Genomic DNA, 57,671 nt, shown 5'->3' with positions numbered 1-57,671 from the left:
TATCCGCGCGCCGGGGATTTCGCCCATACGATGTGGCGGGGGCTTCGGTATGCCGCGAGTAGTGCGGTGTGCCGAAGATGTAGCACTGCAAGACGACAACATCGACCAGAGGACTGACGAGACCCGTGCCTGCGCTGACACTGACGAGGTTGCTACGTTTTGGTGAGGGTCGCACCGTCAAGCGGCTCGCGCATCTGGCCGACGAAGTTCTCAGTCTGGAAGACGAGTACGCCGATCTCACCGACGCGGAACTGCGGGCCAAGACCGACGAATTCAAACAGCGCTACATCGACGGCGAATCCCTGGACGAGTTGCTGCTCGAGGCTTTCGCCACCGCGCGCGAGGCCTCCTGGCGCGTGCTGAATCAGAAGCATTACAAGGTGCAGGTGATGGGTGGCGCGGCCCTGCACATCGGCAATGTCGCCGAGATGAAAACCGGTGAAGGTAAGACACTCACCTCGGTGCTGCCCGCCTATCTCAACGCGATCAGCGGCGACGGCGTCCACATCGTCACCACCAACGACTACCTGGCCCGTCGTGACTCCGAGTGGATGGGGCGCGTGCACCGTTTCCTCGGCCTGCAGGTCGGCGCGATCCTGTCCGGGATGAGCCCCGCCGAGCGGCGTGCGGCCTACGGCGCCGATATCACCTACGGCACGAACAACGAATTCGGCTTCGATTATCTGCGCGACAACATGACCCATTCGCTGGACGATCTGGTCCAGCGTGGGCACAACTTCGCCGTGGTCGACGAGGTCGACTCGATTCTGATCGACGAGGCCCGGACGCCGCTGATCATTTCCGGCCCGGCCGACGCGTCGAGTAAGTGGTATGCCGAATTCGCCCGTATTGCACCGCTTTTGAAGAAGGATGTGCACTACGAGGTCGACATCAAGAAGCGCACCATCGGCGTGCACGAGGCCGGTGTCGAATTCGTCGAGGATCAGCTCGGTATCGACAATCTGTACGAGGCCGCCAACTCGCCGCTGGTCAGCTATCTGAACAACGCGATCAAGGCGAAGGAACTCTACGTTCGCGACAAGGATTACATCGTTCGCAACGGCGAGGTCATCATCGTCGACGAATTCACCGGCCGCATTCTGGTCGGCCGTCGCTACAACGAGGGCATGCACCAGGCCATCGAGGCCAAAGAGGGCGTGGAGATCCAGCCGGAAAATCAGACGCTGGCCACCATCACGCTGCAGAACTATTTCCGCCTCTACGACAAATTGTCCGGTATGACCGGTACCGCCGAAACCGAGGCGGCCGAGCTCCACCAGACCTACGGCCTCGGTGTCGTGCCGATCCCCACCAACAAGCCCATGATCCGCATGGATCAGGCGGACCTGATCTACAAGACCGAGGAATCGAAATTCGCCGCGGTCGCCGACGACATCGCCGAGCGGCACGAGCAGAACCAGCCGGTGCTGATCGGTACCACCTCGGTGGAGCGGTCGGAGTACCTGTCGAAGCTGCTCACCAAGCGCGGCATCCCGCACAACGTGCTGAACGCGAAGTTCCACGAACAGGAAGCGCAGATCATCGCCGAGGCCGGCCGCCCGGGCGCGGTCACCGTGGCGACGAATATGGCCGGCCGTGGTACCGACATCGTGCTCGGCGGTAACCCCGACATCATCACCGATACGCTGCTGCGCCGGCAGGGCCTGGATCCGGTCGAGACGCCGGACGACTACGAGGCCAACTGGCTGCCCGCGCTGGAGCAGGTCAAGCGGCAGGTCGAAGACGACGCCGATCTGGTGCGCGACGCCGGCGGCCTCTACGTGCTGGGCACCGAGCGGCACGAGTCGCGACGTATCGACAACCAGCTGCGCGGTCGTGCCGGCCGCCAGGGCGACCCGGGCGAGTCGCGCTTCTACCTCTCGCTCGGCGACGAGCTGATGCGGCGCTTCAATGGTGCGGCCCTGGAGTCGATCATGACCCGGCTCAACCTGCCCGACGACGTGCCGATCGAAGCCAAGATGGTCTCGCGGGCGATCAAGAGCGCCCAGACCCAGGTCGAACAGCAGAACTTCGAAATCCGCAAGAACGTTCTGAAGTACGACGAGGTGATGAACCAGCAGCGCACCGTCATCTACGCCGAGCGCCAGCGCATCCTGGCCGGCGAGGATATGGAGGGCCAGGTTCAGTCGATGATCACCGACGTGATCACCGCCTACGTCAACGGCGCCACCGCCGAGGGCTACGTCGAGGACTGGGATCTGGCCAAGCTGTGGACTGCCCTCAAGACGCTGTACCCGGTGGGCATCGAATACCAGGATCTGACCGGTGAGACCGAAGACGGTGAGATCGGCGAACTGAGCCGCGAGGAACTGCTCGACGCCATTCTCGACGACGCGCACGACGCCTACGCGCGGCGTGAGAAGGAAATCGACGATCTGGCCGGCGCGGGCAGTATGCGCAACCTGGAGCGTCAGGTGCTGCTGTCGGTCCTGGACCGCAAGTGGCGTGAACACCTCTACGAGATGGACTACCTCAAGGAGGGCATCGGCCTGCGCGCGATGGCGCAGCGCGATCCGCTCGTCGAATACCAGCGCGAGGGTTTCGACATGTTCGCCGCCATGCTCGAGGGCCTGAAGGAGGAGTCGGTCGGCTTCCTGTTCAACCTCCAGGTGGAGGTTCAGCAGGCTCCCGAACCGCAGCCCGCGGTCGGTGCCGGCCTGCGTTCCCCGGTGGGCGCCACCCATCCCGCCCCGGCAGTACCCCAGGGCAACGGCGCCGCCGAGAACGCCCCGGCGGCTCTGCGCGCCAAGGGAATCGACGAATCCGGCCCGCGCGGCCTCAGCTTCTCCGGTCCGGACGAGGGCGGCCACGCCGAAGTCCGCAGTGCCGCTCAGGAATACGGCGACACCCCCTCGACCGGCATGACCCGCCGCGAGCGTCGCGAAGCGGAACGTGACCGGTCCAAGCAGTCCAAGCCCCCGAAGTCCAAGCGCCGCCGGTAATTTCGGCGAACGATACCCGGCGAGAAGCCGCTACGCGGTTTCGGTCTGCTGGTCGTAGTGTTCGCGGGCGGCGTGGACGTGGTCCATGTTCTCCTCGGCCCAGTCTTTGACCGCGCGCATCACCGGTAGCAGTGAGCGGCCGAGTGGGGTGAGTTCGTAGTCGACGCGAACCGGGACCGCGGGAGTGACGGTGCGGCAGACCAGGCCGTCGCGTTCGAGGTTGCGCAGGGTTTGGGTGAGCATCTTCTGGCTGATGCTGGCGAGGCGGCGTTGCAGGTCGCTGTAGCGCTGGGGGCCGTCGGCGAGGGCATTGACAGCCAGGCTCACCCATTTGTCGGCGATGCGGTCGAGTAGTTGGCGTGCGGGACATTGCGCCAGGTACGCGTCGTATTCGACGCCGGCCTGGGCGCGGCGTTGGGCGGCGGTTCGGGTGGCCACGGCTCTCCTCGGAGTGGGATACGCACCTTCGAGTGCGTACTTCCTTATGGAGAGTAGCTCTCCATAAGTTGAGCAGCATGACTTCTGGAAACAGCATGCGGGCAGTGGTCGTTCGCCGCGTGGGCGGCCCGGAGGCACTCGAGGTGGTGCGGGTGGCGATTCCCGAACCCGGGCCGCGCCAGGTGCGGATCCGGGTGGAGGCGGCGGCGGTCAATCCGGTGGATATCGCGACCCGCAGCGGCGCCCTGATCGAGGCGGGACTGATGGCGCCGCGCGAAATCATCGGAATCGGCTGGGACGCCGCGGGAATCGTCGACCGCGTCGGGCCGGAGGTGACGACATTCGCGGCGGGACAACGCGTTGTCGGATTACGTGATCTGCTCGACCGGTCGCTGGGTGCGTATGCCGAGTATCTGGTGCTCGATACCGATGCGGTCGCACCGGCACCGCCGGGTGTGGATGCGACGGAAGCGGCCACCCTGCCGCTGAATGCGCTGACCGCACACCAGGCGCTCGCGCTGCTCGACCTTCGCGCCGGTGACACCCTGCTGGTGACGGGCGCGGCCGGAGCGGTGGGCGGCTTCGCGGTCGAACTGGGCGTTCGTGCCGGACTGCGGGTGGTCGCGCAGGTCGCCGATGAGGATGCGGCGTTCGTTCGCGGACTCGGCGCCGAATGGACCGTGTCTCGCGCGAGCGCCGACCTCGCCGGGGAGATACGGGCGCTGGTTCCGGGCGGTGTCGACGGCGCACTGGACGGCGCGGGTCTGGGGGTTCGCGCGACGGCCGCCGTCCGCAACGGTGGCGCCTACGCCGGGGTGGCCGGCGGACAGCCCCCTCTTCCCTTGCGCGGCATGAGAATTCACCAGGAGTGGATCCGGGCGGACGGAACCGCGCTCGGCGAACTCGCGGCGCTCGGCCTGGGCTTGCGGGTCGCCGATGTCCTTCCGCTCGAACGCGCGGCCGAAGCGCATGAGCGGTTGTCCGCCGGTGGACTGCGCGGGCGGCTGGTGCTGACGCCGTAGTCAACCACTGGTTATGTGCTCCGTCAGCACGCCGCGGCGATCAGGGCTGTGACTTCTCAACAGCGGGAACGAGCAGGGGGGCGAACGGCTAATCCGGGGCATACGGTCGGCTTCGTCGAGGGCCGACACGACCGACCAGGAGCTGCCGATGTGCTCGAAGTCGCAATTCTCGCCGCACCGCGTCACCGAGACGGCCGCGATGGCTGCCTCCGGTGCGGTATCCCCCTCCGAGCGCGGGGGCGGTGCTCGCGATGACCGGTGAGGTTCCGGGGCCCGAGGGCACCCGGGTGGCGACGGTGTCGCCGTTGCTGGTGCTCGAGCGCGGCGGCGCCGACGTTGTCGGGGATCTTCCCACCGCCGAGATGCTGCTGCGAACGGTGCGTGATTCGCGGCCCGCCGCACATCACCTGGACCCGCTCGCGCGGCACCTCGCGGAACTGCACACCGGTGCCGCCCAATCGCACGATGCCGACTATCGCCGCGCGGCCGAGGCGTCGCGCCGCGAGACCGTGCGCGCGATCGATCGATGGATCCAAGCCCACGTCCCGCAGCATCGGCACGGCACCGCGATCCATACCGAAACCGTCGGTTCGGTGATCGATCGGCTCATGGCGGCGTACGCCCGTGCCGCGCACCTGCTGGAGACCACCACCGACGATCTGGCCGTGCACGCTGCGTGGTTCCGGGTGGCCGAACTGGTCAACGGCTACGACGATCTGATCGCGGCGATCACGCACGGCGAGCGCCGGCTGCCGACGTCGGCGTAGACGCCGGCCGGATCGCACACAACCGGGCGGCTTCGTCGAATATCCGGCCGCGCGGCGACACGGACCGGTGATCACGCCCGCCGGCCGGTGACCAGGAGGTACTCCCAGCGCATCCGCCCGCCGCCGAGATCGTGGCGAGCGGCCAGGTCGGCGAGGGCGCGGTCCAGCTCGGCGATGCGGTCGAGGTCGCCCGCCAGGGACCGGTAGACAGCGACCGTGGGACCGTAGTTGGCCTTGAAGAAGTCGCGGAACCGGTCACCGTCGGCGAAACACTCCACCGTCGCGAATTCGCGCTGTATCCGCAGATCGGTGACGTGGTCGCCGAACAGGTCCCGGAGATGGTCGGCGGTGCCCCAGAGCAGCGGCGATTGCGCTCCGGGCGGCGGTGGCGGTGCGAACTGCTTGGCGATGGAGAACATTTCGCCGATGAATCCTTCCGGCGTCCAGTTGATCAGCCCGATCGTCGCATTCGGCGCGGTCACTCGGAGCAGTTCGCCGGCGGCCGCCCGATGCGACGGGGCGAACATGATGCCCACACAGGACATGGCGACATCGAATCGGCCGTCGGCGTACGGCAGCGCCTGGGCGTCGGCGGCCTCCCAGGTGAGATGGACACCGCGAGCGGCCGCCGCGGCCCTGCCCGCCTCGAACATTTCCGGCGTCAGGTCACTGGCGACGACGTCCGCGCCGGCTTCGGCCGCCGGAATGGCCGCATTTCCCGCTCCGGCGGCGATGTCGAGCACGCGCAGGCCGGGACGAATATCGCAGGCTCGGACCAGGCGCCGGCCCAGGCCGGGTATCACGGTGTCCGCGACGCGAGGGTAGTCGCCGAGAGCCCAGAGGGCGTGGGTGCGTTCGGTGATGTCGGGGGATGGTTGCTGGGTGTGAGGGATAGCTGTCATACCGCAAGCATCCGGCGGCCGGGGCGGCCCCGGCCAGTTCAACATCTGTACCCGGCGCGCGCCGAGTGGTCTACTGGTTGTGTGTCCGGCTATGGGGAGTTCTGCCCGATCGCCAAGGCAATGGATGTCCTCGACGAACGATGGACATTGCTGGTCGTCCGCGAATTACTGTTGGGTAGTACGCATTTCAACGAGTTGCGGCGGGGCAACCCGAAAATGTCGCCCGCCCTGCTGTCGCGGCGTCTGCGCTCGCTGGAGCGGTCGGGGGTGCTGCGTCGCGAGATCGGTACGGACGGACGGGCCGCCTACCTCCTGACCGAGGCCGGACGTGAACTGTCGACCGTCGTCCAGGCGCTCGGGACGTGGGGGGTGCGCTGGATCGGCGATCTCGGCGACAGAGATCTGGATCCGCACCTGTTGCTGTGGGACATCCGTCGCACGATTCCGGTCCGGGCGTGGCCCGAGGAGCGCACGGGTCCTGGAGGTCGAGTTCACCGATGTGCCCGGCAAGGAGGCGCACTGGTGGCTCGTGGTCGAGCGCGGGACGGCGGCGGTCTGCGACTACGACCCCGGTTTCGAGGTCGCGGCAACCGTGCGCAGCACGCTGCGGCAGCTCACCGAGATCTGGCGCGGCGACCGGAGCTGGGCAGCGGCGCTGCGGGAGGAAACCACCGAGATCGTGGGCCCGGCGTCGATTCGGCGGCAGGTACCGCAGTGGATCGGGCAGGCGAGCCTGGCAGCGACTCCGCGCCCGGAACACGCCGACTGATCACATCCGCTGATACTCGGTAAGGTCGATGTCCAGCTCGAACGGCACCGACAGTGCGAGCCGGTCGTGGTGGATGCCGGTGGGAGTGTATTGGCCGGTGGCCGGGTCCAGTTCGTAGATGTAGACCACCGCGCGACCGTTGTCGTTTTCCACACGCCAAAAATGGGGAATCCCGGCGCGCGCATACAACTGCGGTTTGCGTTCGCGGTCGCGCACAATCGAATCCGGCGAAACGACTTCGACCGCCAGGACGACATCCTCGGGCTGATAGGTGGTCTGGTCAGCCCCACGATCCGCCGATTCGTGGACGACGATAAGGTCTGGCTCCGGGCGTTGCCGAGGGCCCAATGTCACCGTCATTTCCCTTCGAACCCGAAGGGCCGATGGCGCTGACGATCGCAGCGCGGACACGAGCAGATCGATCACCAGCGCATGGAATCTCATCTGCGGGCTCACGAAGACGAGACTCCCGTCGATCAGCTCGGTGTGCGGGGGGAGGTCGGGCAGCTTGTCCAGGTCATCGGCGGTATAACCGCCGGTCGGCGGGACGACCCAGGCAGGCAGCGGCTCCGCGCTCATCAGCCCTCCCTCCTCGTCGGGACGTCTCGTGCAATGCCAAGTATCGCATTCCTGCGCCACCTGCCCGCGCCTGCAGACCCAGAGGGCTCAGCTGCCGCCGACCACCCAGGGATCGTTGGAATTCAGCGCTGTCAGCAACAGCCGGATCGCCGCCACCCGCCGCTCCTTGCCCGGCAGTTCGTCCAGCGCGCATTCCGGGTCGGCGGGTGGGCCGAGGTGGGTGCAGCCGCGGGGGCAGTCCTCGATGGCCTCGGACAGGTCGGGGAAGGCGGCGATCACGTCGTCGGGGGAGATGTGGGCGAGGCCGAAGGAGCGGATGCCGGGGGTGTCGATGACCCAGCCGCCGCCTTCCAGCGGCAGGGCCACCGACTGAGTGGAGGTGTGGCGGCCCTTGCCGACGCCGGAGACCGTGCCCACGGCTCGTTCCGCTTCGGGGACAAGGCGATTCACCAGCGTCGACTTGCCGACGCCGGAGTGGCCGAGCAGACAGGTCAGCGAATCCCGCAGGAGGTCGCGAACGGGTTCCAGGGGATCGTCACGCCCGCCGTAGACGATGGTCAGATCCAGATCGGCGAATTCGGCGGCGAATTCGGAATCGGCGGCCAGATCGTGTTTGGTCAGGCACAGAATCGGTTGCAGCCCACCGGCATACGCGGCCACCATGGCGCGTTCGACGAAGCCGGTGCGAGGCGGCGGATCGGCCAGCGCCACGACGATGAACAGCTGTTCGGCGTTCGACACCACGATGCGTTCGAAAGGGTCGGTGTCATCGGCGGTGCGGCGCAACACCGTTCGGCGATCGGCGACGCGCACGATCCGCGCCAGCGTATCGGGCCGGCCGGACAGGTCGCCGACCACATCCACCTGATCGCCGACCACGATCGGGGTGCGGCCCAGTTCCCGCGCCCGCATCGCGACCACGCGGCGATCCGGATCGTCGCCGAGCACGCATCCCCAGCGTCCCCGATCGACCGAAACCACCATGGCCGACGCCGCATCTCGATGTTCCGGCCGGGTCTTGGTGCGGGGACGCGAACCCCTGCCCGGGCGGACCCGGACATCGGATTCGTCGTACTCCCGCCGCCTCAGTGGGCCGCTCCCTCACCAGATAAGGCGCCGGCGCCCGCCAGCATCGATTCCCACAGGGTGACGAATTCGGGCAGCGTCTTGGCGGTGGTGCCGATGTCCTCGATGCTCACACCGGGCACGCGCAGGCCTAGAATCGCGCCCGCCGTGGCCATTCGGTGATCGGCGTAGGAATGCCACTGGCCGCCCTGCAGCGGGGTCGGCTCGATGCTCAGCCCGTCCTCGGTTTCGGTGACGTTGCCGCCGAGGCGGTTGATCTCGGTGGTCAGCGCGGCCAGCCGATCGGTTTCGTGTCCGCGCAGATGGGCGATGCCGCGCAGCCGCGACGGGGAGTCGGCCAGCGCGGCGAGCGCGGCGACGGTCGGCGTCAGCTCGCCCACGTCGTGCAGGTCGATATCGATGCCGGCGAGGGACTGCGGACCGCGCACGGTGAGTTTGCCGTCGTAACGGCGCGCCTCGGCGCCCATCCGGACCAGGATCTCGCGGATCACGTCACCGGCCTGTGTGGTCAGCTGCGGCCAGTGCGGAATGGTCACCTCGCCGCCGGTGACCGCCGCCGCGGCCAGGAACGGCGTGGCGTTGGACAGATCCGGCTCGACATCCCAGTCGACGGCGTGGATCGGCCCGGGTTCGATGGTCCAGACCTGTTCCTTGCGCGGATCGGCGGGTGCCTCCACCCGGACCCCGGCCTGCCGCAGCATCTGCACCGTCATCTCGATATGCGGCATGGACGGCAGTGGCGCGCCCTCGTGGTGCACGGTGATCCCGGTGTCGAAACGCGCCGCCGACAACAGCAGCCCGGAGACGAACTGCGAGGAACCGGAGGCGTCGATGGTGACCCGCCCGCCGCGCAGCGTCCCGGCGCCGTGCACGACGAACGGCAGGGTGTTGCCGTCGATGTCGACGCCGAGACTGCGCAGCGCGTCGAGGATCGTGTGCAGCGGACGCAGCTGCGCCTGCTCGTCGCCGAAGAACGCGACATCGCCGTGCGCCAGCGCGGCCACCGGCGGCAGGAACCGCATCACGGTGCCCGCCAGTCCGCAATCGACGGTGGCGTTGTGCAGGTGCGTCGGCGGGGTGACGGCGAGGGTGTCGCCGTCACCGGTGATTTCGGTGCCCATCGCGCGTAAGCCCGCGATCATCAGCTCGGTGTCCCGGCTGCGCAGGGCGCCGGTGATCGTCGAGGGGCGGTCCGCGAGCGCGGCGAGAATCAATGCCCGGTTGGTGATCGATTTGGACCCGGGCAGGGTGACGGTCGCGTGCACGGCATGGTCGATGTGGGGCGCGGGCCAGAAACTCACCGGACCATCTTCGCGCATGAGAGCTGAACCCGTGTGCAGGGAGCGCGGTTTTGTGATCTCCGACGTATGCTCGTTTATTTGCTGGATTCGGACAATTGCCGCCTCATCCGGGAACGCGCCGGTTGCCGCGCCCGATCTCACCACGCGATCGGGCCCGCACCGTTGGGTGCGGGCCCGAGGGAGAGGCAGTGCGTATTCGGACTACTTGTGGCGGCCGTGCAGCAGCGGAACCACCTTGCGCAGCAGCTTCATGGTGCTCTCGGTGCGCTTGTAGCTCATCAGCGCCATACCCGGAATCGCGAAGCGCTGCACCGCGATCGAATGCGGGCTGGTGAACTCCAGCAGACCGGGCGCACCGTGGATGCGGCCGATGCCGGAATCGCCGACGCCGCCGAAGGGCAGCGACGCGATGGCGGCGAAGCCGAGCACCGAGTTGACCGAGGTGGCTCCGGCGCGCAGCCGGCGGGCGATCTCGAGGCCGTGCTTGCGCGAGTACACCGCCGATCCCAGGCCGTACTTCGAGTTGTTCGCGAGGTCGACCGCCTCGTCGATGGTGTCGACGGTGCGGATGGTGACGGTCGGGCCGAAGGTCTCTTCGCACACGGCATCCGAGTTCTCGTCCACGTCGACCAGAACCACGGGCTCGATATACGGCGCGTGCACCGAATCCGGGCCGCCCAGCACCGCAGTGCCGCCGTTGGCCAGCGCCGATTCGATGTGCCGGCGCACGATGTCGACCTGCGACGGCATGGTCATCGGGCCGTAGGAAGCCTTGGCGTCGGAGCCGGCGTGCACGTCCGACAGGATCTTCTTCACCTCGGCCACGAACGGCTCGCGAATCGACTTGTCGACGTAGACGCGTTCCACGCCGGCGCAGGTCTGGCCGCTGTTCATGGTCGCGCCGTAGGCGACGGCGTCGGCCGCGGCGGCGATATCGGCGTCCGCGGCGACGATCACCGCATCCTTACCGCCGCATTCCAGCAGCACCGGAGTCAGCGTTTCGGCCGCGGCGGCCATGATCTTCTTACCGGTCGCGGTGGAGCCGGTGAAGGCGATCTTGTCGACTCCCGCGCGCACCAGCGCGGCGCCGGTCGCGCCGAATCCGTTGATCGTGACGAACACGCCCTCGGGCAGGTCGGGGTTGGCGTCCACGAAGGCCTGGCCGACGAAATTGCCGATGGCGGTGGAGTATTCACTCGGTTTGAACACCACGGTGTTACCGGCGGCCAGCGCGTAGGCCAGCGAACCGTTGGGGGTGTAGACGGGGTAATTCCACGGGCCGATCACGCCGACCACACCCAGCGGCCGCTGCTCGATCGACGCCGCGAAATTCGACATCAGGGCGCCGGGCGACACCTTCTTCGGTTTGAGAACCTTCTCGGCGTTCTTGGCGGCCCAGGCGATGTGTTCGAGGGCCAGCATCAATTCCAGGTATGCGTCGTCGCGCGGCTTGCCGTTCTCAGCGTGGATCAGATCGCAGAATTCGTCGGCACGGGCGACGAGGCGGCTGGACCAGCGCAGTAGCGCCCGCTTGCGATCGGCGAAGCTGAGGCCGCCCCAGGTCGCGGCGGCCGCGCGGGCCTTGGCGACGGCCGCCCGCACCGCATCGTCGTCGGCGATGGGGTGGGTGGCGATAACGTCGCCCGTGGCCGGATTGAGAGAGGAGAGCTCGGTGGGCCGAGCGGATTCGGCTGCCTGTGCCGACGCGGTGGCGGCGGTGGACTCGGTGGTGGACATGGTTCGGCGACCCCTAATGAGAGAGTGGTGGCAAAAAGTTCTCACATTCGCGATGTGATGTCAATCGCCTTCAGTTGGATTCGTCTCGTTGTGCGGGTATGGCCGAGCCTACGGATTCTGTCGGTCCCGGATGGCAGCATGGAGATATGTGCGGCAGATATGCGACCACGGCGAATCCCGCCAGGCTGGCGGTCGAACTCGACGCCCTCGACGAGACCGCGGACGGTGCGCCGAGTGACGCCGCCGCAGGAAAATCGGTGCCCGGTGCTGGTGACAAGAGTGCCGGCGGCAAATCCGGAAACGGCGCCAACTACAACGTCGCCCCGACGAATCAGATCCTCACCGTCGTTCGCCGTCACGACCACAACCACCCCGACGACGACCCGGCGCTGCGGATTCGCCGCATGCGCTGGGGGCTGATCCCGGTCTGGACGAAGGCCGCCGAACCGGGAGTTCCGGCCAAGGGCAAGCCGCTGTTCAATGCCCGGGCCGACCGCGCCGCCACGGCGCCCTCGTTCCGGGATTCGGTGAAGAAGCGTCGCTGTCTGGTTCCGATGGACGGCTGGTACGAATGGCTCACCGAACCGCACCCCACCGGCTCCGGCAAGGCCGTGAAGCAGCCGTATTACATGTCGGATGCCGAGGGGCGCCGGCTGTACATGGCCGGCCTGTGGTCGGTGTGGCGGGATCCGGCGCAGCGGGATATGGCCCCGCTGCTGTCCTGCACGATCCTCACCACCGACGCGGTGGGCGATCTGACCCGCATCCACGATCGGATGCCGCTGATGATGCCGCGCGAACACTGGGACGCCTGGCTCGACCCCGACCATCCGGCGCCACACGAATTACTGGAAACCCCTGAGGCGCAGGTGATTTCGTCCATCGTCGCGCGTCCGGTCTCGCCGCTGGTGAATTCGGTGCGCAACAACGGTCCGCAGCTGCTGGAGCCGGTACCGGGTGCGGGCAGCGAACAGGCCGGGCAGATCAGCCTGATCTGAACCCGGCCCGGCGCCTGTTTTCTTGCCGCTATTCACATTTCACGGTCGGCGCCACGATGTTCAGTCCGCATTTCAGGATGGTCGCGCCCAACTCGATGAGCTCGGTCGTGGTGTCGCCGCCCAGTTTCTCGGCCTTCTCCGCCCGGGGATCCTTCTCCGGCGCGCCCGGATGTTCGGCGTCGCCGCCGAGGGGATAGTCCGGATTGTGGACGGGGGTCGGCACACTCGGCGCGGCGCCGGCGGGTGCGGCGGTGAGCAGACCGGATCCCAGGGCGAGCAATGCGGCGGCTGCCGTGGCGGTGAGCAGGCTACGTACGCGCGGACGGTGGGTCATTTCGCATCACATCCTCGGTTCGGAACGAATCGGGGGGAGAACGAACTGCCCGACAAGTAACGCACAGATGCGGGTGCGATTCCGGTGATTCCTGTGAATCGCACCCGTAGTACTGCGTGTCCTGCCCGCGTGTCCGAGGCTCAGGTCCGGGCCGGTGCCTCCGCGGCGCGGGTCGCCGGCGGTTGGGCGTCGGACTCGGCTGGGGCCTGGGCCGCAACGGTTCCGGCGGCCTCGGCTACCCCGGTCGACTCCGCACTGGCCTGTAATCCGCCCGCGGTGCGCAGCGGCACCTCCTTCCAGAACACCACCAGCAACAGCGCGATCCCGGCGATGGCGGTGACAGCGAGGAATACGGTGTCCATCGAATCGGCGAAGCCGACCTGGAACGGGCGGGCCAGCGTCGGATTCAACTGCTGGATCACCGAACTGTCGCTCATCACCTGTCCGGCCGCCGAGACATCATGGGACAGCAAACCTTTCGACAGCGCCGCATCGGCGGGATTGCCGCTGTGCGCACCGGCGATCACCGCCTGCTGATAAGCGGGTTGTGTTGCCGCGCTGTGCAATTCGTCGCTGATATGCGGTGTCAGCTGCGCGAACAGAATGGACAGGAAGACCGCCACGCCCAAGGTGCCGCCGATCTGCCGGAAGAAGGTGGCCGCGGCCGTGGACACGCCCATATCCTTCGGCGGCAGGGCATTCTGCAAGGCCAGCGTGAGCGGCTGCATGAGGTTGCCGAGGCCGAGTCCGGCGATCGCCATGAAGATCATCACCAGCCACAGCGGGCTGTCGGCGCCGATCAGATGCAGCAGGAACAGCCCGAGCGTCAGCAGGCCGGCGCCGATCAGCGGGAAGACGCGATAGCGGCCGGTGCGGGAGATGGTCTGGCCCGCGATCACCGAGGCCGTCATCATGCCGAGCACCATGGGCAGCATCTGCAGGCCGGCGACGGTCGGACTCGATCCGCGCACCACCTGCAGATACTGCGGCAGCAAAGAGATCCCGCCGAACATGCCGGCGCCCACCACGAACGAGATGACCACGCCCAGGGCGAACGTCGAATTCTTGAACATCCGCAGCGGAATCAGCGCCAGATCGCCGAGTTTCGCCTCGACCGCGATGAAGCCCAGTACGCCGGCCGCGCCGATCAGATAGCAGGCGATGGCATTCGGACTGCCCCAGCCCCATTCCCGGCCCTGCTCGGCCACCACCAGCAGCGGAACGATGCCCACCGCGAGCATCAGCACACCCCACCAGTCGATCCGCACCCCGGGATGCGGGCGGCGCGGCAACTGCAGGACCTTGGTGACCACGGCGAAGGCGAGCAGTCCGATCGGCACGTTCACCAGGAACACCCAGCGCCAGCCGTCGATGCCGAGAATGGCCGGCTGACCTGCGAACAGGCCGCCCAGCACGGGCCCCACGACACTCGAGGTGCCGAAGACGGCCAGGAAGTAGCCCTGATAGCGCGCGCGCTCCCGCGGCGAGACGATATCTCCCATGATGGTCAGCGCCAGCGACATCAGCCCGCCCGCGCCCAGTCCCTGAAATGCGCGGAAGGCGGCCAGCTCGTACATCGACTGGGCCATGGTGCACAGCAGCGACCCGGCGACGAAGATGGCGATCGCCGCCAGATAGAAGGGCTTGCGCCCGAACATATCCGACAGCTTCCCGTACAGCGGCGTGCTGAGGGTCGCGGTGATGAGATAGGCGGTGGTGACCCACGCCTGCAGCGAATAGCCGCTGAGATCATCGGAAATGGTGCGGATGGCCGTGGACACGATGGTCTGGTCCAGGGAGGCCAGCAGCATGCCGAGGATCAGGCCGCTCATGATCACCAGCACCTGCCGGTGGGTGAAACCCGCGGCGTTCGGTGCGGTGCCGGCCGCGGCCGGGGTGGTGGTTGTCGTCACGAATTCTTCTCCGTCGCAGGGCCTTCCGTGGGGGAGGGGAGGGTGAGTATCGCCGGTCGCGCGGCTTCGTAGTCGTCGACGAAGCGGTGCAGCAGGACCGCGAACAGCTCGCGGTCGGGGTCGTTCCAGTCGGTCAGGATGCGCCCGATCATCTCGTTGCGCCGCACGCGCAGGTGGGCGGCCATTTCCTTGCCGGCGTCGGTGACGATCAGGACGCTGGCGCGGCCGTCGCTGGGATCGGCCTCGCGGCGCAACAGGCCGCGCTTGACCAAGGCCGCCACCTGGCGGCTGATCGTGGACGCGTCGGAGTACATCGCCTCGGCCAGCGCGCCGGAGCGCATCGGGCCGTCGCAGAGCAGGCGGAAGATGATGCGGTAGGCCGAGAGATCGATGTCGCCGTGCGATGCCGCTGCCACCTGGGCGTTGGTCCGCTCCCGGATCCGCCCCAGGCGAATCAGCTGCTGGGCGATCTGATCGATCACCTGCTCGCTGTCCATGTCGGACCTCCGTTTCCACCCGATCGGCCGCATACCGGGCCGAAAACTACTTGCATCAATCAACTATTTGTATACACCAACTAGTTGTTACACACAAATATTTCCGATGAGGGTGGTCGGATCTCGGCGAATGCGAGAAATCAGGCGATGACGGGCGCTGTGACCGCGCCGGTCAACCGGATCAACTCCGCGGGCGCGAGTTCGATCTCGAGGCCGCGTTTCCCGGCGCTCACGAGGATGCGATCCCAGCTCAGGGCGGATTCGTCCACCACGGTGGGGAGTGCGCGCTTCTGCCCCAGCGGCGACACGCCGCCCAGCACGTAACCGGTGATGCGCTGGGCCTTCGCCTTGTCGGCCATGGCCGCCTTGGGCGCGCCCAGAGCCGCGGCCGCCGCCTTCAACGCCAGCGAGTGCGGAACCGGGAGCACCGCGACCGCGGGGGTGCCGGTCGACAGTTCGATGATCAGCGTCTTGAAGATCTGCGCGGCCGTCACACCCACCCGCTCCGACAGGGCGGTGACGGCCTCGTCGCCGTAGGAATCGTTGCGCGGATCGTGGGGATAGGAATGCACCGCATGGGGCACCTTCGCCTGGGTCAGCGCCCGGATCGCGGGTGTCGATGCGGCCATGCCGGCCACCCTAGCGGCGCCGGTTCGTCCCCGGCAATCGCGTTTCGCCGGGTGTGACGCGGCCGTGGGAACACAGTGGAGGCCCCGCATGTTGCACTGTTCCGCCAGCACAGCGCAGCTGCCTTCGCAGCCGCTCGAGATCGGAAAAGTTCGAAGGAGATGCCGGTGACCGTCCTCGTCGACGAACGCCCGGTAACGACCGGCGACTCGCTGTCGTACCCGCTGATCGACATCATGATCCCGGACACCGGGTTCGATCGGCGACCCTCGCGCGCGGTAGATTCAGATGCTACGGCGACCGAAGGGACTTCCGTGACGAGCGACGACGAACTGGCGGCCGATCGCCCCCGCGGTGACACCGCGGGCGGTTCCCGACCGGAGGATATCGAGATCCCCGACGACCCGGTGGACGACGACCTCACGTCCGAGGATTCCGACGCTCGCGACGCCGAGGACGCGGACAGCGACGACGATTCGACCGTGCGTTCCACGGCCGACGAGGCCGAACTCGCGCGGCGCTTCGAGCGGGACGCGCTGCCGCTGCTGGATCAGCTCTACGGTGCGGCCCTGCGGATGACCCGCAACCCGGCCGACGCCGAGGATCTGGTGCAGGAGACCTTCGCCAAGGCCTATCAGGGTTTCCGGTCCTTCCGGGAGGGCACCAACCTGCGGGCCTGGCTGTATCGGATCCTGACCAACACCTACATCAACTCGTATCGCAAGAAGCAGCGCCAGCCCGCGCAGTACCCCACCGACGAGATCACCGACTGGCAGCTCGCCGCGACGGCCGAGCACACCTCCACCGGTCTGCGCTCGGCGGAGATGGAGGCGCTGGAGGCGCTGCCCGACGACGACATCAAGGCGGCACTGCAGTCGCTGCCGGAGGAATTTCGGATGGCGGTGTACTACGCCGACGTGGAGGGCTTCCCCTACAAGGAGATTGCCGACATCATGGGGACTCCGATCGGCACCGTCATGTCCCGGCTGCACCGCGGGCGCAAACAGCTCAAGGGGCTGTTGGCCGATGTCGCGCACGAGCGGGGGTTCGACCGGAACCGAACGGGCAACGGGGCGCGTCAGGAGGTAACCCAGTGAGCACCAGTGGGCACGAGCACGAGGATCGGGGCGCCGGGGACGAGATGGAACTGGACTGTTCGGCGGTTCTCACCGACGTCTGGCTGATTCTCGACGGTGAATGCGACGATGCCACGCGGGCGCGATTGCAGCACCACATGGACCATTGCTCGCCGTGTATCGAGGCATACGGTCTGGAGGAGAAGCTCAAGCGCCTGCTGAGCCGCAAATGCGGTGGGGACCGTGCCCCCGAATCGCTGCGCGAGCGGCTCACTCTCGACATCCGGCGGTCGATCACCGTCACCGAAACCCGGGTCGAACGCGAGTCCTGACCGGAAACGCGAATGCGGCACGCCATCCGTGATGGCGTGCCGCATTGTCGTCTTCAGCAGTGCACCGAGTCCGCTGGGCGGTCCCGGGGCGCACGGCGCAACGGCTCAGGAGTTGGGCCGCTTGCCGTGGTTGGCCGCATTCTTACGGCGGCTGCGCTTCTTACGCCCACGCTTACCCATCGGTATCTCCCTTCTGACCACACCAGGCTGGGGTGAACCCGCCTCAGGTGCGAGTTCCTGGGAGGAAAGGTTACATGCGTCCGCCGCCCACCCGGCAATCGGCCGGTGAGCGACCCGAATGCGGCACCCGGTAATCCGCCGATCGTGCGGGCGGCGGTTGTGGCGGACCCGGGCGTCGGTACCGTGAGCGCAGGAGGTGCCAGGTGGACAGACAGATGACGCAGGCCAGGCAGCGGCGTCGGCGGGTGATCCTGGCCGCGGCGGGGGGTTTGTTCGCCGCGTGTGGGTATCGGGCCGCGGGCATGGAGGAGATCGCCTGCCGGGCCGGGATCAGCAAGCCGGTCCTGTACAAGTCGTTCTCGAGCAAGCTGGAACTGTATCTGGCCGTTCTGCACGAGGCGATGCAGGAACTGGAGGAGACGCTCACCGCCGCACTCGAACCCGCCGAGGGCATGCGATCGATCGTGGAGGCGTCGGTAGCAGCGGTGTTCGACTTCGCCGACACCCGGCCACGCAGTGCGGCTCTGCTGGCCGGCGCCGCCGTGGCCGACGAACCGTCGGCGCAACGCATCGCCCATCAGGCCGCCACCATCTGTATCGACACGCTCGCGCAGGCGCTGGCACCGCATCCGCTACCGCGCGCCGAGCACGGCTGGCTGATCACGGCCGAGCTGGTCGCCATCGCTCAGTCGTGCGCGCGGGACTGGGTGGCCACCGGCAAACCCCTGCCCAAACACGAGGCCATCGCCACGACCGCCAGTCTGTGCTGGACCGGACTCGCCGGCGTGCAATTGGCGCCGAAGCATTCGGCCCGCAACACCGGCCAGTTCCCGGTTCCGGACGCCACGGCATAGCGGGCGAACCACTGGCAACTATCCGGTGCCGCTGATGCCTTGGGCCGATTCGACTTTCGCCGCTGCCACCGCATCGGCCCGGCCGCCGAACGCGGCCTGCGTCTTCGGTCGCGATCAGTAGAGTGAATTCGTGAGTCCCGCGAAGATCGTGATCATCGGCGGTGGTTTCTCCGGTGTCGAATGTGCCCGTTACCTGGAACGTCATCTCAGCTCCGACGAGGCGTTCATCCAACTCGTGACACCGGATGCGGGGCTGCTCTATCTGCCGCTGCTGCCGCAGGTCGCCTCGGGTGTGCTGAATCCGCGATCGATCACGGTGTCGCTGCGGCGGGTGTTGCGCCGCACCGAGGTGGTGCCGGGGATGGCGATCGGGGTGCATCCGGATACCCGGCAGGTCGTCGTGCGCGGATCCGCCGGCGCCGACAGCGCTCTCGACTACGACCATCTGGTGCTGGTGCCGGGCAGTATCACTCGCGTCCTCGATGTGCCCGGACTGGACGAGTACGGATTCGGGATGAAGACGCTCGCCGAGGCCATGTTCCTGCGTGACCACGTCCTGCAGCAGTTGGATGTCGCCGCCGTGCGCGGCGGCGAGGAGGAAGACCGGGAGCGGCTGAACTTCGTCACCATCGGCGCCGGTTACGCCGGTACCGAGACCGCGGCGGTGCTGAACAAGGTCACCCGGGCCGCCGCGCGCCGGTATTTTCCGAAGCTGGAATCCGGCATGGTGCGCTGGCATCTGGTCACCCACGGCGATCGGATCATGCCCGAACTCGGGCAGCGACTGGGGGAACAGGCCAAACGGAATCTGGCCGAACGCGGCATCGAACTGATCACCGGTACGTCGGCGAAAGAGGTTACCGCCCACGGGGTTCAGCTCACCAACGGCCGGTTCATCCCGACGCGGACGGTGCTGTGGACCGCCGGTGTGGTCCCCAGCCCTCTCGCCGGACACCTCGGTGCGGCGACGGAGAAGGGCCGCATCGTCGCGGCAGCCGATTTCACCGTGCCGGGGCTCACCGGTGTATGGGCCTGCGGCGATGCGGCCGCGGTACCCGATCTGACCGCCGGTGCGGGCGCGGTGTGCGCTCCCACCGCGCAGCACGCCATGCGGCAGGGACGTCACCTCGGCAAGAATCTGGTGGCCGCGCTTCGTGGCGAGCGGCCGACGCCGTACCGGCACCAGGACCTCGGGTTGGTGGTCGACCTCGGCGGCGCCGATGCGGTGGCGCGCCCGCTGAAGATCGGATTGCGCGGCATCCCAGCACAATTCGTCACGCGCGGCTATCACCTGATGGCGCTGCGCACCCTCGTCGCCCGGGCCCGGGTGGCCTTCGACTGGACCGTGCACGGCCTCAGCGGCGACGACTTCCTCCGTATCGGCTACGGCGACTACAGCACCCACACGATCGGCGGTTTCGAGCAGACCGGATGCTATCTACCGGCCGAGGAAGTCCCGCGGACCTTGAAAGCGCTCTGCGACAACGACTGACCGCAGAGCGTATCTCCTCTCACCGGTTCGCCGCGGACGCCGCGAGCACGGGCTTGATGTCGAGGACCGGGGTGCCGTCGAAGGCTTCCAGGTGAGCGACGCGGATCCGGGCGCCGGAGATGGAGAGGATCCGGACCTCGTGCAGCCCGATCGGGTTCGGGCGGTGTGGTGCGCGCGTGCTGAACACCCCGCTGAGCGGACGGCTCGTGTCGTCCCGGGGATGGAGGGTCAGGGTGTCCCGGTCGGCGCGGTCGAGCCAGGTCAGCAGAACGAGGTCCATCCCGGGCTCGAGGCCCTCCAGCGCCTCGGCGTAGCGGTCGTCGAGCACGATCCAGGCCGGCGGGGCGCCTTCGTCGGGCTGGCGCGGTGCGGTAGCGAGGTCCGTGAGTTCGGATTCGACGGATCCGATCGGGCGCAGCAGATAGTCGGTCACCGCCCCAGTGTGATACCTCAACCCCGCTGCAGGTCAAGGGTTTCGGGTGACGACACGGCTTGCGCCGGCGGGACTCCGCTACGACCCGTACAGCTCGGCGCGCATCTGCTCCGGGCTCCGGCCGTACCGGCGCTGGAAGGCTTCGCGGAACCGGCGTGTGGTGGTGAACCCGGTGTGGTGCGCGACCGTGTCCATGTCCACCGGCAGGGGAGACGACAAGCGCTGCCGCGCGCGGTCGAGACGAATCGTGCGCAGCAGTGCCGCCGGGGCCAGACCGGTCGCCTCGGTGAGGGCGCTGTGCAGCGTCCGGCGCGAGCAACCGCACAGGCCGGCGACGGCGTCCGGGGTCAGTCTGCTGTCACCGCAGTGTATTTCCATGATCTCGCGTGCACGGGCAGCCAGATTCGCGTATTTTCCGCCCCCAGCGACGTGCGTGTGATCGTGGTTGAGCACACCGTCGAGCAACACGAGGGCGCTGGAGTACGCGACCGCGAAATCCACTGCGGTCCAGTCTCCGTGACCGGCGTGAAGCTCACCGATCTGGCGCACCAGCGATCGCACCAAGGGCCGACGTCCGTCGAGTGCGAGGGGAGCGTTCCTGGCGCGGGAGAGATCCACCGACGTCTCCGGGACGGTCATGATCAGCGCTCGCAGTGGCTCGTCCTGACGCATCACCAGCGGCGCACCCCACTGGAAGAATGCCAATGTTCCGGGAGTGACGACTTCCGCGGAATCACCCTGCGCGAACTTGAATTCCCCGCGCAGCGGTAGCAGCAACCGGTAGCTGTCGTCGCCGTCGCTGCGCACATCTCGTCCGGTGCGGCGGTAGTGCACGGGATCGGAATCGAAGCGCACGATCTGCATCCGGCCGACTCGCTGCGCGGTGGTCGACCAGGTGAAGTCGTCGGCGTCGTCGCCGAACGCCAATCCCACCGACCCTTGCCGACTCCGCAGGTAGTGGTGCCAGTACTCCATCTGCTCGGCGAGTGTCTCGGCGGATGCCGACGATTCCTCCTCCCACTGATACTCCGAATCCAAGAGAAGTTCCCTTTCGCGCGGCCGGCCGAAGAACGGCTTCAAGCTACAGCTCCGGCCTGAGCGCGGATCTCCCCTCCTGCTTGCGGATCCGCGATCAGTGTGCCCGCCGCGACCACCCCTGGGCGCACGAAAAACGTTAGACGCCAACACTTCCGATTTCTGGCAAGTTCACGGCGCATTCTGGCAAGACTCGCTGCCGACTGGTGTGCCCGCGGCGCGACTCGAGAGCCGCAGGATCATTTCCGTCGGGTCCGCGGTTGCCGATAAAGGGATTTACAGGACAGATCGGAAAAAACAGACGTATCGCACCAACGCCAGTTTCACGTCCGGATCAACGTTTCGCCGATTGAGCTGGAAACGCATTCCGTCGAGACTGCTCGGATTTCTCATCTTTCCGTCTTCGCGGTTATAGTGCTTGCGTTCCGCCTGGTTGGTTCCGATTGTGGTGAAGGTCGCCGATGAAATATCGCTCGTCTGTGTTGCCGACACATCGTCGTTGTCATCGGACAGGGCGGTCGCGAGGTCTATGCAATGATGCGGCCGGGTAATCGAATTTATGGTGGCGTGGCCGGCGTCGCATGCGGAATAGTGGCTTTCGCGGCGCACGGTATCGAAGGGGACTCTCCGAATTCTGCTGCGCTTATGCTCGTGTTGCTGGTCAGTGGCGTAGTCGGTGCGGCAGTGGGTTCCTCGGCCGGCCGCGGCCGGTTGCGGTTGTTCGGGATGCTGGCCCTGGGGCAGTTGCTCGGCCACACGGCATCGGCATCGACGGAGCCGCCGCGACCTTCGCATCCATCCGAGATCAGCGGCTGCGACGGGGGATGGATCATGCTCGCCGCGCACGCGGCCGCCACGATGCTGTGTGCCCTGCTCATTGCGGCGGCCGAGCGGTTGTATCGCGCGGTGGCCGGGCTCGTGTGGACTCTGCTGTCGACGTTTTCGCCCCGCCCTGCCCTCGACGACCCCCTCTCCGGTGTGCCGTACGCCGCTGATCAGCGGGGCGCGATTCTGCTGCGGGGCGCGATTTCTCGTCGCGGCCCTCCTTTCCCATTGCCGGTTGTGGTAGCGGCCTGACCGGTTATCGGTTCGGCGCGACCGCTGGGCAACCGACCTTTCTCGTACCGACAGATTCGTATCGCGGGCAATGGACGGTGGCCTGCGGCGAATATTCCCACAAGTGGTTATTCGATACTTTACTTCGGTGCGGTCGATCTGATCATCTGTATCGCTGCGATTGTGATGCGGCGCTATCGGATGGGAATGTGCACGGCTGTTTTCCTCCGGGATCATCGGCCGGGATCTGTCATTGCCATGTAGCTGTTTCCTGCTCGCCGCCAGGCCTTTGCTCGCGGGCAGAAAAGATAGTCCGCCACTGTCGTTTCCCTCGCCACTTTTCGACTCGTGGGCATTCGTGCTCACGAAGAAGGACAACTGATGAAGACCATGAAGAAGTTCGCCGCCACCTCCGCGATCGCGATCGCCGCGCTGACGGTCTCCGCCGGTACCGCATACGCCGACACGCCGTCGCCGTCCGACCCGGCGGCCGGTAAACCCGACGCGACGATCAGCACCGACGTCGCCCCCGGAATTCACTACACCGCCAACGTGGTCGACCAGTCGGTAGTGCTGCGCACCGATGCGGGCCGCCTGACCACTCGCGGAAACCAGTTCGAATTGCTCGACGGCAACGGCAATCTCGCCTTCGACATGCCGCTGACCTATCGGCTCGATCACAAGGACTGGCCCATCGCCGCGCAGATCGATGCCGATGGCCGCACCGCGACGCTCACCCCCAGTCGTAACCCTGCCGACGCCGTCGCCTCGACGCAGCCCGAGGCGAAACCGATCTTCTCCCAGGACGACTTCAACGCTGCGCTCGGTGTGGCCGCCAACCAGGTCGGCCTGGCCTCCGGCCTCGGTGTCCTCCTGGGTACCGCGATCGGTCTCGCCGGCGGCTGTGTGGCCGGTGCGGTGGTCGGCACCGCGCTGATGCCGCCGCTGTTCTTCGCCGGCGCACCGGGAGGCTGTATCGCTGGAGCCATCTCCGGTGCGGCGCTCGGTGCCGCGATCGGCACGGTCGCCATCGGCGGCCCCGCCGCGGTGGTCTCTCTGGTCCAGATGTACAACACCCTCACCGCCCCTCAGAAGTAACGCTCTGCGGGTGTCGCGTTTCGTCCACGGACCGGGCGCGACACCCCGCTCAGGGGTGAAAAACGCTGCGGTGGCGCGTTTCTCGCGGAAACGGGACTGGTCGAACAGTGTTCGATGACGCCCACGTCCGGCTTTCACGGCTGTCGACCAGCCCGCGCCCTCGGCAAAGTAACTGCAGCGCAACGGGTTGGAACGTCGAGCCCCGGCCTTGTCGGGCGTCAGGGCTGGACGAAAGCCCGTTCCAGGAGCGTGTACAGGTGGGCTCGGTCCTCGTCGCTGAGCCTGCTCAGGCCTTCCCGGGTCCGGTGCATCGTCGCGCGGATCGCGTCGACGGCACGCTCGCCCTCGGAGGTGATGACCAGATTCGTCACGCGACGGTCGGATGCGCTGGCCTCCCGCCGCACGAGACCCCGCTTCTCCAGCCGGTCGATGATCCCGGTGACGTTGGACGCGTCACACGCCAGTATCTCGGCCAGGGTGCGCATCGCGGCGGGACCCCGGCGCAGCACCGTCAAGGTCTTGCCCTGGCTCGCCGTGAGGTTCTCACTCGCCGCGGCGGCCGTGAAGTCGCTGTAGTAGACGCCCAGCGACACCGAGAGCAGCTCCATGAGCTGGGCTGTGTCGATGTGCTGAACCTCTGCCATGCAATTCATCCTACGTCCCGAAACTTGACCATCTCAACTATTCACCCCTACCGTGGAAATTGCTTGAGGTTATCAACCATCAAAGTTGTCAAGTTTCTACGAGGAGCAACCTGTGCCCGTCACCGCGTCCGACGTCTCCCGCGCAGCGGAGATCCTGTCCCGGCCCGTGTCCCTGAACGGCCTGACCATCCCCAACCGCATCGTGATGGCGCCGATGACGCGCATGTTCTCCCCGGGCGGCATTCCCGGCGACGACGTGCGGTCCTACTACGCGCGCCGGGCTGCCGCCGGTGTCGGTCTGATCGTTACCGAGGGGACCTACGTCGGCCACGCGTCGGCCGGTCAGAGCGATCGGGTACCGCGGTTCCACGGTGCCGAGCAGTTGGCGGGCTGGGCGAAGGTCGCCGCGGACGTGCACGCGGCGGGCGGCACGATCGTGCCGCAACTGTGGCACATCGGCATGGTCCGCAACCACGGCGAACAGCCCTACCCCGAGGCCCCGGCCATGGGTCCCTCCGGCATCCGCGTCGACGGTACCGAGGGGACCGGTGCGGCGATGACCCAGCGCGACCTCGACGACGTCGTCGCCGCCTTCGCCGAGGCTGCCGCGGCCGCCGAGCGCATCGGTTTCGACGGGGTCGAACTGCACGGCGCCCACGGCTACCTGATCGACCAGTTCCTGTGGGCGCGCACGAACCGCCGTACCGATGCCTACGGTGGGGATCCCTTGGCGCGCACCAGGTTCGCGACCGAGATCATCGCCGCGGTCCGCGCGGCCGTGTCGCCCGGCTTCCCGGTGATCTTCCGCTTCTCGCAGTGGAAGCAGGAGGCCTACGACGCGCGGCTCGCCGAGACCCCGCAGGAGCTCGACGCGATCCTGGCGCCGCTGGCCGCCGCCGGTGTCGATGCCTTCCATGCCTCCACCCGCCGGTACTGGCTCCCGGAGTTCGAGGGTTCGGACCTGAACCTGGCCGGGTGGACCAAGAAGCTCACCGGCAAACCCACCATCACCGTCGGCTCGGTCGGTCTCGACGGCGACTTCCTCCACGCCTTCACGGGCCGCGGCGCCGAACTCGGCAGCCTCGACAACCTCCTCGACCGCCTGGAACGCGACGAGTTCGACCTGGTCGCCGTCGGCCGGGCCCTGCTGCAGGACCCGGAATGGGCTGCCAAGGTGCTGGGCGGCCGGATCGACGAACTGAAGGCCTACGATGCGGCCGCGCTGAAGACCCTGAGCTAGGACGACACCGAGACGGGAGTCTCCCTCGCCTCGGGGCCGGCGAGCTCGTCCTCACAATCCTTGCGGGACAACGATTTCGCGTTTGAGGATCTTGCCTGTCGGCCCCTTGGGCAGGGCATCGACCAGCCACACCTGGCGTGGATACTTGTAGGCCGCCACGCGGGCCTTGACGTACTCGCGCACGTCGTCGGCGGTCGCTTCGGCACCCGGCACGAGCGCGACCACGGCGGCTACTTCCTCGCCGTGGGTCTCGTGGGGCACGCCGAGCACCGCGGCCTCGAGGACGGCCGGATGTTCGTAGAGGACCTCTTCGATCTCGCGCGGGTAGACGTTGAAACCGCCCCGGATGATCAGGTCCTTCTTGCGGTCGAGGATGTAGAAGTAGCCGTCCGCGTCCTGTTTCGCCATATCGCCGGTGTGGAACCAGCCGTCGTCCCTGATCGCCTCGGCGGTAGCCGTGGGCCGATCCCAGTAGCCGCTCATGACATTGTGGCCGCGGATGGCGATTTCGCCGGCCTCACCGGGCGCGACGTCGTTGCCGTCGGCATCGACGACCCGCATCTGCACGCCCTCGATCGGGGTGCCGATCGACCCGGGCCGCGCGGCGCCGACACGATTGAACGAGGCGACCGGCGAGGTCTCCGACAGTCCGTACCCTTCGAGGACGGGAACGCCGAATCGCTCTTCGAATCCCCGCAGCACCTCGACCGGGAGCGCGGCGCCACCGGACAGGCACAGCCGCAACGTCGCGGTGTCGGCGATGCCGGGGCCCGCGCCGAGCATGGCGACGTACATCGTCGGCACGCCTTCGAAGATCGTGACGCCGTCGCGTTCGATCGCCTTCGGCACCAGCTCCGGGTCGAAGCGTGGGACCAGGGTGATGGTGGCTCCGCTGAGCACGGCGACGTTGAGGCAGCACGTCTGCCCGAATGCGTGGAACAGGGGCAGGCAGCCCATGATCACGTCGTCCGGGGTGGCGGTGAGCAAGGTGCGTGCGGCGACGGCGGCATTGGCCCGGAGGTTGGCGTGGGTCAGTTGCGCGCCTTTGGGGGTGCCGGTCGTGCCCGAGGTGTAGAGCAGCACCGCGGTGTCCTCGTCGTCGCGGACCGTTACTTCCGGCGAGTCCGGCCACGATGCGAACTCGGTCGCGGCGGCGTCGGCGACGGTGAGAACGCGCACCTCCGTCTGCGCCGCTCCGGCGGTGGCCTCCGGGACGGCGGTATGCCACGCGAAGAGGATCCGGGCGCCCGAGTCGGCGAGGTGATGCCGGACTTCGCGTTCCTTCAGGAGGGGATTCATCGGCACCGCGATCAGGCCGGCCCGCAGAATGCCGTAGTAGACGACCGGGAAGGCGGTGACATTGGGCAGCATCATCGCGACTCGGTCACCGGGCTGCGCGCCCAGGTCACGCAGCCGCCCGGCCACGCGAGCGCTCAGATCGTCGAACGCGGCGTAGGTCAGGAGCTGATCGTCGAGGCGGACCGCGGCACGGTCCGGAAACTGACCGGCGGCGTCCTTCAGGTTGATGGCGAGATTGGTCACGTCGACAATCGTCTGCACCAGACAGCCCCGGGCCCATATGGCGGGCGACAGTGGACGGCCGGGAAATCTGTGCCCCGCGATATTCTCGCCGGCCCCGCATGGCCGTAGCCTCGCATCGTGCCCCGCAGCGTTCCCGATTCCTTGATCGTGCCTATAGCGAACGGCCTGACCGGGCGGCTCGACGAGCTGACCGACGACCTGGTCGACCGCATCGTCGAGGAGATCGAGATCTACCGTGAGCCGGGCGTGGTGCCGCGCGCGGAACTGCGCCGGTCGACCCGATCGAACCTCGAGTACATGCTGCATCGGCTGGCGCACGGCCGGACGCTGGAGCTTCGGGCACCGCGTTCGACCGGCCGCGAGCGTGCCGGACAAGGGGCGCCACTGCCCGAGGTATTGCGCGCTTTCCGGCTCGGATCCGCGTTTCTCTGGCAGCGACTGCTCGATTCCGCCCGTGCCTCGGGGCAGTGTTCGCTCGATGCCTTGCTCAACGTCGCCACCGACATCTGGGCCATGGCCGACGACTATTCGACCGCGCTCACCGAGTCCTACCGCGCCGCGGTCGGTGAGGCCATGATTCTCGCGGATCGGCGGCGTTCGGCGCTGGTGGCGGCTCTGCTGAACGGTCCTTCCGACGAGAACCACACCGCCTGGGAAATCGCGAAGTTGCTCGATATGCCTTATGACGGTTCGTTTCTCGTCGTCGTCGCCGAGACACCCGAGCTCGGCCGGCCCGCGCTGCCCGGACTCGAGGAGCGACTGCGCGCACTCGATGTGGCCTCCGCGTGGCGGGCGGGGCCGGAACACGAGATCGTCATCCTGTCCTGCGGCCGGCGCCGCACCGACGAAATTCGTTCGCTGATAGCCAAATTCGCGTCCGCTCGCGTCGGGATGAGTCCGCCGTACAGCCGGCTCGACCGGACACCGCGCGCACTGCGATTCGCGAAAATCGCGGTGGAAACGTTCGAACCCGATGCCACCGGCGTACGGCAGCTACCCGACACCCCCATGGCCGAACTCGTGATGGGCAACCTCGACACGACTCGCCGTTTCGTCAGGCGGGTCCTGGGTCGCGTGCTCACGATGGCCGACGACGATCGCAGTACCTTGCTCACGACGGCGGAGGCGTGGCTGAACGCTCGCTCCTCCGCCGCCGAGGCCGGGCGCGTGCTGTACTGCCACGAGAACACCGTCCGCTATCGGATGCGCCGGCTCGAGGAGCGTCTGGACGGCGAACTCGACGACCCGGCGACCGTCGCCGAGCTGGCGGCCGCGTTGCAGGCGATACGCACCTTCCCCGAACTGGGCGCTCGCCTGACTCCCGACCCCCACGAGGACACGAATCACCCGTGAGCCGCCGACGGGCAGCGGCTGACGTGGTCTGTTCACACCCGCGGTTGCCCGGCGACCCATGCGGCGATCTGGGCGCGCGAGGTGAATCCCAGTTTGGTCAGGATATGTTCGACATGGCCTTCCGCGGTGCGTTGCGAAATCACCAGCTCGGCGGCGATCGCCTTGTTGGTCCATCCCTGGGCGACGAGGTCGGCGACTTGGCGTTCTCGCTTGGTCAGTTGCCGGCCCGAATGTGCTGTCGCCCCGGCGGTTTCGGATCCCTCGCCGAGGGCGAAGGACACCGCCGTGTCGAAGTCCATCGCTGCGCCTTCTCGACGGGCGGTGTCGAAGGTTCGTGATCCCAGCGCCGTGCGGCTGCTCCGTTCGGAGTTTTCACGGTAGGCGAGCAGATCGTGAAACATGAAGGCGGAGCTGCCCGCGACGCTGCTCAATGCGTCGGCGGCACCCATCAATTCCGCCGCGCGCCGGTAATGGCGGTCGTCGGCGGCCAGCCAGGCCAGGATTTCCGAGCAAGCCGCGGCGGTGAGGGGGTCCTCCAGTAGTCTCGCGGCGCGAATGCCCTCGTGCAAATAGCTTGTGGCGCCGTCGGTTTCGTTCCGTCGCCACAATGTGAATCCCGCGGCCCACAGTGCCCATGCTCGACGCATGGTCTCGTCGGCCGACTCGGCGGCGGTGAGAGCTTTGCGGAAATAGGGGAGGGCGCGATCGGTGTCGTTCTGCAGTGTGTACGACCATCCGAGCGAGATCTGGGCGTCGAGTTGTAGCCCCGATTCGCCAGTGTCGGCGTAGATTTCGACGGCATCGGTCAGTAGGGCGCTCGCACGAGGCAGGTCCCCGCTCGCCAGGCACTCGTATCCTCGGGCGTGGGCGAGCAGGGCGGTGACGAGAGGGTCGGTGATGTGTTCGGCCAGACTTTCGAGTTGCGCGATTGTGTCGTGGACGGCCGGCAAGTCGGTTTGGATTGCGGCCGTCTCGACGGCTTGGTAGAGCACTCTGGCTCGGTCGACGGTCTGTATGTGGGGGGTATGGATCAACGCGTGCTCGAGCCACCGGCGCCCCTCGGTGAGTCGCCCTCTTATCGTCCAGAAGGGGTAGAGAGCAGCGGTCATCCGCAATGCGCTCTCGGCCCCCTCGGACACGCTGAACGTCAATGCCTTCCGCAGATTCGGCAGTTCCCGTTCCAGTCGCGCGACCCACTGCAGCTGCCGTGGGCCCACCCAATCTCCTTCCGCTGCCAGTACCAGTTGCTCGCACCAATCCCGTTGGCGGCGGTCGAGTTCGGCGTCTTCACCGTCGTCTCGTGCCCTGCTTCTGCCGTACTCCTGGATGGTTTCGAGCATGCGGAAGCGAACGGTTCCGTCGGTGTCTTCGCGGATCAGAATCGACTTGTCCACCAGCGCGGCCACGGCGTCGAGTAGTTCGGCGTCGCCGAGGCCGGGGCCGCAGACCTGTTCGGCGGCATCGAGTTCGAACCCGCCCGCGAATATCGACAGCTGGTTCCACAGGCGTTGCTCGGACCCGGTGCACAGGTCGTAGCTCCAGCCGATGCAGTACTGCAGGGTCTGCTGGCGTTTCGGGGCGCTTCGACTCCCGCGGGTGAGCAGCGCGTAGCGATCGTCGAGTCGGGAGAGGATCTGTTCGGGGGACATGGTCCGGAGCCGAGCCGCGGCGAGTTCGATCGCCAGTGGCAATCCGTCCAACCGGGCGCATATCCGGGCAACGGTGTCGGTGTTGCGGTCGGTGACATCGAATCCGGGGACGGCCGTTGCCCCTCGTGCGGCGAACAGCGTGACGGCGTCCTCGCGCGCTGTGCGGCGAGCCGTCCTGCCCGCCGGAGCCGAAACCTGCAGCGGTGGCACCGCGAACACCGATTCGCCCGCGGCACTCAGTGCCTCGCGGCTGGTGGCCAGGATGCGGATATGCGGGCAGGCGCGCAACAGCGATTCCGTCAGTGTCGTCACCGCGTCGATCACGTGTTCGCAATTGTCGAGCAGCAACAGCAGATCGCGGGAGGACAGGTACCGGACGAGGACATCCAGCGTGGGCTCCGGGCCCCAGTTCCGCAGACCGAGGGTGGCGGCGACGACATCGACAACCGCGGTGGCGTCGCGCAGGCCGGCCAGCTCGGCCAGCCACACCCCGTCGCTGAAATCCGGCCTGAGCTGGTGTGCGATCCGCAGTGCGAGCCGGGATTTGCCCACTCCGCCGGTTCCGGTCAGGGTGACCAACCGTGACCCGGTCAGCAGGTTCTCGAGCGTGGTCACCTCGGAGCGCCGATCGATGAAGCTGGTCAATTCGAGCGGGAGGCTGCCGGTACCGTTTTCCGCGACATCCGGCGGTCGGGTCCCGGACGGCTTCTCGGTACCCGTTTCGCTCCGCGGCGGCATGTCGGCGACTGCGAATCCATGGCTTCGTTCCACCCGGCGCAGTTGTTCGCCCAGTAGCTCCGCGGTGGGGCGATCGGACGGTTCGTGCGACATCGCCGCTTCGATGATCGAGCTGACATCGTCGGGAATTCCGTGCTCGCGCAGGTCCGGAACCGGCTGCCCGGTGATGCGCTGGAGCTGCGCGACGACTTGTTCACCGCTGCGGCGTTCGAACGCGGCGTGCCCGGTCAAGGCACAGAAGAGCGTGGCTGCCAGCCCATACACATCCGATGCCCGGCCGGGCGCGGCCCCACTCAGTACTTCCGGTGCGGTGAAGGCGGGGGATCCGCTGATCGTGCCGGTGGAGGTCTCGAAGCCACCGGCGATGTGGGCGATACCGAAGCCGGTCAACGCCGGCTCGCCGTAGTCGGTGATCAGAATGTTTCCCGGCTCGACATCGCGGTGCACGATGTCGGCGCGATGCGCGGTTTCCAGTGCGCCCGCGATCTTCACCCCGAGCCGCAGCGCATCGGACAGCGGCAGCGGACCATCATGGCGGATGCGGGAGTCGAGAGATCCGCGAGCGTGATAGGGCATCACCAGGTACGGGCGGCCGGTCGCCGTCACGCCGACTTCGAGCATGTCGACGATGTTCGGATGCCCGGTCAGCCGCCCCATCGCTCGCTGCTCGCGAAAGAAGCGCGCCCGATTCTCGTCGAGTTCGCCGCTCAGCACTTTCACCGCCACCGTGCGATCCACCGCCGGTTGGGTGCAGCGGAACACCTGCCCGAAAGCGCCGCGTCCGATCTCTTCGGCGTCCGTGAAACCCGCAGAGCCCAACTCCGTGACGACGTCGACACCACCATCACGCTGTGTCTTGAACCGATCGCTCTCGACCATCGACTACTCGTCAACTTCTGCCGGCAGGTACCAGTCAGAATATCCCTGACACCCCTGCCGGCGTCCGCCCGCCGCCGGTCAGAAGCCGGCCTCCTCGAGGTCCATCACGGTCGCGTCCGTCGCGGAGACCACCGCGAGTTCGGCGGTGAGATGGGGGAGCGCGGAGTTGGCGAAAAACGAGGCCACTGCGACCTTGCCGGCGTAGAACGCGGTGTTCTGCCCGGCTTCGATTGCGGTGAGAGCTGTTTCGGCGCCGACGATGAGGCGCCAGGCCACCAGTAGATCGCCGACGGCGAGAAGGAGCCGGACGGCGTTCAGGCCGATTTTGTACACCTCGCGAGGCTCCACGGCAGCTTCCAGCAGATGGGTGGTGAGCCTGCCGATGATCTCCTGTACGTCCTCGAGGGCGTGCGAGAGCAGAACCTTCTCGTTCTTCAACCGGCCACGGTCGGCATCGGACTCGGCGGTGGCGCGGACCTCCCCCAGTACGTGCGCGAGCGCAATACCGTTGTCGCGGGCGATTTTCCGGAAGAAGAAGTCCTGAGCTTGGATCGCCGTGGTGCCTTCGTAGACGGAGTCGATCTTGGCATCACGGATGTACTGCTCGATGGGATAGTCCTGGAGGTACCCGGAACCGCCGAAGGTTTGCAGGGATTCGGTGAGGTACTGGTAGGCGCGTTCGGAGCCGACACCTTTGACGATCGGCAGAAGCAGATCGTTGACCCGCGCGGCGAGATCGTCGTCGGCACCGGAAATGTGCCGGGCGACCACCGGATCCTGGTGGCCGGCGGTGTAGAGGTAGATCGATCGCAATCCCTCGGCGTAGGCCTTCTGCATCATCAGCGAACGGCGCACATCGGGGTGATGGATGATGGTCACCTTCGGTGCCGCCTTGTCGGCGGCCCGAGCCGGATCGCTGCCCTGCACGCGGGTTTTCGCGTAGTCGAGTGCGTTGAGGTATCCGGTGGACAGTGTCGCGATGGCCTTGGTGCCGACCATCATCCGAGCTTCTTCGATGACCTCGAACATCTGGGCGATTCCGTTGTGGACGCCGCCCACCAGGTAGCCGACCGCGGGGATACCGTGCCCGCCGAAGGTCAGCTCGCACGTGGCCGAGGCTTTCAGGCCCATTTTGTGCTCGACGTTGGTGACGAAGACACCGTTGCGTTCGCCCGGCTCGCAGGTGTCGTGGTCGAAGTGGAATTTGGGGACGATGAACAGGCTCAGCCCCTTGGTGCCGGGTCCGGCTCCGGCGGGGCGGGCCAGCACCAGATGCATGATGTTGTCGAACAGGTCGTCGGAGTCGGCGGAGGTGATGAAGCGCTTGACGCCCTCGAGGTGCCAGGAACCGTCCTGCTGTTCGGTCGCTGTGGTGCGGCCGGCTCCGACGTCGGAGCCGGCGTCCGGTTCGGTCAGCACCATCGTCGCGCCCCAGTTGCGCTCGACCGCTTGCGCGGCCCATCGCCGCTGCTGTTCGGTGCCGATGCCGGCGAGGACGTCCGCCATCATCGGGCCGCTCAGGTACATGTAGGCCGCGGGCTGGGCGCCGAGGACCAGTTCGTTGATCGCCCAGCCGAGCATCGACGGCGCGGGCACGCCGCCGATCGCCTCGCTCTTGGCAACCCGCCACCACTGCGCGTCCTGCCATGCGCGAACGGACCGCTTGAACGGCTCCGGAATCCGTACCGAGTGCGAGTCGCTGTCGAAAATTGGTGGGTGGCGGTCGGTTTCGGCATACGACTCGGCCACCGGCCCTTCGGCCAGGCGGGCGGCCTCGGCCAGCATCGTGCGTGCGGTCTCGCCGTCCAGTTCGGCGAACGCCCCCGAATCGAGGACGGTCTCCAGGCCGTACACCTCGAACAGGTTGAACTCCAGATCACGAACGTTGCTCTTGTAGTGGCCCACCGGACCGTCACCTCTCGATCGGCCCGCCGCCGGGGCGGGCAGGAATGATCCGATTGCCGCTGCGAGCGCGGCCGCAACGGCAATCGGGTTGTGTCTGTTGCTGTTATGAGGCGGGTGTGGTCGCCGGGTCGGGGGCGGTGACCTGGTTGGTGAAGTCGATCAAGGCGGCAATGCCGACGGGCACGCCGACCAGGATGATTCCGGCGGCGGACCCCAAGGCGACACCGACCGCGGCGCCGGCCAGGCATCCGCCGAGCGCACCGGCGAAGAAGACGGGGAAGGTGATGGTTCCCACGGTCAGTGCGCCCGCGATGCAGCCCAGCGGGAGGCCGATGAGTGTGCCGATCAAGGTGCCGACGCTGATCGCCAAACCGAATTCGGTTGCGGCCGTGGCCATCGCGTTCTGGAACTGTGCTTCGGACGCGACCGGACGCGGAAGCTCCACCGGAGTGGCGGGCCGGGCCGACGCGGGGTCGGTACTGGGTGACAGCGTGGCGGTGTTGCCGTCGATCCGTGCCGCGATGGGCCAGTCCTTGTCGTCCTTGCGGTAGGTGAGCGGGAACCCGGCGGCGAGGTTGCCCTGTGCGTCCAGGACCTGGAACTGGTTGCCGCGCACGGTGAGTGACCCGCCGTCGGTGCTGATCCGCACCGATCCGTCGACGATGCTCGAGGTGTAGTGGATACCGGGAAGGACGGTGGTGCGGATACTCGAATTCGGGGGAGTCGCCGGGTTCGCGGGTGCGGGGTCGGCGCAGGCGACCGCGGTGGTCAGGCTGACAGTGAGCGCGGTGAGGCAGGTGGTCGCGACCAGGTTGGTGATCTTCATGTCATCCGATTTCTGTTGTGCGGATCGTTCTTTCGAGGATCGGTCGGCTCAGCACCGGCGCCGGATGCCGAGTAGCGCCGGCACCGCGAGCAGGGCGGCGGCCGCACCGAACGCGTACAGCAGGCGGTAGTTGTTCGGGCCGTCGATGGCGAGGAGTGCCGGGGCCACGAGCGGTGCGACCATCAATGCCGCCGACTGGGTCAGCACGACCAGGCCGAGGTCGCGGGCCGCGTTCTCCCACGAGGTCATCGTGGATGCCGCCAAGGCCAGCATCTGCCCGAGCAGCAGGCCGTATCCGATGCCGAAGAACACACAGCCGGTGAGGAATTCGGGGACGGTGCCGACGACGTCCATCACGGTGCACCCGACGGCGACGAGCAGGCCCGCGGCGGCGAACAAGGGTTTGCGCCTGCCGATCCGGTCGGCGAGGCGGCCGCCCAGGGGACTGATGATCGACGCCGTACCGTTGATGATCAGCGTCGCCTCGAAGACGGTGGGAACCAGGGCAGCCTCGTCGAGCTTCAACGCGTTCTGCAGAAAGTAGACCAGGAAGGTCGCTACGACGGCGGCGCCGACCGTGATCCCGAAGATGGAGGCCAGGCACCAGGCGAAATCGGGTGCCTTTCTCGGATCGAAATACAAAGTCCGGGCAAAGTCGCGGACGTTGAAGACCGGCCGGACATGTCCCGCGAAGTCGGTTTCCCGGAGAATGGCGACGAATAGCAGGACGAGACCGGCGCCGAGAGCTGCCGGAATGAGAAGGCGTGCGGTCATTCCCGGGGTGATGCGGACGATGAAGGTCCCTGCGATGAGCCCCACGCCCTGCGCCGCACCGGCGAGACCGGCGACGAAACCCGCACGCTCCGGCGGAATGGAATCCGCGAGCATGGACCACAACACCGTCAATCCGATGGTGCCGGATACCGAGACGATGATCCATCCGACGATAAGTCCGGCGATGGAGCCGGAAACGGCGACGATGGCGTTGCCCGCCAGAATGGTGGTGGCCGCGACCACCAGCCATGGCCGTCGTCGGCCGAAGCGCGACATGGTGATATCGGCCAGACGCCCGAAGAACGGGCCCGCGGGCAGCGAGATCAGAGCGCCCGTGGCCGCGATCGCCGAATAGGCCACGGAGGTATGGGCCGGGACGGCCTGCGCGACCCGGAGTGCTAAAGTGATCATGGTCGGGGTCAGAACGGCCGTCCATACACCGAAGATCGCCAGGACATACGTCCAGATGAATGCATTTCCGGCGTGATTGAGGGTGATGGCCGCGGGCGAAGCGTCGGTGGAGACTGTGGAACCGGTTTCTGTGTCGGTCGCGGGCGTGGGCGAATCTTGAGCTGTCATAGTGTTTTCCGAACTGTGCGAATCGAGAATGTGCGCGTCCTTGCGCGGTGATGCATGCTCATGCAGCCGTAGATGGATGTCGGCGTGCGTTATTCCGGCGATGCGGTAACAGTGACCGCAGCCTTCCGGGCGAGTGCCCGATTGTGATCATCGAGTGCCCGGTAGCCGTGGTAGTAGGTCGTGACCATGAGCGCCCAGATCGCCAGTGCCGGAATGTAGAACAACGTGTGGTCGGCGTCGTCGCCGGGAATATGGACGAAGTCATAGGTCGACGCGACGATCGCCCCGAGGATGGTCGCGATGAAAACGCCGGCCGCGCAACGTCGTTCACCGATCCGCCACAGCCGGCCGGCGACCGTCACCATGAACACCGCCACAGCGAGATTCAGCGCGAGGTAGAACAGCGACCATGGCGGGCTGACGGGCCGCACGTCGATCGTTCGCCACAGCCCGACCACGGTCGCTGCCCCGAAGGCGGCGGCCTCGACCGCGAGCGAGGCGCGGTACCCGCGGGTCACCGCCATCATGCCGAGAACGAACACCAGCGTCATGCCGAACGAACGCGAGAACGCGTCGAAGAACACCATCAGGTGGTAGCTCACGCCCGAATGATCGACCCCGGTGGCGCCCAGGAACAGAACGTTCGCCCCCGATACCCCGATCACCAGCCACTCGAGACCGAGCAGATAGTTGCGGTAGCGGCGAATGATTTGCACCCCGTAATAGAGGCCGGCTGCCGCCATCCACACATCGGCGGCCAGAAGCAACGCCATTGCGAGCGTATTCATCGAGAATTCCTTCGATTCAACAGAATTCGGTGTAGGTACGCCGCACTCGCCCAACCGCATCGAGCAGAGTCGTGACGCGGAACGGGTGACGGGGCGTGGTGAACGGGCGGCACAGCGACCACCCGTTCGGTCGATAGACCCGTCCGCGTCGCGGCTGGGGGATCGGATCGGTGGTGTTCGCTATGCGGAACGGGCGCTGACCTGCTGCAGGACTCGCTCGAGGCGCGAGGCCGTTTCCTGGATGTCGGCGAGCGTGTGCGCGGTGCTGAGGAAGATCTTTCCGGACGGCATGAAGACGACACCCGCTTCGAGCATGCCGGCGGCGATCTCGGCCCACAGTCCGTCCGTGCCGTGCAGGCTCGTCGCCTGATCGCGCGGCACGAACTGCACGAGCGACCCGACGCGCCGGAGGCTGCCGGGCGCGCCGGCCGAGACCAGCACGTCGGTGATCGCCTGCTCGAAGGCGTCGCCCAGATCTTCCAGCTTGTCGAATACGCCTGGCGTAGCGGACAACTCCATCGCGGCCTTCACCGCTGCCAGCGCCACCGGGTTGCCGTTGAACGTTCCGGCATGGGTGAGGCCGTGCTCCACCAGATCGATGATGTCCGCGCGGCCGACGACCGCGCTCTGGGTGAACCCGCCGGCGATCGCCTTGCCGAACACCGAGAGATCCGGGCGCACACCGAATCTTTCGGCCGCGCCGCCGCGCGCTATCCGAAATCCGGTGATGACCTCGTCGAAGATCAATACGACGCCGTGCCGGTCGCACAGGCTGCGCAGTGTTTCGAGAAAGCCGGGTTCCGGTGTGAGCACACCGGCGTTGCTCATGATCGGGTCGATGAGCACAGCGGCGATTCGGCGCTCTTCAGCGTGAGCCAGCAACTCGGTGATGCCGGCGGTGTCGTTGAACCGGCTGATGATCAGATCGGCGTGGGCATTGGGGCTCTGCCCGAGGGCGGCGGGGACGGGTGACTCACCCGTGTCGTTCGCGCCCATGCTCGCGTACACGCTGTCGTGCCAGCCGTGGTAGGCCTTCGCGAACTTGACGATGCGGTGCCGGCCGGTCGCTGCTCGTGCGAACCTCAGCGCGACCTGCACGGCCTCGGTTCCGGTGTTCGTCCACACGAGACGCGCAGCGCCCGGCACCGATTCGAGTACCGCCTCGGCGGCTTCGTACTCGAGACGATGGCCCATCCCCACGACCTGCATCGAGGTCGCGACTCGCGTCACCGCGTCGATGACCTGCGGGTTGCTGTGTCCGTGGACCAATGGCCCCCAGGCCATCACGTAGTCGAGGTAGCGGTCCCCGTCGAGGTCCCAGAGGTGCGCTCCGTGGCCGCGGTCGACGAAGAGCGGAACCGGTCGCATCGTGGCACGAAGGCCCGAGCTGACGCCGCCGCCGACGCTGCGACGGGTCCGCTCGAATGCGGTTCTGGAGGAGTCGATTCCCATACTTTTCCTTGAGGGCTGCGGGCGGGTCCGCCGGAGAGGACTCGTCGCCTCTCCGGCGGGTCGCGAGGCGAGAGATGTGCCGACCGGCACCTCAGAGCTTCAGGTAGTCCCCGAGCTCGCTGTAGTCCACCTGCCAGAGGCCGGGCGAGCCCTTGGGGTACTGGGAACGGAAACCGAGAATCCGCTGCACCCGCGGCGAGAGCTGCTTGGCGATCTCCATGTCGACGAGGAACGGGTACGCCTCCTCACCGGTGAGGAAGCCCAGGTTCAGCGGGAAGGCCAGTCCCCGGCGGTACTCGTCGGTCGTGACGTTCGCTCCGCCGCCGTGCACGGTCTTGCCGCTGTAGAAGAACGCGTCACCCGCCTTCATGACTGCGGGGATGGTGTCCTCGGGGGTGCCGCGATTCTCGAAGTCGTCCCAGAGGTGGCTGCCCGGGATGACCCGCGTGGCGCCGTTCTCCTCGGTGAAGTCGGTGAACGCGATCATGAAGTTCACGCACACCTCGGGACCCTGCGGGCCCATGCCGACGAACGGGTACCAGTTCTCGAGGTCCCGATGCAGGAACTGCGCGCGGTTTCCGGGGCCGATCTCGATGAGCTGCGCCGTGGTCAGCCAGTAGGTACCGGACTCCTCGAGGAACAGCGCGTCGCAGAGGTCGTGGATCAAGTCTTGCTCGAGGATCTCCTCGCGGAAGGTCTTGCTGTGTGTCACCAGATTCGTCAGTCGCTTGGTGTTGGCCCCATGGAACTCCGCGACGATCGCGTTCTCATGGGTCGAGCCGGGAGCCAGCGCTGCCATGGGCTGCTCGACCTCGGCGTTGAACCGCGCGATCTGGTCCGCCGACAGGAAGTTCTCGATGATCACGCCGCCGTCCTTGGCGACGATGTCGAGGATCTCGGCGAGAGGGGTCGTCGCCGCGACGGATCGTAGAGCGGCCTTGGCTTCGGTAGTCATAACTCTCCATTTCCACGTTAGATCAAACGCCTTAGTCATTTGATCTGATCGATTGATCCGATTGTGGGGCGCACCACACCCGATGTCAAGAGGTGAGCGGAATAATCGGGGAGTAGGGGTGTTTGCCGTCACTTTCGCGAGGGTCACGCGTGCTCGCCCGACGCCGCGATCTGTACGCTTGACTTGATCAATTAATCAGGGCGCCTACGTGCGCCGACGAACGAATGAGGTGAACCAGTTGCCCCACGTGTCGACAGAGGATCGTTCGATCCAGTTCATCGATGCGGCAGTCCGGGTCATCGCCGAGCGCGGGGTCGCGAGCGCGACGACACGCCGGATCGCCGAAGCGGCCGACGCGCCACTGGCCTCACTGCACTACTGCTTCCGGGACAAGGACGGCCTCTTCCTCGCCGTCTTCGAGCACCTCGCCGCCGAGATCACCAAGCAGTCCACCGCCATCGAGCCGGCCGAGCTCGAAGTGACCGCGCAAGAAGTCATCCGGCGTTCGGTGCGCTGGCTGATGGACCATCCGGACTACGCGCTGGCGGAAGTCGACCTGTACATGTGGATGACCCGTCATCGGCCGGCGCTCGCGAAGGAGTCCTACGAGGTCTTCCTGCGGGCGGTCACCGACGTGCTGCAGCGCGCGGCCGGGCCGTCCGCGCGCGCGGAGGCCATCGCGAATCTCGCCTCGGTGCTGATCGGTGCCACCGACGGGCTTGTGTTGCAGTGGGCCTCGGATCGGGATCGGGCGCGCGCCGATGCCTACGCGGATGTGATCTGCGCGGGAATCCCGGCTATGTGCAGCGGGATTCGAGGGTAGGGGTCGCGCCGGATGGATCGCGCGGCGTTCGGCGGTGTGAACACGCTCGGATCCGGTCGGCTGGTCATTGCCGTCGTCGGGTAGATCCATGGGGCTCGGCAACCCCCAAAGCCCTCGGTCGGACGTGAGTTTGTCGAATCGTCTGGGTGACAACGTCTTCCAGCCCCGGCGCTCGTGGGTGCGAGCTCCGGGGCCTGGTTTCGACAGCGGTGGGCTTCGTAGTCGGTCGCCGAATACGTTCCGGCCGAACGGGTTCAGGTCTCGCGGTTGCCGCCCGTACCCTCCGTTGCCGGGGAATGCGCTTCGGCCGCTCGGGCTCTCAGCAGGTACTTCTGCGTCTTGCCCGTCGACGTCTTGGGAAGGGGACCGAAGAGAACCTCGCGAGGAGCCTTGTAGCGCGCCAGGCTCCCTTTGACATGCTCCACGAGTTCCTCGGCGGTGGCATGGGCTCCCGGGGCGAGGTGCACGAACGCGACAGGGATCTCTCCCCAGCGGGGATCGGCGGTTCCGACGACTGCCGCCTCGAGCACCGCGGGGTGCTCCGCCAGCACGTGCTCGACCTCCACGCTCGCGATGTTCTCGCCCCCGCTGATGATGATGTCCTTGCTCCGATCGCGAAGCTCGACATACCCGTCGGGATGGCGCACCGCGAGATCGCCGGTTCGGAACCAGCCGTCCGGAATGGCCTCCCGGGTGGCGGCCTCGTCGTCGAGGTAACCGAGCATGACGTTGTTGCCGCGTAGCGCGATCTCACCGACTGTGCTGCCATCGGCGGGTACGTCGCGGCCGGCATCGTCGACCACCCGTGGCGGCAGGGAGACGATATTGCCGACCCCTTGTCGCGCCTTCAGCCGGATCACGGCCTCGTCGTCGAGACCCTCCCACTCCGGCACCGGCTCACAGATGAGCGCGGGGCCGAAACTCTCGGTCAGCCCGTAGAGATGCGTGACGTCGAATCCGAGGCGCGTCATCCGGCGCAGCACGGCCGGTGCGGGCGGCGCACCTCCGGTGCCCACCGACACCGCGCGCGACAGCGTCGAGGCATCGTCGGAGTGCGCGATCATGTCGAGCACGGCCGGAGCGCCGTTCAGACCGGTGACGCCCTCCTGCCGGATCAGCCGCCACATTTCGGCGGGCTCGACCTTGGGCAAGCACACATGCGTGCCGCCGGCCGCCGTGACGGCCCAGGTGAAACACCAGCCGTTGCAATGGAACATCGGCAACGTCCACAGGTGGACGGAGTGCGGGCCAAGCGCGAAGTGACTCGCCATGGCCAGCGACTGCAGGTACGCACCGCGATGGTGGTACATGACCCCCTTCGGTGCTCCGGTGGTGCCGGAGGTGTAATTGATTGCCAGCAGCGAACTTTCGTCGGTGATCTGTTCCTGGAAGGGCGTGGCGTTCGCGATCAGATTCTCGTAGTCGGAGTCGGCGCCTCCCGAACCGATGACCACGGGGGGCTTCTCCAGGCCCGCGCAGACCTCGCGGACCAGGTTCGCATAGCCGGCCTCGCACACGATCACACCGCTACCCGAATGCTCCAGGATGTAGGTCAATTCCCGGATGCCGAGTCGAGTGTTGAGTGCTACCAGGGGAACTCCCGCCCAGGGCACGCCGTAGTGGGCTTCCAGAAGTTCGTGAGTGTTGGGTGCCAGCACCGCCACGGGCCGCCCCGCGGCGATCTCTCGTAGCCCGCCCGCCAGCCGCCGGCACCGATCCCGGAATTCGGTGTAGGTCCAGCGCTGGTCGCCGTCGACGACCGCGATGCGGGATCCGTGTGCGGCCGCGGCGCGGTCGAGGAACGCCGTGGGCGTCAGCGCCGCCCAGGCGTGCGTCGCCGCGGTCGTTCTCGGATCAGACATAGCGGAGAACGTCGTCGTCGACCGACTCCAGCAGTCGCATGGTCTCGGCGTAGTTCTGCGGATTGAGCCAGGGCTCGTGGTCGCCTTGTGCCGGCATGCGCTGGGCAGCTCGCTGCATATAACCGGAGGTCACGCCCGCGGTATAGGGGAGTCGCGGCATGGCGTCGTCGCCCGGTGCGAGCGTCGGCGTGACTCGGTGTGCGCCGACTTCGTCCATATGCGCGAGAACGCGGCACAAGAAGTCGTCGACCGCTTCGATACGGAGCGTCCACGACGAATTCACGAATCCGAAGGCGTAGGTCAGGTTCGGCACTCCGGACAACGCCAGGCCCTTGTAGGTCCAGCAGCGCCCGAAATCGACGACCTCACCGTCGACGTCGAATGTCGCCTCCCCGCCCATGACGAGGTCCAGACCCGTCGCCTTCACGATGATGTCGGCGTCCACATGAGTCCCGTCCCGCATCGCCACGCCGGTCGGGGTGAGCCGGTCGATGTGGCCGGTCACGACGTCCGCGGATCCGTTGCGGATCGCCTGGAACAGATCGGCGCCGGGCACCAGGCACACGCGCTGATCCCATGGCTCGTACGTGGGAGTGAAATGGGCTTTGCGAACCTCCACGCCGACGACCTCGTCGATGGCGTCGAATATCGCCTTCTTGAATTCCTGCGGGTGCTGCCGCGCGTAGTGGTAGATCTCCTGCTGGGCGTGCAGATTACGCAGGCGGATCCGGCTGAACGCCTCCTCGGGACCCATCTCCTCCCGCAACCGCTCGGCTTCGGGATCGACGGCCGGTGCGATGGCCACGTAGGTGGGCGACCGCTGGACCATGGTCACCTTCGCGGTCTCGCCCGCGAGGCTGGGAACGAGCGTGATGGCGGTGGCCCCCGACCCGATCACCGCGACCTTGCGGTCCCGGTAGTCGAGATCCTCCGGCCACTCCTGGGGGTGGACCACCCGGCCTTCGAACGAATCCTCGCCGGGGAGTTCGGGATTGAACCCGCCGCGGTAGCTGTAGTAGCCGGTGGCGAGGTGGAGGAACCGGCAGCGCAGCTGTGTGTCGCCGTCCGCGTCGCGCAACCCGAGGGTCCAGGTGTCGTCCGCGCTGCTCCACGACGCGGAGACCAGACGCGTTCCGAACCGGATCTTCTCGGTGATGCCGAACTGATCAGCGGTCTCCTGCAGGTAGTTCTTGATCGCTCCGCCGGAAGCGATCGCCTCCCGTTCGGTCCAGGGCTTGAAGCCGTAGCCCAACGTGAACATGTCGCTGTCGGAGCGGATGCCCGGGTAGGTGAACAGATCCCAGGTGCCACCCAGGGATTCGCGCATCTCCAGCACCACGAAACTTTTGCCGGGACATTTCCGCTGCAGTTCGGCAGCTGCTGCGATTCCGGAAATTCCAGCGCCGACGATGACGACGTCGAGATCGGCCGGGCCGTTCACTTTCCATCTCCTAATGATTGAGGCAATGCCTGCTCGACAAGCCAGGGGAAGCAGGGGTCGAGTTCGACGATGGCTTCGGGATGCCACTGCAGGCCGAGAACCGGCCGGCCGGGCAGCTCGATGGCCTCGACCACGCCGTCGGGGGCCCGCCCGGAGACCACCAGGCCCTCGCCCGGGCGATCGACCGCTTGGTGATGCCACGAGTTGACCGCACTGCGCGGTCCGTAGAGCTTCGCGGCGAGGGTTCCTTCGTCGAAATCGACCGGGTGTTCGCGGTCGGGGCGCCGGTCGGGGACGGCGGCGAGGGAATAGTGCTCGATCCCCTGGTCGGGCAGATCCGGAATCAGTGTGCCGCCGAGGGCGACGTTGAGAACCTGCTGGCCGCGGCAAATCCCCAGTACCGGTTTGCCTCGTGCGATGGCGTGACGCACCAGGGTGATCTCGTAGTCGTCGCGGCGCCGGTCGATCGTCAGCACTTCTCCGCCGGTCGAGTTGGGCGTGGGCGGCGGCCCACCCCAGAGTTCGGGGTCGACGTCCTGGCCACCGGTCAGCACCAGTGCGTCGACGCGCGACATGACATCGGGGCCCGCGGACTCGTAGGGGAGGAGGACGGGAATGCCCCCGGCCTCGGCGATCTTCATGCCGAACTCGGCCCAGAACATGTCGGCCCGGCATGCTGCCCAACGGCTGTCGACGCCCACGAGTGTCGTGGCGGAGATCCGCCGGCCGGTGATGGCGATGAGGGGTTTCACGAGTTGTCTCCGATGCGTACGACCACCCGGGTGCCCCCGGCGTTCTTCATGAGTTCGAATCCCTCGTTGATCTGCTCAAGGCTCACGATCGCCGAGATCATGTCGTCGAGGTTCAGCCGGCCTTGCTCGTAGTACCGGACATAGCCGGGAATGTCGGCGGGGAATCGGTTGGAGCCCATCAACGCTCCCTGGAGCCGCTTCTCGAGCATGAACAGCTCCGAGGCGCGAATCGATACCGGCTGGTTGTCGGGCACCAGGCCGACGACCGTGGCGGTGCCACCCGGCCCCAACATGGCGAAGGCCTGCTCCACCGTGGCGGCGAAACCGACCGCCTCGAACGAGTAGTCGACACCGCCGTCGGTCAGTTCACGCACCGCCGCCACCGTGTCGACCTGCCCCGCCTGCACGGTCGCGGTCGCGCCGAACTTCAGGGCATCGGTCAATCGCGCCTCGACGGCGTCGACGGCGATGACCTCGCGAGCACCGGCGAGACGAGCGCCTTGGATCGCCGCGATACCCACTCCTCCGCAGCCGAGGACCGCGACCGTCGACCCGGGCTCCACCCGGGCGCTGCGAAACACCGAACTCAACCCGGTCACCACCGCGCAGCCGAGCACGGAGGCGGCGGCGAGGGGCATGGTGTCCGGGATGCGCACTGCCGAATGTTCGTGTACCACCATCGCTTCGGCGAACGCGCCGAGCCGCGCGGTCGGGTGGACCGACCGGCCACGGGCGTTGACCAGAACCGGCCGTGACCGGCTCCCCAAGGAGCCGCGGCGGGGGCACAGGGTCATCCGGCCGGACAGGCAGAACCTGCATTCCCCGCAATAAATACTCAGGCACGTCACGACATGGTCGCCGGGGCGCAGGGTGCTGACCCGATCACCCACGCGCCGAACCACTCCGGACGCCTCGTGCCCGAGCAGGGTCGGGCAGGTGGCCGGCCAGACGCCTTCGATCTCGTGCAGGTCCGAACGGCACAGTCCCGCGTAATGCACGTCGATGAGCACCTCGTCCGGGCCGGGTTCGTCCAGCACGAGCGTTTCCAGTTCCAGCACGCCCGGCGCCGAGTTGAGCACCGCGGCAGTGATATTCGTTGGCATCAGGTCTCTCGGATCTGGCCGCGGGCGCGGGCCGAGGCTCGTGGCTTCGACCCGCACCGCCGACGGCCGACGGGGGAGCGCCCTACAGGGCGATCCAGGTCGTCTTCAGCTGGGTGTACTTCTCCAGCCCGTAGGTGCCCTTGTCGGCACCGTTGCCGGACAAATTCCGGCCTGCGAACGGAGTCGACGGCACGCCTTCTTCGTACGAGTTCACCCAGACGTTCCCGGCGTCGAGTCCGCGGGCCATCCGGTGGATTCGCGAGACGTCACGGGTCCACACCGACGCGCCCAGCCCGAAATCGGTGTCATTGGCGAGGCGGAGCGCTTCGTCCTCGTCCCGGAAGGGCTGGATGCACACGACCGGCCCGAAGATCTCCGCGCGGGTGATCTGCATCGACGGGTTGGTGTCGACGAATACCGTCGGCGTGACCAGGGAGCGCTCCTCGTCGAGGGCCTGCTCACTGCCCGTCAACAGCGTGGCTCCTTCGCGCACACCGGATTTGACGAATTCGAGCACGGTGTCGCATTGGTTGCGGCTGCTCAGTGGGCCGAGCACGGTACCCGGGTCGAGCGGATCGCCGATCGTGAGCGTCGAAACGTGATCACACACGCCCGCGACCACCTCGTCGTACACCGACTGCTCCACGAACAGCCGCGACCCGGCGGTGCACATCTGCCCGGTATTGAAGGTGAACGCCCATGTCGCGGTGCGAACGGCCTGCTCGAGATCGGGTGCGTCGGCGAAGATGATGTTCGGCGACTTTCCGCCGAGCTCGAGAGACACCGGCTTGCCGTTGGATACCGCGGAGTCGCCGAGCAGCCGCAGGCCGACCTCGGTCGAGCCGGTGAACGTCACACACGCCACGGAGTGGTGCCGGCTCAGTGCCGTGCCGACCGTCGCGCCGCGTCCGGTGACGACCTGAAGCACCCCGTCGGGAAGCCCGGCGAGACTGCTCAACTCGGCCAGCCGCAGTGACGATGCCGAGGTCTGCAACGCCGGCTTGAGGACGACGCTGTTTCCGGCCGTCAGCGCCGGCGCCAGCTTGAGCATGGCGAGGCTGATCGGGAAGTTCCACGGCGTGATGGCTGCCACGACGCCCAGCGGCTCGCGCGTCACCAGCGCCACGGCGTCCTGGAGGCCCCGCGGCGAGTCGTCCATCAGCTTGTCCGCCAGCTCGCCGTACCAGCGGAGGTTCCGCACGGCGGAGGCGACCTCGAAGTCGCGGGCCTGGTGGACCGGCTTGCCCATCTCCCGGGAGATCAGCACGGCGAGTCGATCGCCATCCCGCTCGATCAGGTCTGCCCAGGCGATCAGGATGCGGCCACGGGCCGTCGGCGCCATCCGCGACCACGCACCACTCTCGAAAGTGGCACGCGCGTTCTTCACGATGCGATCCACATCTGCGGGGGCGGCCGACGGTACGGCGGTGAACTGTTCGCCCGTCCACGGATCGCGCAGCGGGAGGGTCTCGGCGTCGGCCGCATCGGTCCACGCCCCGCTCTCCCACATCCCGAAGGAAGTGGGGACGGCGGCGGCCAGGGCACGCAGGTGTTCGTCGCCGGTCATGCGAGTTCGAAGTAGCGCAGGAACTCCCAGACCGACAGCTGGGCGTCGTCACGCTCGGCTTCGGTGTGGAACGACAGCCATTCCCAGCGGCGATGACCGACCCAGTAGTCGACGAATTCGTCACCGAGATACCGGCGCAGCTGATCGTCGGCATCGAGCGCGGCGACCGCGTCGTAGAGGTTCTTCGGAACCGCGGGCACGCTACCGGGCACCAGCGCCCAGGCCATCTGCTCGAACGGCGCGGGCGGCGGTGTCTTCTCGTCGAGTCCCAGCAAGCCGCCGGCCAGGAACGCGGCCAGCGTGCAGTACATGTTGGAGTCGGCGGACGGCAGGCGGTACTCCAGGCGGGTGGCGGAGTTGTCGGCCGGCACGGCGCGAACGGCACAGGACTTGTTCGCGACGCCCCACGTCTGAGTGGTCGGCGGCCCTTCGAGCTCCATCAGCCGCCGGTAGGAGGTGATGGTCGGCAGGGCGAAGCTGGTCGACGCCTCGAGCGTCGCCATCACGCCACCGATGAAGTGCCGCATGCGCTCGCTGGGCTCGCCGGGCTTGTTCGCGTCGAAGAAGATGTTGCCGTTCTCGTCGCTGACCGAGACGTTGAGGTGGGCGCCTTGGCCGTACGCCGCGGACCACTTCGACATGAAGGTGATCGACCGGCCCAGCGAGTAGGCGACCTCGCGCATGACCTGGCGGGCGCGCGCCCACCGGTCCGCGGCGGTCACCGGATCGGCGGGGGCGATGTTGAATTCGATCTGACCGCTGGCGGCCTCGTCGGAATATGCCTCCCAGGGAATTCCGATCTCGTCGAACCGGGCGACGACGGCCTCCACGTACTCCACGTAATCGGGAGACTTCGCGTGCACGAGCGCGGCTCCGGCGTTGCCGCCGAGCGGCGTGAGGTTCTGGTACTGCTGGGCGCGCGCCTGATCGATGGACTCCTGGAAGACGGTCGCTTCGATCTCGACGCAGGCCAGGATGCTCAGACCGCGCTCCGCGTACGCGGCCGTGATGCGCTTGAGCGCCTGGCGGGGATCTGCCCCGATGGGTTCACCCTGCAGGGTCCAGAGGTCGCCGATCACCGAAGCCACGCCGGGCTTCCATTCGACCAGCGTGCTCTCGTCGGGCCGGAGCTCGATGTCGGTCATCGTGCCGTTGCGCCGCCACTCCGGGAAGCCGAAACCGAGCGCGGAGTTGTTGTTCAGGTCCAGACCCAGGGCCAAGTCGGGCAGCGCGATGCCCTTCTCCCGGCACGAGCGGTACTTCGCCGGTGAGAGCGTCTTGCCGATCAGGACGCCGTCCTGGTTGGTCGCCTCGACGCGCACGCGCGACACCGAGGTCAATTCTTCGAAACGGTCAGAGCTCACCGCACACCACCTTCAGGTTGGCGCCGATCAGCGCCGAGAGATCGGACATAGAACCCTGCAGCGCGAGTTCACCACCCTCGAGTTCTTCTATGACCAGCGAACGGCCACCGAACATGCGTGCCAGGGCGGCCGACGAACCGACGAACGTGTAGCCGGTCGCGGCGTCGCCGAAGGACGCGAATTCGTTCGCATCGAAGCAGTAGAGGTTGAGGCCGGGCGGCATGCCCCGGACCGCGCTCACGCGCTCCCAGAACGTCTCCGCGGCCGAACGCCAGTCGACGTCGGGTCCGGACAGCAACACCTGGACCTCTTTCGCGAAGCTGCCCAGCGCCTCGCCCTCCACCTCGGCCGGCGCCGGATCGGGCCACCGCACATCCCAGGTGAGGACCGGCTCCGCGCCGCTGTCGGCGGCGACGGTGACCTCCGAGCCGGCGAAGGTGACGAAGGCCTTCTGGGCGTCGGTGGTCGAAGACAGGCGGACCGTCCTGACGTCGTCGGTCGCGGTGAATGTCGCACCACGGGCAAACGCGTCGCGAAGACGCCGCGCCACCGACAGAACCATCGGGGTGGGGCGGTCTATCACCGCCACATTGCCTGTCACCGCGTGACTCGTTGATTCGGACATGTCTGCCTCTCTGCAGCTGTGGTCATGTGACTTAATCATGTGATCTAATCGGGTGTCCTGTCAATACCCGCGACCCGCTTCGTGCGCCGAAGCGAGGTGGTAGGTGGCCTGGAAGGAAGCTCGAATGGGCCTGTCCGTCACCGCGATGCTCGACCTGCTCGACGAGGACGCGCGCGCGTTCGCGCAAGCGCTGCTCAGTCAGGCGCCCCCACCTCCGTACGCCCGGTACGGGGTGGAAGGCGTGCGGTCGATCTTCGATACGGTCGACGCGGCTCGGCAGCCGATACGTCCCGTGCACAGCGTCGAAGAGCGAACCGTCGACGGGCCGGGCGATCCGCTCCGAGTCCGTTGTTACCGGCCTTCGTCCGCGCTCGGACTGCCGGTTTCGATCTACATCCACGGCGGCGGGTTCGTCGTGGGGACGTTGAACGGCGCGGATGATGTGTGCAGGTCGCTGTGCGTCGAGGCGGAGTGCGTCGTCGTCTCCGTCGAGTACCGGCGCGCTCCCGAACATGTCTTCCCCGCGGCCGCGGACGATTGCCTCCGGACCTACGAGTGGGTGCGGCGAGAGGCCGAGTCACTCGGGGTGGACCCGTCCCGCATCGCGCTGGCCGGTGACAGCGCCGGTGGCAACCTTGCGCTCTCGGTCTGCACGGCCGCGGCCGAAGCCCGCCGCGCGATGCCGAGAGCGCTCGTCCTCGCCTACCCCGCGACATCCAACGCCCACGCGGGCCCGTCCTGGGAGGTCTTCGAGCACGCGCCGGTCCTCTGCAAAACCGACGCGCTGTGGTTCTGGTCGAACTACGCCGCGGACGGCGAAGCGGATCCGCGGGCTGTGCCCATCCTGTCCGATACGCTGCACGCGCTGCCGCCGACTTTGCTGGTGGCGGCCGAGGTGGACGTGCTGAGGTCGGATTACGAGCATTTCGCCGCGACGGCGTCGCGCGCCGGCGCCGAGGTGGAGGTCCGCCAGTACGACGGTGTCCCACACGGCTTCTTCACCGAGGTGGCTTTCATCGGCAAGGCCAGGCGCGCTGTTGCCGACGCGGCGCATCATCTCCGGACGCACTTCGCCCACTGAGCCGCATCGCCCGTGGTCGCGGGCGAGACCGGCTCCCGCCCAGCGATGAGCGCACCGATCCCGCCCGGAATCATCCGGCTGTTCGGGATCGGGCGCTGGGTCCGGTCATTTTGGTGACCTCGGTGGGTCCGGTCCAACCGCAGGGGAGCCCGCACGTTCCGCGTGTGGTTACGGTTGTCCTGCCGTCGGCATAGTAGGTGACATTCATGAATGCGTTTGCGGCATAACCACATTCGGGGCAGGAGCCGAAGTGGTCGAGCACTTCCCGCGTTTGTTGCCCTACGACGAGCGTCGACAGCGTTGATGCTGCACCGGCCGTCCGGCTGGGGTCTTCCATATCGATATCCCTCGTTGTTCCTGTTCTCGATGGCCGTTGCGTCCACGCACGCCGGGCGGAAAAGCGCAGCTCGCAGGATCGTGAAACAACCGCTCACACGGAAGGCGCGGCAAAAAGGTGGTTCGCCACGCATGACGCGCTTGCTTTGAAACCGGACGAATGCCGACGTGGACGCCGGAATATTCATGCGACTAAGTCATATGATCATCGAGAGTAGCCAAAGCAAATGACACGGGTCAACACCTCGGAACGTGCCGCGTTCGAAGCGAATGCTGCGCTTCGGCGAAATCTGATCAACTGATAAAGTCGAATGAATCAGTCGTCTGATTCGCGCTCTGGGCCTGATCGCGTCCACCACGAGGCGACCGCCGAGGAGCTCGAGAAGCTGCACGGGCATGCGTGACCTCACACCCAACTCAGAAAGGAGTGCCATGAGCGCTCTGGCAACCCTCACGTACGAGCAGTTCGCCGAACGCATGATGCGGGCTGAGCGGGTCGGGCTGGAGGTGGTGGTCGTCGGTCTCGGCGCTACCGGTCTCGCCATCGTCGAATCCCTCGTCCCCCGCGTGGATTGCGTGTTGGTGGGGGCGCTGGATATCCGGCCGGCGCTCTCGGGCGTCGATCTGGCGTCGCTGGTCGCGAGCGCACCCGCGGTGCCGGTCGTCTCGTCGGCCGCGGAGCTGCCGCGCGCCGATGTGGCCGTCGTCGCCACGTCGTCGTGGCTGGAGGGAATCGAGCCCACGATCACGGCGCTCCTCGAGCGGGGGATGAACGTGGTCTCCATCTGCGAGGAGCTTCGCGAGCCGAGCCTGAGCCACCCCGAGATCGTGGCTCGCCTCGACCGGGTCGCGCGGGAGCACGGCGTCTCCGTACTGGGCACCGGCTGCAACCCTGGCATGCTGATGGACACGCTGCCGCTGGTGCTCAGCGGGCTCACCACCGAGGTCCAGCGCGTATCGGTGCGTCGGACCGCGGATATGAGTCGCTACGGCGCCATTCTGCAGAAGTTCGGCCTCGGGCTGACCCCGGACGAGTTCGACGCGCGGCAGCGGTCGGGCCGGGTGATGGGGCATGTCGGATTCGACCAGAGCATCGCCGCGCTGGCGCGTGGCCTCGAGTGGGAACTCGACAGCATCGAGGTGGACCCCGTGGAGCGCGACTTCGTCGCCGGCGCCGACAGGGCGGGCGAGCACGTCGCCGTCCCGGCCGGCACCGTCGCGGGCGTCGTCCATCGGGCGCGGGGAATTCGGGCCGGCGAGCCGGTCATCGAATTCGCCACGCACTTCGGCATTTTCGAGCCCGACGACGATGTGGCCCGCGGTGATTCCCTCACCCTCGTCGGCCGCGAGCAGACTATCGAGGTGATCGCACCGGGCGGCTACGAGAGTTTCCTGTCGAAAGTGGCCATGGCCTGCAACGCTGTGTCCGCGGTCGTCGCGGCCGAGCCCGGCTTCCGCACCATCCTCGACCTCCCGGTCTCCGCCCTCGCCAGCAAGGGCGCCCGCGCGACGCGGATGTCCTGAGCGCCCGGCGCGCCCCGCTTCGGGATGGAAGGGCATCGGGCACAGGTCATTCGGCGGGTTGCGAGGGGGTGGCGAGCTTCAGAGCGCCAAATCCATGACCGCCGCGCGGCAGGCCGCCCACGCGGAGGACGTGACGTCGATGAGTGCGTAGTGGTCGGTGCCCGGGAGCACCAGTAGCCGGGAGTCGTCCCCGGCATGTCGGGCTGTGGCGACGAAGCGCTGCGACTGGCTGAGTGGCACGTCGTCATCGGCGGTGCCGTGCACGCACATCGAGGGGACGCCCATCGGAAGCAATGCGCTGGGACAAGCCAGCGACCGGGCCGCGGGGTCGTCGGCCCAGGCGCCCAGGAAGTTTCGGATGGCTCCGGAGCCCAGGTCCTCTTTCAGCGCGAGCTCGAGGTCCAAAACTCCTGCCTGGCTGACGAACCCGGTCAGCGGTACAAGGGGCGAGGCTCCGGGAGAATCGGCGGGCAGCGATCCTCGACCGGCCAGCCAGCCGGCCAGCTGACCTCCCGCCGAATGCCCGATCGCGACGACTCGTGACAGGTCGAGACTGCCGACTTCCAGGGTCCGGCCGATCGTGGCGAGCCGGTCGACGGCGGCGGCAACGTCGAGACAGGTGGCCGGCCAACCGCCGCCGCCGCGGTCCGGGTCGCCGCCCACTCTCCGATATTCGATGTTCCAGGCGGCGAAGCCGTGTCGTGCCAGATCCTCGGCCGGCTCGGAGGTCAGGTCGGCACCGTAGGCCGTTCGCCAGAATCCGCCATGGATGACCACGGCAACGGGCCAGCGGCCGGGGCAGTCGGGAAGGCCGAGCGTGCCGTGCTGGCTCGGGTGGGTGCCGTAGCGCACCAACGCACGTGTCGGCATTCCACACCTCTCTCAGAGCGACCAGCGAGTCCTACGACGGCCGCGAAGAATCACTCAAGCGATCGATCAGGAAGCCGAGCCCGACAGTGCCCCCGGTGCCCCGGCTGTTGCCGATGAAGCGGCGGACGACGTCCAGATGGTTCAGTCGCCAGCGCGTGAGGCCGGCGATGAACACATCGAGCTGCGCGCCCAGATAGCGGCGCTGCCGGCGGTGGGTGCTGTCGTCGTCGTGCCGGTCGGCCACGATCTCCAGCAGAGCTGCCACGGGAGCGTGGCGAACGCCGGTCAGCAAGGTCGCCAACTGGTCCGACTGTGCCGCGCTCACTCCCTGCAGTCGAGGCCGGAACTGCTGGAAGGCGTCCACCGCGAGATGCTGTAGGGCGCTCTCTGTCGTCAGCATCAGTTCGAGCACGGCATTGGCACGCTTCAACCGATCGACCGCGTTGTCGAACTCCGCCAGACGGGCGGACTGCAGCGCGAGCTCGAGGTCGAGCAGGATCTGCGAAACCCACAGTTCGGAGGTCTGGTGGACGACCAGGAAGTACCTCTCGTCGCTCCAAGCAAAACGGTCGTCGCCCGCGAACAACGGCTGAACAGCGCCGAGCAGCTCGTCGAGGTGAAGGTAGTCCGCGTAGCTGAGACGCTTTTTCCCGGGCTTGTTCTCGGCCTTCTTCTCGGCATCGACGTGCTGACTCTGCTGCGCGGGAGCGGTATCGGAAGGTGTCGACGTGGTCCCACCGTGTCGCACATACGCGCAGATACCACCGAGGGCTTCGAACCACAGCCGGCTGAGCTCCGTCATCGCCGCGCGATCGAGCTTGGATGGCGCCCATGTCCACTGGGCGTGCAGGCGCGGGCCGCTGTCGCTGTCGACGGTGACCGCATTGACGGCCGCGGTGTGCGCCAGTGGCATTGCGCGACCGGCGTTGCCGTTGTCGGTGAACAACGAACCCCAATAGCCGAGCCGCCAGACATCACCCTCAGCCGAAGCGTCGAGCACCGGCACGCCCAGGCGCCCCAGATAGTTGAATCCGATCGGCGGGTCGGAGCCGCCCAGGTCGACATCGGTGTTCAGGTAGCGCAGCAGACCGTAGGTCACTGGGTTCGGGAGCGTACGAAGTTGCTCCTCGGCGTCACGGATCACCGCACCCAGCGCTGTCTCGCCGGCCGCTACCTGCGCCCACGAGAGCCCACCCACCGCCAGCGACACCGGGTATTTGGTCGTGAACCATCCCACGGTGCGCGACAGGTCGACATCGGGGGCCAGCTCCTCCTCGCGCCCGTGGCCCTCGACGTCGATGCCGATCGGTGTGCTGCCGCTGCCCGAAAACTCCGTCCACGCCAAGGCGTACGCGATCAGCAGGATCTCGTGTACCCCGGCATCGAACGCGGCCGGCACCTCACCGAGGATCGTGCGGGTGGTTTCGGCGTCCAGTGACACCTCCATGTGCTCGGCGGTGGCGAACGTATCCTCGGGCTGCACCGGCGGGATCGCGGCGGGGATCGCCGCCACCTTCCTCCAAGCGGCCGCCTGCCCGGCGATTTCCGGGCGGTGCGCGTACTCGGCCAGCAGCGATGCCCACCGGGCGAACGACGTCCCGGCTGTCGGCAACGTGACCTGTTGCCCCGCACGGTGTTGCGCCCAGGCGATGTTGAGGTCGTCCAGCAGAATCCGCCACGAGACCACGTCGACGGCCAGATGGTTCACTATCAGCACCAACTGGCGGGTGGACGCAACCCACAGCGCGCTGAGCATCACCCCGGCGGCCGGATTCAACCGAGATTGCGCCTTCGTCAGCTCCTCATCGGACAACTCGTCGACCGCTTGCAGACAAGCGCTCGCATCCACCGACCCCGCCTCGGGCACCCGCAGCGACCACCCACCGGCGCCGTCGTCGTCGACGCGGAGCCGCAGCATGGCATGCCGATCCAGCAAGGCCTGCACCATCACCACCACGTCGGTCTCGGTGACCTCCGCGGGCGCCTGCAGTAACGCCATCAGATTGAACTGCTCGATCGGGCCGTGAACACTGTGCAGCCAGCGCATGATCGGGGTCGCGACCACCTGCCCGACACCGTCGTCGATCGGGCCGTCGGCACTGCCGGCCGCCTCCGCCACCTCGGCCAGGCGTGCAACGGTCTGCTCGACGAAGATATCGCGCGGCCTGAACACGAGACCGGCCGTTTGGGCCCGCGCCACCACCTGCATCGATGAAATGCTGTCTCCGCCGAGGTCGAAGAACGAGTCGTCGATGCCGACGTGGTCGAGTCCGAGTGTGTGGGCGTAGATGGTGGTGAGGATTTCTTCTGTGGGATTGGTGGGGGCACGGTATTTGCCGGTGGTGTATTCGGGTGCCGGTAGGGCGCGGGTGTCGAGTTTGCCGTTGACGGTCAGCGGTAGTGCGGGAAGTGTCATGATTGCGGCGGGGATCATGTAGGTGGGGAGTTGTCGGGTGAGTCGGTTGCGTATGTCGGTGGGGTTCGCGGTGCCGGTGATGTAGGCGACGAGGCGTTTGTCTCCGGGGTGGTCTTCGCGCGCGATGACGGCTGCTTGTTCGATGCCGTCGAGTTGTGTTAGGGCGGTGCGGATTTCGCCGCATTCGATGCGGTATCCGCGGATTTTGACTTGTTCGTCGGCGTGGTCCACGTAGTGGAGTTGGCCGTCGCTTCCCCAGCGGACGAGATCTCCGGTGCGATACATGCGTGTGCCGGTTCCTCCGAACGGGCAGGGCACGAACCGCGTGGCGGTCAACGTGGGTCTGCGCCAATACCCGCAGCTGACTCCGTCACCGGCGACATACAACTCGCCGGGCACACCCACCGGAACCGGCCGTAGCCGTTCATCCAGCACGAAGAGTGCTGCTGTGGGTACCGGTGCGCCGATCGGTGGTGTTCCGGATTCCGGTGTCAAGGGTGGGGTGAGGGTGACGCACATGGTGGTTTCGGTGGGTCCGTAGCCGTTGATGACTGTGTGTTCGGGTGCCCAGCGGTCTACTACCTGGGCGGAGCAGGTTTCACCGCCGAGTATCAGTGTCAGAGGTTCCAGGTCGTGTGGCGTGAGCATCGCTGCGGCGGTGGGTGTTTGGGTCAATACCGTGACGTGTTCGACCGCGAGGATGTCGTGGAAGTCGTTGGGGGAGAGGGTGATCGAGTCGGGTATGACGACCAGTCGTCCGCCGTGGAGTAGCGGGCTCCAGATTTCCCATACCGAGACGTCGAAGGCGAGTGAATGGCATTGTGCCCAGACTTGTTTCGCTGCGGGTGTGGGTCCGGTGTTCAAGGTTGTCAGTAGTTGGGTGACGTTGTGGTGGGTGGTGGCTACGCCTTTGGGGGTCCCGGTGGTGCCGGAGGTGTAGATGAGGTAGGCGATGGTGTCCGGGCGCGGTGGCGGGAGTGGGGTGCTGGGTTGGGTGTGGATTGCGGGGTCGTCGATATCGATGATCGGTATGTCGATTCCGTCGAGTCGTCCGGCCAGGTCGGCGGTGGTGATGACGGCCGCCGGTGTGGCGTCGGAGAGCATGAATTCGATTCGTGCTCTGGGGTGTTCGGGATCGATGGGCAGGTAGGCGGCACCCGTCTCGAGTACCGCGGTGATGGCGGTGATGGCTTGTGCTGTGCGTTGCATCAGCAGTCCGACCACGCATCCGGGACCCACCCCGCGGTCGGTGAGCAGATGCGCCAACCGGTTCGCCGCCTCGTCGAGTTGCCGGTAGGTCCAGGAGTCTTCGCCGCAGCTGAGTGCTGTCGCGTTGGGCGTGCGGGCCACTTGTGCGGCGAACAATGCCGGAACGGACATCGCGGATGATGTGCGCGTACGCAATACGGCGCGGTTGCCGATTTCATCCAGCCGGGTGTGTTCGGATTCATCGAGAAGGTCCACTGATGACAGTGGTTGTCCCGGGTCGCGGGTCAGTTCGGTCAGTGTTCGTTCGAGCCGTTGGATGAGTGTTTCGATGGTGGTGGTGTCGAAGATGTCGGTGCGGAATTCCGCTGCGCCGGTGAGTCCGGCCGGTTCGCCGGTGTCGGTGAAGCGTTCGCCGAGGGAAAACGCTAGGTCCATGCGGGCGGTGTGGGTATCCACCGGGAGCGAGCTGATCTGGAGGTCGTCCAATATCAAGCCGGCTGCGGGGTCGTTGTTTCCGGTGAAGTTCTGCCAGGCCAGCAGCACTTGGATGAGGGGGTGATGCCTCAGTGATCTGGCTGGGTTGAGTCGTTCGACCAGGACTTCGAAGGGCACGTGTTGGTGTTCGAAGGCTTCGAGGCTGCGGGTGCGGACTTGAGTGAGTAGGTCGGTGAGGGTGGGGTCGCCGGTCAGGTCGACTCGGAGGACGAGGGTGTTGACGAAGAAGCCGACCAATTCGTCGAGGGCGGGGTCGTCGCGGCCTGCGACCGCGAATCCGATTGCGACATCGGAGCTGGCGCTGAGTTTCGACAACAGCACTGTCAGCGCGGTTTGGATGACCATGAAGCCGGTCGCGTTGTGCCGGCGTGCGATCCGGCTGATTTGTTGTTGTAGTTCGGGGGGCCAGTCGATTGCTACGGTGGCGCCGTGGTGGTCGGTAGTTGGTGGGTAGGGGCGGTCGGTGGGGAGTTCGAGGTGTTCGGGCATTCCGGCGAGGGTGTGTTCCCAGTACTCGAGTTCGGTGGTGATGGGGCTGTGGGGGTCGTGTAGGTCGCCGAGTTGGGTGCGTTGCCAGAGTGCGTAGTCGAGGGTGTCACGAGAACCGTGTAAGTCCGAAGCTAGTTCGGTACTAAATCTATTCTAGCACAATGGAATTCGGTTCGGGAACAGGGCAGCGAGCGCGTTGAGCGCCAGTGTCCAGTTCCTCGTTCCGGTGCCCGAGTAGCCTCCTCGCTCGCTGGAGATGTTGCGCAGGCCGAGGTAGATGAGTTTCATCGCGGAGTCCCGGTCGGGGAAATGACCGCGGGTTTTGGTGATTTTCCGCAGCTGGAAGTTGATCGACTCGATCTGGTTAGTGGTGTACACGATCTTACGCAACTCGACGGGATAGTCGAGGAAGGGCGTGAATTCGTCCCAGGCCAGCCGCCATGTGTCGACCGCTCCAGGGTATTGTTCACCGAATTTCGCGTCGAAGTCTTTCAGCGCGAGCTCGGCGCCCTCCAGATTCGGGGCGGTGTAGATTTCGCGCATCGCGGCGGTGACCTTCTTGCGGTCACCGTAGGACACGAACCGCATCGCGTTGCGCACCACATGCACGACGCACGTTTGGACCACAGTGTCGGGGAATACCGAGCGGATCGCGTCGGGCAGGCCGGTCAATCCGTCGCAGCAGGCGATGAGAATGTCACGCACGCCACGGTTTTTCAGGTCGGCGAGGACCTTCGCCCAGAACTTCGCACCCTCGGTGTCCTGGATCCAGCAGCCCAGGGCGTGTTTGCGGCCCTCGACGTCCACGCCGATGGCCAGGTAGGCGACCTTGGTGGTGACGACCCCGTTGTCCTTGATCCGCAACCGGATTCCGTCGACATACAGGATCGGATACACCTCG

The 57,671-nt window shown here is 66.9% G+C and carries 47 protein-coding genes and 2 pseudogenes; 16 read left to right on the top strand and 33 right to left on the bottom strand.

Annotated features, from left to right (window positions below; translation table 11 throughout):
* The first annotated feature begins 125 nt into the window (after nucleotides 1-125).
* On the top strand, nucleotides 126-2,963 hold the full coding sequence (gene secA, locus A5789_RS00410) for a preprotein translocase subunit SecA (RefSeq protein WP_063010764.1): 2,838 nt from the start codon (nucleotides 126-128) through the stop codon (nucleotides 2,961-2,963).
* Nucleotides 2,964-2,993: 30 nt separating this feature from the next.
* Here the strand turns inward: secA and A5789_RS00405 are convergent, their stop codons facing one another.
* The gene (locus A5789_RS00405; protein ID WP_063010762.1) at nucleotides 2,994-3,401 is read right to left on the bottom strand and encodes a helix-turn-helix domain-containing protein; all 408 of its coding nucleotides are present in this window, start codon (nucleotides 3,399-3,401) and stop codon (nucleotides 2,994-2,996) included.
* Between the two features lie 77 nt (nucleotides 3,402-3,478).
* Between A5789_RS00405 and A5789_RS00400 the strand changes: the two genes are divergently transcribed.
* Both A5789_RS00400 and A5789_RS00395 read left to right on the top strand, forming a co-directional pair.
* Nucleotides 3,479-4,423 (top strand): NADP-dependent oxidoreductase, encoded by a 945-nt coding sequence (locus tag A5789_RS00400; protein ID WP_227462725.1) that lies wholly within the window; start codon nucleotides 3,479-3,481, stop codon nucleotides 4,421-4,423.
* A 251-nt stretch (nucleotides 4,424-4,674) separates the two neighbouring features.
* Nucleotides 4,675-5,190 carry a DUF4254 domain-containing protein gene (locus tag A5789_RS00395; RefSeq protein ID WP_155525570.1) on the top strand — a complete coding sequence of 172 codons (516 nt, stop codon included), beginning with the start codon at nucleotides 4,675-4,677 and terminating at the stop codon, nucleotides 5,188-5,190.
* A 71-nt stretch (nucleotides 5,191-5,261) separates the two neighbouring features.
* Here A5789_RS00395 and A5789_RS00390 read toward each other — a convergent pair whose 3' ends face one another.
* Nucleotides 5,262-6,092 (bottom strand): class I SAM-dependent methyltransferase, encoded by an 831-nt coding sequence (locus A5789_RS00390; protein WP_064903414.1) that lies wholly within the window; start codon nucleotides 6,090-6,092, stop codon nucleotides 5,262-5,264.
* An 81-nt stretch (nucleotides 6,093-6,173) separates the two neighbouring features.
* Between A5789_RS00390 and A5789_RS00385 the strand changes: the two are divergent.
* A pseudogene (locus A5789_RS00385) lies at nucleotides 6,174-6,861 on the top strand (winged helix-turn-helix transcriptional regulator).
* Here the strand turns inward: A5789_RS00385 and A5789_RS00380 are convergent.
* From A5789_RS00380 to A5789_RS00365, 4 genes are all read right to left on the bottom strand, one after another.
* Nucleotides 6,862-7,440, bottom strand: coding sequence for a Uma2 family endonuclease (locus A5789_RS00380; RefSeq protein WP_063010752.1), 579 nt, complete (start codon nucleotides 7,438-7,440; stop codon nucleotides 6,862-6,864).
* A gap of 87 nt (nucleotides 7,441-7,527) precedes the next feature.
* Nucleotides 7,528-8,529 (bottom strand): ribosome small subunit-dependent GTPase A, encoded by a 1,002-nt coding sequence (gene rsgA, locus A5789_RS00375; RefSeq protein ID WP_064903416.1) that lies wholly within the window; start codon nucleotides 8,527-8,529, stop codon nucleotides 7,528-7,530.
* A complete protein-coding gene (aroA, locus tag A5789_RS00370) occupies nucleotides 8,526-9,845 on the bottom strand; it encodes a 3-phosphoshikimate 1-carboxyvinyltransferase (protein ID WP_063010748.1) in 1,320 nt (439 codons plus the stop codon). Before aroA ends, rsgA begins: the two co-directional genes overlap by 4 nt.
* A gap of 183 nt (nucleotides 9,846-10,028) precedes the next feature.
* Nucleotides 10,029-11,564: an aldehyde dehydrogenase family protein gene (locus tag A5789_RS00365; RefSeq protein WP_064903418.1), complete on the bottom strand. Its 1,536-nt coding sequence runs from the start codon at nucleotides 11,562-11,564 to the stop codon at nucleotides 10,029-10,031.
* 146 nt (nucleotides 11,565-11,710) lie between these two features.
* On the opposite strand from A5789_RS00365, the gene A5789_RS00360 reads away from it, so the two are divergent.
* The gene (locus tag A5789_RS00360) at nucleotides 11,711-12,562 is read left to right on the top strand and encodes an SOS response-associated peptidase (RefSeq protein WP_063010744.1); all 852 of its coding nucleotides are present in this window, start codon (nucleotides 11,711-11,713) and stop codon (nucleotides 12,560-12,562) included.
* A gap of 28 nt (nucleotides 12,563-12,590) precedes the next feature.
* On the opposite strand, the gene A5789_RS00355 is transcribed toward A5789_RS00360, so the two are convergent.
* The 4 genes from A5789_RS00355 to ybaK form a co-directional block, all read right to left on the bottom strand.
* On the bottom strand, nucleotides 12,591-12,896 hold the full coding sequence (locus A5789_RS00355; protein WP_064903420.1) for a hypothetical protein: 306 nt from the start codon (nucleotides 12,894-12,896) through the stop codon (nucleotides 12,591-12,593).
* Nucleotides 12,897-13,036: 140 nt separating this feature from the next.
* On the bottom strand, nucleotides 13,037-14,728 hold the full coding sequence (locus A5789_RS00350; protein WP_082940379.1) for an MDR family MFS transporter: 1,692 nt from the start codon (nucleotides 14,726-14,728) through the stop codon (nucleotides 13,037-13,039).
* A gap of 77 nt (nucleotides 14,729-14,805) precedes the next feature.
* Entirely contained in the window at nucleotides 14,806-15,306 is a 501-nt protein-coding gene (locus tag A5789_RS00345; RefSeq protein WP_063010740.1) for a MarR family winged helix-turn-helix transcriptional regulator, read from the bottom strand.
* Nucleotides 15,307-15,446: 140 nt separating this feature from the next.
* Complete coding sequence (gene ybaK, locus A5789_RS00340; RefSeq protein WP_064903423.1) at nucleotides 15,447-15,944, bottom strand: Cys-tRNA(Pro) deacylase; 498 nt, start codon at nucleotides 15,942-15,944, stop codon at nucleotides 15,447-15,449.
* Between the two features lie 471 nt (nucleotides 15,945-16,415).
* Here ybaK and A5789_RS00335 point away from each other — a divergent pair, with 471 nt between their 5' ends.
* Both A5789_RS00335 and rsrA read left to right on the top strand, forming a co-directional pair.
* Nucleotides 16,416-17,030: a sigma-70 family RNA polymerase sigma factor gene (locus A5789_RS00335; protein ID WP_036504644.1), complete on the top strand. Its 615-nt coding sequence runs from the start codon at nucleotides 16,416-16,418 to the stop codon at nucleotides 17,028-17,030.
* A 44-nt stretch (nucleotides 17,031-17,074) separates the two neighbouring features.
* A complete protein-coding gene (gene rsrA / locus A5789_RS00330; RefSeq protein WP_030515050.1) occupies nucleotides 17,075-17,341 on the top strand; it encodes a mycothiol system anti-sigma-R factor in 267 nt (88 codons plus the stop codon).
* Nucleotides 17,342-17,446: 105 nt separating this feature from the next.
* Here rsrA and A5789_RS38470 read toward each other — a convergent pair whose 3' ends face one another.
* Entirely contained in the window at nucleotides 17,447-17,521 is a 75-nt protein-coding gene (locus A5789_RS38470) for a 50S ribosomal protein bL37 (RefSeq protein ID WP_369801531.1), read from the bottom strand.
* Nucleotides 17,522-17,724: 203 nt separating this feature from the next.
* Here A5789_RS38470 and A5789_RS00325 point away from each other — a divergent pair, with 203 nt between their 5' ends.
* Together A5789_RS00325 and A5789_RS00320 are read left to right on the top strand one after the other, a co-directional pair.
* Nucleotides 17,725-18,375, top strand: a complete 651-nt coding sequence (locus A5789_RS00325) for a TetR/AcrR family transcriptional regulator (RefSeq protein WP_082940368.1) — start codon at nucleotides 17,725-17,727, stop codon at nucleotides 18,373-18,375.
* A gap of 130 nt (nucleotides 18,376-18,505) precedes the next feature.
* Nucleotides 18,506-19,867 (top strand): NAD(P)/FAD-dependent oxidoreductase, encoded by a 1,362-nt coding sequence (locus A5789_RS00320; RefSeq protein WP_064903427.1) that lies wholly within the window; start codon nucleotides 18,506-18,508, stop codon nucleotides 19,865-19,867.
* A gap of 19 nt (nucleotides 19,868-19,886) precedes the next feature.
* On the opposite strand, the gene tsaA is transcribed toward A5789_RS00320, so the two are convergent.
* The 3 genes from tsaA to A5789_RS00305 all read right to left on the bottom strand — a co-directional run bounded on the left by tsaA (nucleotide 19,887) and on the right by A5789_RS00305 (nucleotide 22,091).
* Entirely contained in the window at nucleotides 19,887-20,300 is a 414-nt protein-coding gene (tsaA, locus tag A5789_RS00315) for a tRNA (N6-threonylcarbamoyladenosine(37)-N6)-methyltransferase TrmO (protein ID WP_064903429.1), read from the bottom strand.
* A 78-nt stretch (nucleotides 20,301-20,378) separates the two neighbouring features.
* Nucleotides 20,379-21,338, bottom strand: a complete 960-nt coding sequence (locus A5789_RS00310; protein ID WP_064903431.1) for an AraC family transcriptional regulator — start codon at nucleotides 21,336-21,338, stop codon at nucleotides 20,379-20,381.
* Between the two features lie 273 nt (nucleotides 21,339-21,611).
* On the bottom strand, nucleotides 21,612-22,091 hold the full coding sequence (locus tag A5789_RS00305; RefSeq protein ID WP_155525569.1) for a hypothetical protein: 480 nt from the start codon (nucleotides 22,089-22,091) through the stop codon (nucleotides 21,612-21,614).
* Nucleotides 22,092-22,166: 75 nt separating this feature from the next.
* Here A5789_RS00305 and A5789_RS36195 point away from each other — a divergent pair, with 75 nt between their 5' ends.
* Together A5789_RS36195 and A5789_RS00295 are read left to right on the top strand one after the other, a co-directional pair.
* Complete coding sequence (locus tag A5789_RS36195; RefSeq protein ID WP_146098630.1) at nucleotides 22,167-22,412, top strand: hypothetical protein; 246 nt, start codon at nucleotides 22,167-22,169, stop codon at nucleotides 22,410-22,412.
* Between the two features lie 360 nt (nucleotides 22,413-22,772).
* Complete coding sequence (locus A5789_RS00295) at nucleotides 22,773-23,489, top strand: hypothetical protein (protein ID WP_155525568.1); 717 nt, start codon at nucleotides 22,773-22,775, stop codon at nucleotides 23,487-23,489.
* Nucleotides 23,490-23,707: 218 nt separating this feature from the next.
* On the opposite strand, the gene A5789_RS00290 is transcribed toward A5789_RS00295, so the two are convergent.
* Nucleotides 23,708-24,133: a MarR family winged helix-turn-helix transcriptional regulator gene (locus A5789_RS00290; RefSeq protein WP_063010723.1), complete on the bottom strand. Its 426-nt coding sequence runs from the start codon at nucleotides 24,131-24,133 to the stop codon at nucleotides 23,708-23,710.
* A gap of 112 nt (nucleotides 24,134-24,245) precedes the next feature.
* On the opposite strand from A5789_RS00290, the gene A5789_RS00285 reads away from it, so the two are divergent.
* Nucleotides 24,246-25,373 carry an NADH:flavin oxidoreductase gene (locus A5789_RS00285; RefSeq protein ID WP_063010721.1) on the top strand — a complete coding sequence of 376 codons (1,128 nt, stop codon included), beginning with the start codon at nucleotides 24,246-24,248 and terminating at the stop codon, nucleotides 25,371-25,373.
* 51 nt (nucleotides 25,374-25,424) lie between these two features.
* On the opposite strand, the gene A5789_RS00280 is transcribed toward A5789_RS00285, so the two are convergent.
* Nucleotides 25,425-26,915, bottom strand: a complete 1,491-nt coding sequence (locus A5789_RS00280) for a long-chain fatty acid--CoA ligase (protein WP_064903468.1) — start codon at nucleotides 26,913-26,915, stop codon at nucleotides 25,425-25,427.
* A 117-nt stretch (nucleotides 26,916-27,032) separates the two neighbouring features.
* On the opposite strand from A5789_RS00280, the gene A5789_RS00275 reads away from it, so the two are divergent.
* Nucleotides 27,033-28,268 carry a CdaR family transcriptional regulator gene (locus tag A5789_RS00275; RefSeq protein WP_063010719.1) on the top strand — a complete coding sequence of 412 codons (1,236 nt, stop codon included), beginning with the start codon at nucleotides 27,033-27,035 and terminating at the stop codon, nucleotides 28,266-28,268.
* A gap of 32 nt (nucleotides 28,269-28,300) precedes the next feature.
* Here A5789_RS00275 and A5789_RS00270 read toward each other — a convergent pair whose 3' ends face one another.
* The 7 genes from A5789_RS00270 to A5789_RS00240 all read right to left on the bottom strand — a co-directional run bounded on the left by A5789_RS00270 (nucleotide 28,301) and on the right by A5789_RS00240 (nucleotide 38,813).
* Nucleotides 28,301-31,534 carry a protein kinase gene (locus A5789_RS00270; protein WP_064903436.1) on the bottom strand — a complete coding sequence of 1,078 codons (3,234 nt, stop codon included), beginning with the start codon at nucleotides 31,532-31,534 and terminating at the stop codon, nucleotides 28,301-28,303.
* 78 nt (nucleotides 31,535-31,612) lie between these two features.
* Nucleotides 31,613-33,439 (bottom strand): acyl-CoA dehydrogenase, encoded by a 1,827-nt coding sequence (locus A5789_RS00265; protein ID WP_064903438.1) that lies wholly within the window; start codon nucleotides 33,437-33,439, stop codon nucleotides 31,613-31,615.
* Between the two features lie 103 nt (nucleotides 33,440-33,542).
* A complete protein-coding gene (locus A5789_RS00260; protein ID WP_064903440.1) occupies nucleotides 33,543-34,265 on the bottom strand; it encodes a hypothetical protein in 723 nt (240 codons plus the stop codon).
* 48 nt (nucleotides 34,266-34,313) lie between these two features.
* On the bottom strand, nucleotides 34,314-35,618 hold the full coding sequence (locus tag A5789_RS00255) for an MFS transporter (protein WP_063010713.1): 1,305 nt from the start codon (nucleotides 35,616-35,618) through the stop codon (nucleotides 34,314-34,316).
* An 89-nt stretch (nucleotides 35,619-35,707) separates the two neighbouring features.
* The gene (locus tag A5789_RS00250; protein WP_064903442.1) at nucleotides 35,708-36,406 is read right to left on the bottom strand and encodes a hypothetical protein; all 699 of its coding nucleotides are present in this window, start codon (nucleotides 36,404-36,406) and stop codon (nucleotides 35,708-35,710) included.
* 180 nt (nucleotides 36,407-36,586) lie between these two features.
* Nucleotides 36,587-37,858 carry an aspartate aminotransferase family protein gene (locus A5789_RS00245; RefSeq protein WP_064903443.1) on the bottom strand — a complete coding sequence of 424 codons (1,272 nt, stop codon included), beginning with the start codon at nucleotides 37,856-37,858 and terminating at the stop codon, nucleotides 36,587-36,589.
* A 91-nt stretch (nucleotides 37,859-37,949) separates the two neighbouring features.
* Nucleotides 37,950-38,813, bottom strand: coding sequence for a phytanoyl-CoA dioxygenase family protein (locus A5789_RS00240; RefSeq protein WP_064903445.1), 864 nt, complete (start codon nucleotides 38,811-38,813; stop codon nucleotides 37,950-37,952).
* Between the two features lie 247 nt (nucleotides 38,814-39,060).
* On the opposite strand from A5789_RS00240, the gene A5789_RS00235 reads away from it, so the two are divergent.
* On the top strand, nucleotides 39,061-39,636 hold the full coding sequence (locus A5789_RS00235; protein ID WP_193615465.1) for a TetR/AcrR family transcriptional regulator: 576 nt from the start codon (nucleotides 39,061-39,063) through the stop codon (nucleotides 39,634-39,636).
* A 254-nt stretch (nucleotides 39,637-39,890) separates the two neighbouring features.
* Here A5789_RS00235 and A5789_RS00230 read toward each other — a convergent pair whose 3' ends face one another.
* The 7 genes from A5789_RS00230 to A5789_RS00200 form a co-directional block, all read right to left on the bottom strand.
* Complete coding sequence (locus A5789_RS00230; RefSeq protein WP_064903446.1) at nucleotides 39,891-41,498, bottom strand: AMP-binding protein; 1,608 nt, start codon at nucleotides 41,496-41,498, stop codon at nucleotides 39,891-39,893.
* Nucleotides 41,491-42,939 carry an NAD(P)/FAD-dependent oxidoreductase gene (locus tag A5789_RS00225; protein ID WP_064903448.1) on the bottom strand — a complete coding sequence of 483 codons (1,449 nt, stop codon included), beginning with the start codon at nucleotides 42,937-42,939 and terminating at the stop codon, nucleotides 41,491-41,493. Before A5789_RS00225 ends, A5789_RS00230 begins: the two co-directional genes overlap by 8 nt.
* Nucleotides 42,936-43,691 (bottom strand): gamma-glutamyl-gamma-aminobutyrate hydrolase family protein, encoded by a 756-nt coding sequence (locus tag A5789_RS00220; protein WP_064903450.1) that lies wholly within the window; start codon nucleotides 43,689-43,691, stop codon nucleotides 42,936-42,938. The genes A5789_RS00225 and A5789_RS00220 overlap by 4 nt, the downstream gene beginning before the upstream one ends.
* Nucleotides 43,688-44,794 (bottom strand): Zn-dependent alcohol dehydrogenase, encoded by a 1,107-nt coding sequence (locus tag A5789_RS00215; protein ID WP_082940365.1) that lies wholly within the window; start codon nucleotides 44,792-44,794, stop codon nucleotides 43,688-43,690. Before A5789_RS00215 ends, A5789_RS00220 begins: the two co-directional genes overlap by 4 nt.
* 82 nt (nucleotides 44,795-44,876) lie before the next feature.
* The gene (locus A5789_RS00210) at nucleotides 44,877-46,361 is read right to left on the bottom strand and encodes an aldehyde dehydrogenase family protein (RefSeq protein WP_064903451.1); all 1,485 of its coding nucleotides are present in this window, start codon (nucleotides 46,359-46,361) and stop codon (nucleotides 44,877-44,879) included.
* The gene (locus A5789_RS00205; protein ID WP_064903453.1) at nucleotides 46,358-47,725 is read right to left on the bottom strand and encodes a glutamine synthetase family protein; all 1,368 of its coding nucleotides are present in this window, start codon (nucleotides 47,723-47,725) and stop codon (nucleotides 46,358-46,360) included. The genes A5789_RS00210 and A5789_RS00205 overlap by 4 nt, the downstream gene beginning before the upstream one ends.
* On the bottom strand, nucleotides 47,715-48,326 hold the full coding sequence (locus A5789_RS00200) for a hypothetical protein (protein WP_064922751.1): 612 nt from the start codon (nucleotides 48,324-48,326) through the stop codon (nucleotides 47,715-47,717). Before A5789_RS00200 ends, A5789_RS00205 begins: the two co-directional genes overlap by 11 nt.
* A 148-nt stretch (nucleotides 48,327-48,474) precedes the next feature.
* On the opposite strand from A5789_RS00200, the gene A5789_RS00195 reads away from it, so the two are divergent.
* Both A5789_RS00195 and A5789_RS00190 read left to right on the top strand, forming a co-directional pair.
* Nucleotides 48,475-49,431, top strand: coding sequence for an alpha/beta hydrolase (locus A5789_RS00195; RefSeq protein WP_064903457.1), 957 nt, complete (start codon nucleotides 48,475-48,477; stop codon nucleotides 49,429-49,431).
* 768 nt (nucleotides 49,432-50,199) lie between these two features.
* On the top strand, nucleotides 50,200-51,291 hold the full coding sequence (locus tag A5789_RS00190) for a dihydrodipicolinate reductase (RefSeq protein ID WP_227462724.1): 1,092 nt from the start codon (nucleotides 50,200-50,202) through the stop codon (nucleotides 51,289-51,291).
* 78 nt (nucleotides 51,292-51,369) lie between these two features.
* Here the strand turns inward: A5789_RS00190 and A5789_RS00185 are convergent, their stop codons facing one another.
* The 3 genes and pseudogenes from A5789_RS00185 to A5789_RS00175 all read right to left on the bottom strand — a co-directional run.
* Nucleotides 51,370-52,161, bottom strand: a complete 792-nt coding sequence (locus A5789_RS00185) for a S9 family peptidase (RefSeq protein WP_064903459.1) — start codon at nucleotides 52,159-52,161, stop codon at nucleotides 51,370-51,372.
* A gap of 31 nt (nucleotides 52,162-52,192) precedes the next feature.
* Nucleotides 52,193-56,872: pseudogene (locus A5789_RS00180) on the bottom strand (amino acid adenylation domain-containing protein); the annotation flags it as partial.
* A gap of 51 nt (nucleotides 56,873-56,923) precedes the next feature.
* A partial coding sequence (locus A5789_RS00175) for an IS256 family transposase (protein ID WP_064907202.1) occupies nucleotides 56,924-57,671 on the bottom strand: 748 nt, incomplete at its 5' end.

Source organism: Nocardia sp. 852002-51101_SCH5132738, from assembly GCF_001665695.1.
GTDB classification, from domain to species: Bacteria; Actinomycetota; Actinomycetes; order Mycobacteriales; family Mycobacteriaceae; genus Nocardia; species Nocardia nova.
This window is presented reverse-complemented; position numbering and strand designations above follow the sequence as displayed.

Bases quoted from the DNA above. Each gene is read 5' to 3' on its own strand.
- A5789_RS00400 (WP_227462725.1), top strand. From the start codon at position 3,479: ATGACTTCTGGAAACAGCATGCGGGCAGTGGTCGTTCGCCGCGTGGGC.
- A5789_RS00395 (WP_155525570.1), top strand. From the start codon at position 4,675: ATGACCGGTGAGGTTCCGGGGCCCGAGGGCACCCGGGTGGCGACGGTG.
- A5789_RS00390 (WP_064903414.1), bottom strand. From the start codon at position 6,092: ATGACAGCTATCCCTCACACCCAGCAACCATCCCCCGACATCACCGAA.
- A5789_RS00380 (WP_063010752.1), bottom strand. From the start codon at position 7,440: ATGAGCGCGGAGCCGCTGCCTGCCTGGGTCGTCCCGCCGACCGGCGGT.
- aroA (WP_063010748.1), bottom strand. From the start codon at position 9,845: ATGCGCGAAGATGGTCCGGTGAGTTTCTGGCCCGCGCCCCACATCGAC.
- A5789_RS00365 (WP_064903418.1), bottom strand. From the start codon at position 11,564: ATGTCCACCACCGAGTCCACCGCCGCCACCGCGTCGGCACAGGCAGCC.
- A5789_RS00360 (WP_063010744.1), top strand. From the start codon at position 11,711: ATGTGCGGCAGATATGCGACCACGGCGAATCCCGCCAGGCTGGCGGTC.
- A5789_RS00355 (WP_064903420.1), bottom strand. From the start codon at position 12,896: ATGACCCACCGTCCGCGCGTACGTAGCCTGCTCACCGCCACGGCAGCC.
- A5789_RS00350 (WP_082940379.1), bottom strand. From the start codon at position 14,728: ATGAGCGGCCTGATCCTCGGCATGCTGCTGGCCTCCCTGGACCAGACC.
- A5789_RS00345 (WP_063010740.1), bottom strand. From the start codon at position 15,306: ATGGACAGCGAGCAGGTGATCGATCAGATCGCCCAGCAGCTGATTCGC.
- rsrA (WP_030515050.1), top strand. From the start codon at position 17,075: ATGGAACTGGACTGTTCGGCGGTTCTCACCGACGTCTGGCTGATTCTC.
- A5789_RS36195 (WP_146098630.1), top strand. From the start codon at position 22,167: ATGCTCGCCGCGCACGCGGCCGCCACGATGCTGTGTGCCCTGCTCATT.
- A5789_RS00295 (WP_155525568.1), top strand. From the start codon at position 22,773: ATGAAGACCATGAAGAAGTTCGCCGCCACCTCCGCGATCGCGATCGCC.
- A5789_RS00290 (WP_063010723.1), bottom strand. From the start codon at position 24,133: ATGGCAGAGGTTCAGCACATCGACACAGCCCAGCTCATGGAGCTGCTC.
- A5789_RS00270 (WP_064903436.1), bottom strand. From the start codon at position 31,534: ATGGTCGAGAGCGATCGGTTCAAGACACAGCGTGATGGTGGTGTCGAC.
- A5789_RS00260 (WP_064903440.1), bottom strand. From the start codon at position 34,265: ATGAAGATCACCAACCTGGTCGCGACCACCTGCCTCACCGCGCTCACT.
- A5789_RS00255 (WP_063010713.1), bottom strand. From the start codon at position 35,618: ATGACAGCTCAAGATTCGCCCACGCCCGCGACCGACACAGAAACCGGT.
- A5789_RS00250 (WP_064903442.1), bottom strand. From the start codon at position 36,406: ATGAATACGCTCGCAATGGCGTTGCTTCTGGCCGCCGATGTGTGGATG.
- A5789_RS00245 (WP_064903443.1), bottom strand. From the start codon at position 37,858: ATGGGAATCGACTCCTCCAGAACCGCATTCGAGCGGACCCGTCGCAGC.
- A5789_RS00240 (WP_064903445.1), bottom strand. From the start codon at position 38,813: ATGACTACCGAAGCCAAGGCCGCTCTACGATCCGTCGCGGCGACGACC.
- A5789_RS00230 (WP_064903446.1), bottom strand. From the start codon at position 41,498: ATGTCTGATCCGAGAACGACCGCGGCGACGCACGCCTGGGCGGCGCTG.
- A5789_RS00215 (WP_082940365.1), bottom strand. From the start codon at position 44,794: ATGCCAACGAATATCACTGCCGCGGTGCTCAACTCGGCGCCGGGCGTG.
- A5789_RS00210 (WP_064903451.1), bottom strand. From the start codon at position 46,361: ATGACCGGCGACGAACACCTGCGTGCCCTGGCCGCCGCCGTCCCCACT.
- A5789_RS00195 (WP_064903457.1), top strand. From the start codon at position 48,475: ATGGGCCTGTCCGTCACCGCGATGCTCGACCTGCTCGACGAGGACGCG.
- A5789_RS00190 (WP_227462724.1), top strand. From the start codon at position 50,200: ATGAGCGCTCTGGCAACCCTCACGTACGAGCAGTTCGCCGAACGCATG.
- A5789_RS00185 (WP_064903459.1), bottom strand. From the start codon at position 52,161: ATGCCGACACGTGCGTTGGTGCGCTACGGCACCCACCCGAGCCAGCAC.